Genomic DNA, 57,397 nt, shown 5'->3' with positions numbered 1-57,397 from the left:
GCCGAGCCGCAACTCCGCCTCCGCCCGCAGCAGCGCGGCCCCCAACGGCCCGTCCAGGCACCGCCCCACCGCCCCCGCCGCCTCCCCGGGCGTGGCGCCCGCCGCCAGGCAGGCCGCCATCAGGTCGGCGCACAGCGGCAGTTCGGCCGGATCAGGTTCCGCGCCGGCCGCCCGCTCGACGGCGGGAGGCCGACGCCGGGCGAGCGCCACCCTCGTTCCGGCCCCGATCACGATCCCGGCCAGAACGCCCGCGACGCCGCCCACAAGCACCACCGCCCCCAGCGCCGGCGCGACCACCGGCAGCCAGGTCCGCCCGGCACGGCGCGCCCTTGCCCGCCACGCCCGGTGGGCCCTCGCCGGCCGCGCTCCCTGCAGCACGCGGCGCAGCCTGCGCACACCGCCATGCCTCCGCTCCCTCGTCGCCATCGCTCCCACCGCCCCGGCACACACTGCCGCCACGACGGCCGCCGCCGTCCCCAGGCTGTGGACAGACCCGCCGCTCATGGCCGGCCCCCTTCCGCAGCCGACTCACGCGCCGCCCGGGCGAACCGCGTTCCCGCCCCGCCCGGCTCAGGGCCGCGCGGATCGCTCTCCGCGCCACGGGGCGGGCCGCCTTCGGCCGCCCGGATGATGTGCGCCGTCCAGGCCAGACCGGCCCACTCCAGGAACGCGCCCGCGACCAGGCAGGCCAGCCCGGCGGGTGTGTGCAGCAGCACCCCCGCCGGGTCTGCGCCCAGCGCCGTACCCAGCACCAGCCCGAAGACGGGGAGCAGCGCCAACAGCACCGACGTGGAGCGCGGGCCCGCCAACTGGGCACGCAGGTCATCGCGTTGGTCCGACTCGGCGCGCAGCGCGGCGGCGACCCGGTCCAGCGCCGCGGCCAGCCCCGCACCGCCGTCCACCGCGACCTGCCAGCACGCGGCCACCGCGGCGAGCCCCTGTGCGCCCGGCCCGACGCGCGCCGCCGTGCGCAGCGCTCGTGGCACGTCCCCGCCGAACCGGGCGGCGGACAGCAGCAGGCCCGAGATCCGGCCCAGTTCGGGCGAGCCGGGCCATCCAGCCGACTGCACCGCGTCCGCGAGCGCGGCGTGCGGTGGCCGTCCTGCCCGCAGATCACCCGCCAGGGTGCCGCACAGCGCGCTCACGGCGGCCGCGGTCCGTTCGGCCGCCGCCCGCTCGACGCGGCCTCGCAAAGCGCCCCGCACCAACGGCATCGCGACCATTCCCGCGACCATCGGCACCACCGACCAGGTGATCGCCGCGAGCACCGCGCCGGCGGGCAGGCACAGCCACTCGGGCCCGCCACCGCTCTGCCGCGCTCCGATGGTCCCCGGCGCTCGGCGCCCGACATCGCTGCCTGGATCTCCACGCCCGCCCGGACGCCTGGCACGCCACCCACCAAGGAGCACTCGGCCCGGCCGCCGACGCCTGCCCGGGCCTCGGCCGCCGATCCGCACCCGGCTGCCGGCGACCACGCGACTCCACCACGCCTGCCCTCGCCCAACACCGTCTGGAGCGGGCGCAGGACGGGCTTGTGGGCCCTTCAGAAGGCCGCACGCCCGGCGCTTGCGTCCGTGTCGCTGCAGGGCCGTCCAGGCGGGCAGACAGGCCATCAGCAGCGCGGCCCACAGCGCGACGGCGGGAGTCACCGCCGCAGAGGTCGCCGCGCTCATGACGCACCCGCCGAGCACAGGTCCGTCAGGCGCCGCCAGCCCGGGCCGCGTTCGGCACCGCCCCCGGTGTGCCGGACCAGCGCGGGAACGGTGCCGACCAGCCCGTCCGGGCGTCGGCTCAAGACATGGATCTCGGCCACTCTGCGGCGGCCCTCACCGTCCCGCACCAGGTGGACGACGGCCGACAGCGCGGCGGCCAACTGGCTGTGCAGCGCGGCCCGGTCCAGGCCGGCGGTCGAACCGAGCGCCTCCAAACGTGCGGGCACATCCGCCGCGGCGTTCGCGTGAACGGTGCCGCACCCGCCCTCGTGGCCGGTGTTGAGGGCACCCAGGAGGTCGAGCACCTCGGCGCCGCGGACCTCGCCGACCACGAGCCGGTCGGGCCGCATCCTCAGCGCCTGCCGCACCAGGTCCCGCAGCGTGACCTGCCCGGCGCCCTCCTGGTTGGCGGGCCGGGTCTCCAACCGGACGACGTGCGGGTGGTCCGGGCGCAGTTCGGCCGAGTCCTCGGCGAGGACGATCCGGGCCGCTGGGTCGACCAGGCCGAGCAGGCAGCTGAGCAGGGTGGTCTTCCCCGAGCCCGTGCCGCCGCTGATCATGAACGACAGCCGCGCGTCGAGCATCGCGCGCAGCAGCGCGGCGGTCTCCTCGTCGAGCGTGCCGGCCGCGACGAGTTCGGTGAGCGTGAAGGCGCGGGCTCTCACGACACGCAGGGACAGGCAGGGCGAGCCGACCACGACGGGCGGCAGCACCGCGTGCAGCCTTGTGCCGTCCGGCAGGCGGGCGTCGACCCAGGGCCGCGCGTCATCGAGGCGGCGGCCGGCGGTCGTGGCCAGCCGCTGCGCGAGGCGGCGCACCGCGGCTGTGTCGGTGAACCGGATCGGGCTGCGTTCGAGACCGCGGCCCCGGTCGATCCAGACCTGGTCGGGTGCGTTGACGAGGATGTCGGTGACGTCGGGGTCTGCCAGCAGGGGTTCCAGCGGGCCCGCGCCGACCAGTTCGGAACGCAACGCGGCGACCACGTCGAGCACTTCGGAGTCCCCGATCAGGCGTCCTTGGGCGCGCAGCGCGGCGGCGACGCGGGCCGGGGTGGGTTCGCCGCCGTGTTCGGCGAGGTGGAGCCGGACCGCGTCCAGCAGTGCGGCGCTCATGCCGCCACGCACCCGGTCGCCGCGAGCGCCTGCCCGAGGAAGGCGCCGCTGAAGCGTGCGAGGGGACCGCGGGTGGCGGAACCCGGTGGTGCGCCGCCGGACAGCGGGTCGGCCAGCGCGGGTTCCGGCGCCAGTTCCCCGGCGAGCGGCAGGCCGACCAGCCGGGCGATCTCGGCGCCGTCCAGGCCGGAACCGAACGGGCCGCGGGCGACCACCCGCAGGTCGTCGATTTCCTGGGCGAAGGCCGCGGCCACCCTGCATCCCGCGGCCACCGCGCGGAGTTCGGCGGGCACCACCAGCAGTCCCACGTCCACTTGGCCGAGCGTCTCGGCGACGGTGTCATCCACCTTGCGCGGCAGGTCGACGACGACCACCCCGCCCCGCCGCCTGGCGGCGCCCAGCACCGACCGCATCGCCTGGGGCGGAATGAGCACGGACTGCCCGCGGTCCCAGCTCAGCACGCTGAGCGAGCCGAGCCGGGGCAGCGATTCCTCCAGCACTCCGCTGTTGACCCGGCCGCGGGAGTCGGCGAGGTCGGGCCAGCGCAGCCCTCCCGTGCGCTCCGCGCCGAGCAGGATGTCCAGGCCGCCGCCGAGCGGGTCTCCGTCGACGAGCATGGCGCGCAGGCCGGTGCGGGCGGCGGTGACCGCGAGGCCGCAGGCCAGGGTGCTGGCACCGGCGCCGCCGCGCCCGCCGACCACGCCGATGGTCAGGGCCGGACCGCCGCTGCCCTCGGCGACGTCTGCGAGGCGGTCCACCAGCCATGTCTCGGCGGCCGGCAGGAACAGGACATGGTCGGCCCCGACCGCGACGGCCCGGCGCCACGCTTCGGAGTCGGCCGAGTCGGTGCCGCCGCGTCCGACCAGCAGAACGCCCTTGCGCCGCCCGCAGCCGCGGGCCCTTCCGGATGCTTCCACTCCGACCAGGACAAGTGGTGCGTTGTCCCAACTCACCGCGCGCGGGGGCGCGGTGAAGACGACTTCCGGTTCTGTGCCGGCCGCGGCGCACAGTCTGAGCAGATCGTCGAGGAGGCTTTCGTCCTCGGTCACAATGAGCGGTCCGCGGGCCGCTTCGGTAGCGCTGCGCGGTCGATCGGATGCGTTGGTCCGGGCCATTTCCCTGTCCCCTGTCGCTAGTCGTGCGAGCACGGTGTGCTTCGCCCGCGATCAGCTTGGGACAGGAAGTGGAATTGAGATGATCTTGGTCGGAATCTGTGGATAACTCGGCGATTGTGGATATCTTCGCCACCCGGACGGGTGAGTTCCACGAGATCTGCGAACGATTACCGAACGTCACGTGTCGTACACATAGAAACGCACACATGCGCGAAGGAGTGGGAGCAACATGAACATGCCGACTGGTGCCACAGCCCCGGGGTCGACCGCCCAAACGCATCCGGACATGCGACGACCCCCGCCGGGGGGGAGAGCGGGGGTCGTCCCCACGGTCCGACTCGGGGGGGGGAGGAGCCAGACCGGGTTAGCACGGTCGCGAACGATCCGTGACTTCCATGGTGTACCCGAAGGCACTCTCAGGCAAACCCACGCGCCGGACCTTAGGCCGAATGGTGGTTGCCTATGCTCGTCTCGTGGAAAACCACCTGCCCCCGCGCACTGCGGCGTTCTTCGATCTCGACAAGACCGTGATCGCCAAGTCCAGCACGCTCGCCTTCGGACGGTCCTTCTACCACGGCGGGCTCATCAACAGGCGAGCGGTATTGCGTACCGCATATGCCCAGTTCGTGTACCTCGTCGGCGGCGCAGATCACGACCAGATGGAAGGTATGCGCAAATACCTCTCTGATCTGTGCCGCGGCTGGAATGTGCAGCAGGTCCGGGAGATCGTCGCCGAGACCCTGCACGACCTGATCGACCCGATCATCTACGACGAGGCCGCCTCACTGATCGAGGAGCACCACGCGGCAGGCCGCGATGTGGTGATCGTCAGCGCCTCGGGGTCCGAAGTCGTCGAGCCGATCGGGGAGATGCTGGGCGCCGACCACGTCGTGGCCACCCGGATGGTGGTAGCCGACGGCGCGTACAACGGGGAGATCGAGCACTACGTCTACGGTCAGGCGAAAGCCGAAGCCATCACCCGGCTGGCGGAGTCCGAAGGCTACGACTTGCAACGGTCCTTCGCCTACAGCGATTCGGCTACGGACATCCCCATGCTGGAATCGGTCGGCCACCCGTACGCGGTCAACCCCGACCGGGCACTGCGCAAGGAGGCCGCCGCCCGGGACTGGCCGATCCTCACCTTCAGCCGCCCGGTGCGCCTGAAGCAGCGCATCCAGTCACTGTCGATGCCGCCTCGCCCGGTTCTGGCCGCGGCCGCGATCGGCGCCGCCGCCGCCACCGCCGGGCTGGTGTGGCTCGCGGCGCGCCGGCGCCGTCCACTGTCGGCGTCCTGACCACACCGATGGGGCCACTGGGGCCACAGCGACCCGAGGTGGCAGAAAGTCAAGCGAAATGTCCCGATTGGCGGCAAAAGTAAAAAGTGCAGCCAGGGGTTCCGCTACCTGCCGGTCGGGAGTACAAAAGAGTTAGCGGCCCGCGAGACCACGGAGTTCCGAGAGGAAGACCGCAGTTCAGCAGTTGGCCCCACGGACCGAGCACGAAAACCGGGCACCCACGCGTAGCCGACCCGCCAACCGGGCCAGCCGCACCAGGCAGCGGGCAAAGTGCCCGCCCTGATCGGCACCATTCGAGCACGCACTGGTAACTCGGCGGACGTGTCGAGCGGCGGCACCCGCGGGTGTCGCCGCATTTTCGTTCAGGCCGCGCCGCGCTGCAGCGCCTCGCAGACCGCGACGCTCTCGCGTACCCCGAGTTCGAGCGCCCGCCCGCAGTGGGCGATCCACTCGGACATCCCCTCCGGCGTACCGGAGGCGTATCCCTCCAGCGCCTTGAGGTATCCGGCCAGGCCCAGTTCCGCGTGGCCGACCTCGGCGGGGCAGATGGATTTGGGGTCCAGCCCGCTGCCGACCAGGACGATCCGCTCGGCGGCGCGGGCCACCGGGCCGTTGAACGAGCCGAAGGGGCGCAGGCAGAGCAACTCGCCGTGCACGACCGCGCTCACCACCAGTGCGGGCGCCGCGGAGCCTGACCGCAGCAGTCCGACCAGCCCGTCGAGCCGCGCCGCGACCTCGGACGGCTCGGGCAGCGGGATCTGCTCGAACCCGGCCGTCTCGTCGACCACCGGCTCGCCGCTCAGCCGCGGCCGCCCGACCGTGGGCTCCTCGGCGGCCCCGCCGGCCGCGACCAGGTGCAGCCGGGCCAGTGCCTGGACCGGCGACTGCCGCCACACGCTGAGGAGTTGTCCTGCCTCGGCGGTCACCCGCAGCGCGGCCCCGACCGTTCGTGACTGGTCGTCGGCCGAGAAGTCGCTGCGGCGGCGCACCTCTTCCAGCGGCCAGTCGGCGCCGGCGAGCGCCGCGGAAGCCCGGGCGCCGCGCAGGGCGGCCTCCGACGCGACCTCGCCGGCCCGTCGGCGCATGACCCGGTGACCGTAGACCCGATCCACGGCCTGCCGCACGGACTCCACCGCGTCGGGCACACCCGGCAGCGCGGCGAGTACGACCAGCGGGTCCGCCTGCCCGGGAGCGGGAGAAGGAGCAGCGTTCGTAGCCATGTCCCCGACCCTACGCACCGCTCGCAGCCCGGAAAGACCACGATCGAGTGGCCTTGCCCACTCCCCGTCAGTTCTCCCCCGGAGACACCCCTACGCTCAGTGAACATGAAGATCGCTTTCGTTGGGAAGGGCGGCAGCGGCAAGACGACGCTGTCCTCCCTGTTCATCCGCCATCTCGCCGCCGCCCGCGTCCCCGTCGTCGCGATCGACGCGGACATCAACCAGCACCTCGGCCCCGCGCTCGGGCTCGACGAGGACGACGCGGCGGCGCTTCCCTCTCTCGGCGCGCACCTGCCGGAGATCAAGGAGCACCTGCGCGGCTCCAACCCGCTCATCGCCTCGGCCGACAGCATGATCAAGACCACCCCGCCCGGGCGCGGCTCCCGCCTGCTGCGGTTGCGCGGGGACAACCCGGTCTATACGGCGTGCGCCCGCCCGCTCGTGTTCGGCCCCGACGCCGGCAGTGCACGGCTGATGGTCACCGGCCCCTTCACCGAGTCCGACCTCGGCGTGGCCTGCTACCACTCGAAGGTCGGGGCGGTCGAGCTGTGCCTGAACCACCTGGTGGACGGCCGCGACGAGTACCTGGTGGTCGACATGACCGCCGGCAGCGACTCCTTCGCCTCGGGCCTGTTCACCCGGTTCGACCTGACCTTCCTGGTGGCGGAGCCGACCCGCAAGGGCGTCGCGGTCTACCGGCAGTACAAGGAGTACGCCCGCGACTTCGGCGTGGGCCTGGTCGTGATCGGCAACAAGGTGCACGGCGAGGACGACCTCGCCTTCCTGCGGGCCGAGGTCGGAGACGACCTGCTGGTCACCGTCGGGCACTCGGACTGGGTACGGGCGATGGAGAAGGGCGGCCCGCCCCGATTCGAACAGCTGGAAGAGCCGAACCGCCAGGCCCTGCGCGTCATGCACGAGCGCGCCGACCGCTCGTACCAGGCCCGCGACTGGGACCGCTACACCCAGCAGATGGCGCACTTCCACCGGAAGAACGCGGAGAGTTGGGGCAACGCCAGGACCGGCGCCGACCTCGCTGCCCAGATCGACCCGGACTTCACGCTCAGCGAGGACCTGATCGAAGCGCCCGCCGCGCTCGCGCACTGACCCACGGGGTCCGCTCGGGTCCACCTCGCCCCTGCGGCGCGACGGCCCGTCACCTCGATCAACCGCGACCACCACCAGCACCAGTTCACTCGAAAGACGGAAATAGCACACGGATTCGGATTCTGGACTTCACTCTCCGCAGTCGTTCCATTACTCTCCATTTACAGATGCTTGAGAGTGTCAAGGGAATGAAGGAGTGGGGAGCCCATGAGATGCCATCGGTCCGATCTGTCCGCGTCGATCACCGTCTTCCTGATCGCCGTGCCCCTGTCGCTCGGCATCGCGCTGGCGACCGGCGCCCCGTTGCAGTCCGGCCTGGTCGCCGCGGCGGTCGGCGGCATCGTCGCCGGACTGCTGGGCGGGGCGCCGCTGCAGGTCAGCGGCGGCGCCACCAGCCTGGTCGTGATCACCGCGGGCCTCGTCGAGCGCTACGGCTGGCGGGCCACCTGCGCGATCACCGTGCTGGCCGGTCTGGCGCAACTGCTGCTCGGCGGGCTGCGGGTGGCCAGAGCCGCGCTCGCGGTCAGCCCGGCCATCGTGCACGGCATGCTCGCCGGCATCGGCACGGTCATCGCCGTCGGGCAACTGCATGTCGTGCTCGGCGGCAGCCCGCAGATCTCCGCGCTCGCCAACATCGCGGCGCTGCCGGATCAGTTGATGCACAGTCACCCCATCACCCCGGTCATCGGCGCGGTCACCGTGGGCGTGCTGCTCGGATGGCCGCGGCTGCGCGGCCGGGCCCGGGCGTTGCGCGCCGTCCCGGCACCACTCGCGGCGGTCGCCCTGGCCACCGCGGTGAGCGCCGCATGGTCGGTGCCGCGGGTCGATCTGCCGCGCCTGACCGCGCCTGGCCTGCCGGTCATCCCCGGCGGCCCGGTCTCCGCGCTCGTCGCGGCCGTCCTGACCGTCACCCTGGTGGCGAGCATGGAGTCGCTGCTGTCGGCCGTCGCGGTGGACGCCCTGCAGGCACGGCGCCCGGGACCGCATGCTCCCCCGGCCCGCCTCGACCGCGAACTGCTCGGCCAGGGTGCGGCCAATGTCGTGTCCGGGCTGCTCGGCGGACTGCCGGTGGCGGGCGGCGCGATGCGTGGCTCCGCCAACGTCGAGGCGGGGGCCCGCACCCGGCGGGCCACGGTGCTGCACGGTGTTTGGGTGCTGCTGTGCGCGGGGCTCGCGGCCGGCGTCCTGGAGCAGATCCCGCTCGCGGCGCTCGCCGCACTGGTGATGCTGGTCGGCGTACGCATGGTCAGCTTCGCCCACATCCGGCACATTCAAAGGCATCGCGAGTTCCCGGTGTACGCGGTGACCCTCGGCACCGTGGTGGTCTTCGGGGTGCTCCAGGGAGTGGCCGCGGGCATCGCGATCGCCGTCGTCCTCGCACTGCGCAACCTCACCCACACGCGGGTCACCGTCACCGAAGAAGCGACGTGCCACCGGGTCCGCGCCCGCGGGCAACTGACATTCCTGGCGGTGCCGCGGCTGACCAAGGCGTTCGCCGAGGTGCCGGAGCGGGCGAGTGTCGTGGTGGAACTGGACGGCTCGTTCATGGACCACGCCGCCTACGAGGCACTGAGCGCGTGGTGCGCGCGGCACCGCTCACGCGGTGGCCGGGTCGTCCTGGGCGACGGCTCCGGACGGACCGTCAGCGAGACGGTCAGCGCGCACGTCTGCCGCCCCTGGACGCCCTGGCACAACCACCACTGCACCCGCCCCGCGGCCATCCCGGCCACCAGCGGCGGCCAACTGCTCGGCGGGGTCAGCAACTTCCAGCGCCACACCGCCCCGCTCGTGCGCGACGAACTCGCCAGACTCGCCCGCGAAGGCCAGCGCCCCGGTCAGCTCTTCCTGACCTGCGCCGACTCCCGGCTGGTCACCAGCATGATCACCTCAAGCGGCCCGGGCGACCTGTTCACCGTCCGCAACGTGGGCAACATGGTGCCGCCGCCCGGTTCCGACGAGTCCTGCGACTCGGTGGCCGCCGCCGTGGAGTACGCGGTCGACGTCCTGCGGGTCTCCAGCATCACCGTGTGCGGGCACTCCGGGTGCGGCGCGATGCAGGCACTCCTCGGCTCCGACCACGAACCGGGCGCCCGGACCCCGCTGGCCAGATGGCTGCGGCACGGCCGACCGAGTCTGGCCCGGCTCAATGCCATTGCCGCCGTGGACCAAAACAACGGCTCCACAGCCGGCCACGCCGCCGTCCCCACCTTCGCAGGCCGCCCGGCGGCCGACGACCAGGAGAGCCTCGCACTGGTCAACGTCACCACCCAGCTGGAGCACCTGACGGCCCATCCGTGCGTGGCCCGCCGGATCGCCGACGGCACCCTCCAACTGCACGGCATGTACTTCCACGTCGCCGAGGCGCAGGCGTACATCCTCGACCACACCACCGGGGTGTTCGCACCGATCCGGCCGGAGGCCGGCACGCCTCGGCAGCAGGACGAGGACCCAGGCGCATCAGCAGTCACTCTCATCACAAAGGTCTAAACCAGTTCACCGGAGGCTCTTGTCAGGGTGCTCCAGGACTGATGAGGTAGTGGCGGGACATCTGGGACACCCTGACAAGGAGCTGGCGTGAGCAGCAACGAGAGCCTGGCCAACCTGCTGAAGGAGGAGCGGCGGTTTGCTCCCCCGAAAGAACTGGCCGCTGCGGCCAATGTCACCGCGGCCGCGTACGAGCAGGCCAAGGCCGACCGGCTGGGCTTCTGGGCCGAGCAGGCCCGCCGTCTGACCTGGGAGACCGAGCCCACCCAGACACTTGACTGGTCGAACCCGCCGTTCGCGAAATGGTTCGCGGACGGACGGCTGAACGTCGCCTACAACTGCGTGGACCGCCACGTCGAAGCCGGCCACGGCGACCGCGTCGCCATCCACTTCGAGGGCGAGCCGGGCGACAGCCGCGCGATCACGTACGCGGAGCTGAAGGACGAGGTGTCCCGCGCCGCCAATGCCCTGACGGAACTCGGCGTGCGCAAGGGCGACCGCGTCGCGGTCTACCTGCCGATGATCCCCGAGGCCGTGGTCGCGATGCTCGCCTGCGCCCGGATCGGCGCAGCGCACTCGGTGGTCTTCGGCGGCTTCTCGGCCGACGCCGTCGCCTCCCGCATCGACGACGCCGACGCGAAGCTGGTCATCACCGCCGACGGCGGCTACCGCCGGGGCAAGCCGTCCGCGCTCAAGCCCGCCATCGACGACGCGGTGTCCCGCACCCCGCAGGTCGAGCACGTCCTGGTGGTCCGCCGCACCGGCCAGGACGTGGAGTGGACTTCGGGCCGCGACGTGTGGTGGCACGAGATCCTCGGTCGCCAGTCCACCGAGCACACCCCCGAGGCGTTCGAGGCCGAGCAGCCGCTGTTCATCCTCTACACCTCGGGCACCACCGGTAAGCCGAAGGGCATCCTGCACACCTCCGGCGGCTACCTCACCCAGGCCAGCTACACCCACCACGCCGTCTTCGACCTCAAGCCGGAGACCGACGTCTACTGGTGCACCGCGGACATCGGCTGGGTCACCGGCCACTCGTACATCGTCTACGGCCCGCTCGCCAACGGCGCCACCCAGGTGATCTACGAGGGCACGCCCGACACCCCGCACCAGGGCCGGTTCTGGGAGATCGTGCAGAAGTACGGCGTCAGCATCCTCTACACCGCGCCGACGGCGATCCGCACGTTCATGAAGTGGGGCGACGACATCCCCGCGAACTTCGACCTGAGCAGCCTGCGCGTCCTGGGCAGCGTCGGCGAACCGATCAACCCCGAGGCGTGGATCTGGTACCGCGAGCACATCGGCGCCGGCAAGACGCCGATCGTGGACACCTGGTGGCAGACCGAGACCGGCGCCATGATGATCAGCCCGCTGCCCGGCGTCACCGAGACCAAGCCCGGCTCCGCGCAGACCCCGCTGCCCGGCATCGCGGCCACCGTCGTGGACGACGAGGCGAACGAAGTGCCCAACGGCTCCGGCGGCTATCTGGTCCTCACCGAGCCCTGGCCGTCGATGCTCCGCACCATCTGGGGCGACGACCAGCGCTACATCGACACCTACTGGTCCCGCTTCCCCGGCCGCTACTTCGCGGGCGACGGCGCGAAGAAGGACGAGGACGGCGACATCTGGCTGCTCGGCCGGGTCGACGACGTGATGCTGGTCTCCGGCCACAACATCTCCACCACCGAGGTCGAGTCCGCGCTCGTCTCGCACCCCAAGGTCGCCGAGTCCGCCGTGGTCGGCGCCGCCGACGCGACCACCGGGCAGGCCATCGTCGCGTTCGTGATCCTGCGTGGCACCGCCGAGGACAGCGCCGAACTCGTCGGCGAGCTGCGCGACCACGTCGGCAAGACACTCGGCCCGATCGCCAAGCCCAAGCGCATCCTGATCGTCTCCGAGCTGCCCAAGACCCGCTCCGGCAAGATCATGCGCCGCCTGCTGCGCGACGTCGCGGAGAACCGCGCGCTGGGCGACGTCACCACCCTCACCGACTCCTCCGTCATGGACCTGATCCAGACCAAGCTGCCCTCCGCCCCCAGCGAGGACTGACAGTGAGGATGTGACGTGTCTTCTCCGCCGGGTCTGACTCACGGACTGACCGACGCCGAATGGCTGTCCTTTAGCGGATATGTCGGCCCGTGCGGAGGAGGCATTGCACGCGACCGGACGGGTGTCCGTGACCTTATAGGAGCTTGGTCAAGAAGCCCCGCCACTGTCTTGTCCGCCCGCCCGGCCGGCGCGTGCCGCCCCACCGGGATCAGCGAGAGGACGGCAGTGACCAGCATGACGGACCAGGCCCTGGAAGTCACAAGCGGCGTCGACACCCATGGCGAGACCCATCACGCGGCGGTGATCGACCGCATCGGCCGCCACCTGGCCGACCGGGAGTTTCCCGCGACCGGGAGTGGATACCGCCAACTCCTGGCCTGGATCGGGTCGTTCGGAACGGTGACTGCCGTCGGGGTGGAGGGCACCGGCGCCTACGGCGCCGAGCTGGCTCGCACTCTGCGACGCGCGGGGTTGAAGGTGGTCGAGGTCGACCGGCCCGATCGCAAGACGCGGCGGATGAAGGGCAAGTCCGATCCGATCGACGCCTACGCCGCGGCCGAGGCGGTCGTTTCAGGCCGGGCCACGGGCACGCCGAAGACCCGGGACGGCATCGTCGAGGCGGTCCGCACGCTACGCGTGGTGCGTCGCTCGGCGGTGAAGTCCCGAACGCAGGCGGTCAACCAGGCCCGTCAGCTGCTGGTCACCGCACCGGAGAGACTGCGGGCCCAGTTCCGCGGCCTGCCGGTAGCAGCCCTGGCCAAAGCATGTGCCCGTCTCCGGCCGGGTGCGGACCTTGCCGATCCCGAGCAGGCGGCCAAAGCTGCCCTGCGCCGTCTGGGCAGGCGCGTCCTGGCTCTGACCGAGGAGATCGACGGGCTGGAAGCCGAGCTCACGGCCCTGACCACCCAGGCCGCCTCCGAACTGCTGGCGCTCAAAGGCGTCGGCTCGGATGTGGCCGGTCAGCTCCTGGCCACCGCCGGTGACAACCCTGGCCGGCTGAACTCCGAGGCGGCCTTCGCTCACCTCTGCGGCGTCGCGCCCATACCGGCCTCATCCGGACGCAGGGACCGCCACCGACTCAACCGCGGCGGCGACCGCGCCGCCAATCACGCCCTGCACACCATCGTGCTCAGCCGCATGCGCTGGGACGAACGCACCCGCGCCTACGTCGAGCGACGCACCACCGAAGGACTCGCGAAGAAGGACATCATGCGCTGCCTGAAACGCCACGTCGCCCGCGAGGTCTACCGCGTCCTCATGCGGTCGATCCGCACCACCGACACCAGCCACGACACCACTCAAAGCGACCTCACTGAAGCCGCTTGACATCCATAGGAGCATCCGGGCCCCGTAAGAGCCTTCAGGACATAGGAACCGTCACGACGTAAGAGCCGCCACGACGAGGGGCGCCCGCACTCCAGCAGTGCGGGCGCCCCTCGTCGTGGTCCCCCTCGCCCCTTCACCTGTCCGGGTTAAGCTGACCCCGCGTCGCCGCACCATGGCGACGAGACTTATGGGCGCGCCGGGAAGTCTGGTCGGCACACAGGACAACTGTGTCCACAGCCGGCTACGACGCCCAGGAGGCCACCCCCGTGACCGAGCAGCCGCGCCGCCGCTCCTCAGTCCTCTTCGGCCGTCTCCCGCTGCCCGAACGGAACTTCGTCGCCGACGCCCTGCGCACCGAGACCGTCGGCGGCATCCTGCTGCTGCTCGCCGCCGTCATCGCCCTCATCTGGGCGAACACCCTCCACCACAGCTACGAGTCCACCGCGCACTTCCACTTCGGCCCGTCCGCGCTCGGCCTCCACCTGTCCGTCGCGCACTGGTCGGCGGACGGCCTGCTCGCCGTCTTCTTCTTCGTCGCCGGCATCGAACTCAAACGCGAACTCGTCGCGGGCGAACTGCGCGAACCGGCCAAGGCCGCGCTCCCCGTCATCGCCGCCCTGTGCGGCATGGCCGCGCCCGCGGTCGTGTACACCGTGGTGGCCGCCGCGGGCGGCGGCTCGCTCAAGGGCTGGGCGGTGCCCACCGCCACCGACATCGCCTTCGCACTCGCCGTCCTCGCCGTGCTCGGCACCGCACTGCCCTCGGCACTGCGCGCGTTCCTGCTCACCCTCGCCGTCGTCGACGACCTCTTCGCGATCCTGATCATCGCGATCTTCTTCACCTCCGGCCTCAACTACGCGGCCCTGGCCGGCGCGGCAGCGTGCCTGGTGCTGTTCTGGCTGCTGCAACGCGCCGGCGTGCACGGCTGGTACGTGTACGTCCCGCTCGCGCTCGTCACCTGGGCCTTGATGTACAACAGCGGCGTCCACGCCACGATTTCGGGCGTCGCCATGGGTCTGATGCTTCGCTGCACCCGCCAGGGCGACGAGCAGCACCCGCCGGCCGAGCGCGTCGAGCACCTGGTGCGGCCGCTGTCGGCGGGCCTGGCCGTACCCCTGTTCGCGCTGTTCGCAGCGGGCGTGTCGATCTCCGGCGGTGCGCTCGCCGACGTGTTCCACCGCCCGGAGACCCTCGGCGTCGTCCTCGGCCTGGTCTGCGGCAAGACCATCGGCGTGTTCGGCGGCACCTGGCTGGCAGTCCGCTTCACCCGCGCGGAGCTGAATCCGGACCTGCGCTGGCCGGACGTCCTCGCGCTCGCGACGCTCTCCGGCATCGGCTTCACCGTCTCCCTGCTGATCGGCGAACTCGCCTTCGCCGCCCACCCGAAGCTCGCCGACGAGGCCAAGGCCGCCGTGCTGGTCGGCTCGGTGATCGCGGCCGTGCTGGCCGCGGTCCTGCTCAAACTGCGCAACGACAGATACCGGAAGCTGACCACGGAGGAGGAGCGGGACGACGACGGGGACGGCATCCCCGACATCTACGAGCAGGACCAACCCGCTTACCACATGCGGATGGCCGAGATCCTGGAGCGCCAGGCCGCCGAGCACCGCAGGCTCGCCGCGCTCGCCCGGCGGCGGCAGGCGGGCGGCCCTGACGACACGTAAGGCATGATCGGGGGCAGACATTCCCTTGTCCGGACCACACCACCCGCGAGCGAAGCGGTGCGACGACCACGGAGGACTCGATGAGCCCAGCCTCGAACGGTGACGAGCGCAGCCTCGGCGAGCTGTTCTCCGCCGCCACGACGGAGCTGTCCGCCCTGGTGCACGACGAGATCGCGCTGGCCAAGACCGAGATCCGGCAGGACGTGAAGCGCGCCACGATCGGCAGCGGCGCGCTGATCGTGGCGCTGGCGCTCTGCCTGTTCGCGGTACCCATGGGCTGCATGGCACTGGCGTACGTCATCCACCGCACCGGACTGCCGCTCGACGCGTCGTTCGGCATCGTGTGCGGCGCCTTCGTGGTCCTCGGCGTGCTGCTCGCCGCACTGGCGTACAGCCGGTTCAAGAAGGTGAAGAAGCCGGAGCGCTCCATCGCCTCGGCCAAGGAGACCGCCGCGGTGCTGCAGAAGGCCAAGCCGCGCCCGCGCGAGCTCGGTCCGCAGGACGCCAAGCCGCTGGGCGCCACCGTCGCGGCTCCCGCGCTCGAATCGAAGATGTGACACGCTCGTCACCATGAACCTCCCCGCCGGCTCGCCCAGCCAGCCCAACCGGCCCGTCCCGGTGCCGGACGCGACGGACCGGAGCGGGCCGGTCGGCGCGGAGCTCGGCCGAGGTGGCCAGGTGCCCCGCCTCGACGGACCCTGGACCCACCGCGAGGTGGCCGCGAACGGCGCCCGCTTCCACATCGCCGAGGCCGGCGACGGCCCGCTGGTGCTCTTGCTGCACGGCTTCCCGCAGTTCTGGTGGGCCTGGCGGCACCAGCTCACCGCGCTCGCCGACGCGGGCTTCCGCGCGGTCGCGATGGACCTGCGCGGGGTCGGCGGCAGCGACCGTACGCCCCGCGGCTACGACCCCGGCAACCTGGCACTCGACGTGACCGGGGTGATCCGCTCGCTCGGCGAGCCCGACGCCGCGCTGGTCGGCCACGACCTGGGCGGATACCTGGCCTGGACCGCCGCCGCGATGCGGCCGAAGCTGGTACGTCGGCTGGCCGTCTGCTCGATGCCGCACCCACGACGCTGGCGGGCCGCGATGCTCACCGACCTGCGGCAGAGCAGGTCGGGCGGCTACATCTGGGGCTTCCAGCGCCCTTGGGTGCCCGAGCGGCAGCTCGTCGCCGACGACGCGGCACTGGTCGGCCAGATGATCCGGGACTGGTCGGGACCGCGGCCGCTGGACGAGGAGTCGATCGACGTCTACCGCGAGGCCATGCAGATCCCGTCCACGGCGCACTGCGCGGTCGAGCCCTACCGCTGGATGGTGCGGTCGATGGCCCGGCCGGACGGCCTCCAGTTCAACCGCCGGATGAAGCGCCCGGTGCGCGTGCCCACCCTGCAGATGCACGGCTCGCTCGACCGGGCGGTCGGCACCAGGAGCGTGGCAGGCAGCGGGGAGTATGTGGAGGCGCCCTACCGCTGGCGGCTCTTCGACGGCCTCGGGCACTTCCCGCACGAGGAGGACCCGGTGGCCTTCTCGACCGAGCTGGTCAACTGGCTCAAGGACCCGGAACCGGACCGCTGAACCGGCGCGATACGGCCGCACTACGGCCACATTGCGACAGTACGATGATCGCCAAAATGCCGGGCGCATAAGCCAATCGGACGACCCGAGGGCGATTACCGACCTATCGGCGCGGGCACGTAGCTCCGTATGGGTTCGACGCACGACTACCGTGACGTATCACGCACTCACCGCAGCTTCGCAGCCGCCGACCGGGTCCCGATGACGCTGATCCCCACGGGGGCCGGCCGTCTCGGCATCCCCCGCATACTCGGCCGCCGGGCCCGCTGGGTCAGCGCTCGGCTGCGCCATGTGAAGGAATGAGACCGCGGGTCCCCGTCACAGCGCGCACCCCTCGGTGTCCACTTGCCGGTTCGCGGTACGCCCGGCCGTGACGTCCGGGGCCACCTCGGCGGCGGTCAGCGCGTAACCGGTGTGCGAGTCGTCCAGGGACTTCGCGAAGACCACCCCGGCGACCTCGCCGTCGGTGGTCAGCAGCGGACCGCCCGAGTTCCCCGCCCGGACCGTCGCGTACAGCGAGTACACGTCGCGGTGCACGGTGCCGCGGTGGTAGATGTCCGGCCCGCTGGCCTTGATGCGGTCCCGAATCCGGGCGGCGCGCACGTCGAAGGGGCCGTTCTCGGGGAAGCCCGCCACGATGGCGTCGTCGCGGCTCTGCTCGCTCGTGGTGGCGAAGTGGAGCGCGGGCGCGTCCAGCCCGGGCACGTCGAGGACGGCGATGTCGCGCTGCCAGTCGTAGAGGACCACGCGGGCGTCGTGCAGCCGGCCCTTGCCGCCGACCTGCACGGTGGGCTCGGAGACGCCGCCGACGACGTGCGCGTTGGTCATCACCCGGTCCTTGGCGAAGACGAAGCCCGAGCCCTCCAGCACCTTCCCGCAGCTCGGGGCGGTGCCGACGACCTTGACGATGCTGGGGCGGGCGTCGGCCACCGCGGGGCTGCCGACCAGCGCGGGGTCGGGGGCGGGTACCGAGGTGATCGGCTCTGAGCCGAACGTGCCGAAGACCTGCGGCAGGCCGTTCTGCGCCAGGGTGTCGCTGAAGTCGGTGAACCAGGTGTCGGCCGACGGCGGCATCACCCGGGACACCCCGATCAGCACCTTCGACGACCGCACCTCGCGCCCTATCGTCGGCAGCGTCGTGGTCGCCAGCGCGCTGCCGATCAGCCACGCCACCAGCAGCATCGCCAGCACGTTGACCAGGGCGCCGCCGCCTGCGTCCAGGGTTCTGGCCGGGGACCAGGTGATGCGGGTGCGCGCCTTGTTGCCCAGGTGCGTGGTGAACGCCTGCCCCACCGACGCGCACACGATCACGATCACGACCGCGGACATCACCGCGGCCGAGCCCGGGGTCGCATGGTCCGTCGCCTTGTCCCACAGCAGCGGCAGCAGGTAGACGGCGGCCAGGCCGCCGCCGAGGAAGCCGATCACCGACATGACGCCGACGACGAAGCCCTGCCGGTAGCCGATCACGGCGAACCACACGGCGGCGAGGATGAGCAGGATGTCCAGCACGTTCACGGGGAACACGGTCTCACGTCGGCCTGAGCGCGTGGGGCGGTACGGCCCCGCCGGTCCGATCGGCGCACACGGACGGGCCCGGCGGCCATGCGGTGGAGATACGGTCCGCCGCTAGGCCAGCGGCACGGTGCGCTCCCGGTCCCAGGGCCGCTCCCAGCCCGCGTAGTGCAGCAACTTGTCGATCAGGCCGGCGGTGAAGCCCCACACCAGGGCGCCCTGGACGAGGAAGGCCGGGCCGCGGAAACCGCTGGGGTGCACGAGAGTCGCACGGTTGGCCGGATCGGTGAGATCCGTCACGGGAACCCGGAAGGCGCGAGCGGTCTCCGCGGGGTCGACCGCGCGGATCGGGCTCGGCTCGCGCCACCAGCCCAGCACCGGAGTGACCACGAAACCGCTCACCGGGATATAGAGCCGCGGCAGGACGCCGAAGAGCTGCACGCCCGCCGGGTCGAGGCCGGTCTCCTCCTCGGCCTCGCGCAGCGCCGCCCGCAGCGGGCCCTCGCCGTCCGGGTCGCCGTCCTCGGGGTCGAGCGCGCCGCCCGGGAAGGACGGCTGGCCCGCGTGCGAACGAAGCGCCGCGGAACGCTCGATGAGCAGCAGGTCGGGTCCCTGATCGCCCTCGCCGAACAGCACGAGCACGGCCGACTGCCGCCCCCCGCCGTCGGGCGGCAGGAAACTGCTGAGCTGCTCGGGCCGCACGCTGCCGACGGCGTCGACCACGGGCTCCAGCCACTGCGGCAGCCCGCCGGCGCTGACGTCCACCTTCGACGCGCCGGCCTCCCAGGACCGCGTCATGAGGCGCCCAGCGGGGGCGCGGGCTGCCCCGGGTAGTCCGGCGGCGGGTTCAGCCGCTGCCCGGGGAAGCCGCCCTTCTCGTACTTCAGCAGCTTCTTCGCCTTCTCCGGGTCCATCTCGCCCTCGCCGTACGACGGGCAAAGCGCGGCGATCGGGCACACCCCGCAGGCGGGCTTGCGGGCGTGGCACATCCGGCGGCCGTGGAAGACGACGCGGTGCGACAGCATCGTCCAGTCCGACTTGGGGAAGAGCGCGGCCACATCCCGCTCGACCTCCTCGGGGTCCTGCGAGGTGGTCCAGCCGAAGCGGCGCGAGAGCCGGCCGAAGTGGGTGTCGACCGTGATGCCGGGCACCCCGAACGCGTTGCCCAGCACCACGTTCGCGGTCTTGCGGCCGACGCCGGGCAGCTTCACCAGGTCGGCCAGGCGGCCGGGCACCTCGCCGCCGAACTCGTCCCGCAGCGCGGCGGACAGGCCCAGCACGGACCTCGTCTTGGCCCGGAAGAAGCCGGTCGGCCGCAGGATCTGCTCCAGGTCCGCCGGGTCGGCCGCCGCCATGTCCGCCGCCGTCGGGTACTTCGCGAACAGTGCGGGTGTCGTCTGATTGACCCGCAGGTCGGTGGTCTGCGCGGACAGCACCGTGGCGATCAGGAGCTGGAACGGGTTCTCGAAGTCCAGCTCCGGATGTGCGTACGGATACACCTCGGCGAGTTCGCGGTTGATCCGGCGGGCCCTGCGGACCTTCGCTACCTGGGACTCCGTTTTGGGGGCCTTGCCGACCTTGCTCTCTGCCATGTACGAAGGCTACGCCGAAGGTCCGACAGCGTGGGACCGGTCACACCGGTGCCTTCCGAGGTCGGCTCCGGTAGCGTGTTCGCTGACAGCGGAACACCCCGTGGTGGCCACTCATTCGGCCGCAGCGCCGCCCCTAACCACGGAATTCCGACCGCCAATCGGACCCCCGCGGCACGGCGCCGCGCACACATAAGACAAACTTGTGATTGATCGCACTGTTTCTCGTGTCATGCATCATGGGGACAGCCCGGCGGACAACCCGGTGATGTCGACAGTCGACAAGGAGAGAGCTCGTGGACGACGTTCTGCGCCGTGCCCCGCTTTTCGCGGCGCTCGACGACGAGCAGGCCGCTGAACTGCGTGCCTCCATGACCGAGGTCACGCTGGCGCGTGGCGACGCGCTGTTCCACGAGGGTGACCCCGGGGACCGGCTGTACGTCGTGACCGAGGGCAAGGTGAAACTGCACCGCACCTCGCCCGACGGCCGGGAGAACATGCTGGCCGTGGTGGGCCCCGGCGAGTTGATCGGCGAGCTGTCGCTCTTCGACCCCGGTCCGCGCACCGCCACCGGCACCGCGCTCACCGAGGTGAAGCTGCTCGGCCTGGGCCATGGCGACCTCCAGCCCTGGCTGAACGTACGGCCCGAGGTCTCCACCGCGCTGCTGCGCGCGGTCGCCCGGCGCCTGCGCCGCACCAACGACGTCATGTCCGACCTGGTCTTCTCCGACGTGCCCGGCCGTGTCGCCAAGGCCCTGCTGGACCTGTCCCGCCGCTTCGGCGTGCAGTCCGAAGAGGGCATCCACGTCGTGCACGACCTCACCCAGGAGGAGTTGGCGCAGCTCGTCGGCGCCTCCCGCGAGACCGTGAACAAGGCGCTCGCCGACTTCGCCGGCCGCGGCTGGCTGCGGCTGGAGGCTCGCGCGGTCATCCTCCTCGACGTGGAGCGGCTCGCGAAGCGCAGCCGGTAGCTGGTCGCTGGAAGCCGGTGACTGGCTTCCGGTAGCCGGTCTGCGGTCACGGCAGGCCCCAGGTGGGGCCGTCGCACTCGAGCCGGGATGCGGCTCGTGCCCGTCCCCGGTGGGGTCGCCCTTACCGTTCGCGCCGGTGCCCATCGATGGATGGGCGCCGGCGCTTCGGTTTGCCCTCGGGCGGACTCACCAGGCGAGTTGGCCGATCTCGTCCGCCACGGCCGTACACGCGTCGCTCGACGGGTCGATCAGCGGGAAGTGGCCGGTGGCCGGCAGCCACGCCACGGTGGGCTCCTCCCCCGCCGCTCCGGCGGCACGGGCGAAAGCCGCGCTGACCTGCGGCGGAACCACATTGTCAGTGGTGCCGTGCACGATGGTGGTGGCGATGCCGGTGGGAAGCAGCGCGGCCGGGTCGGCGTGGGGCAGGCGGTCGGTGGCGTGGTCGGGTCCGCCGAGGAGGTCCAGCACCGCACCGGAGCAGACGCGCAGCCGGATCGCCGAGGTGAAGTCGGCGATCGGGGCGAGGGCCACGACACCGCGGACGGCTGGAGGTGCGGGGCGGTGCCAAGGGGAGTCGGCGGGCAGCAGGTGGCGGGCGGCGGCCCACAGCGCGAGGTGGCCGCCCGCGCTGTGCCCGGTGAGCACGATGCGGCGGGGGTCGACGGTGTCCTCACCGAGGGCATCGCGGGCGAGCGCGGGCAGGGCGTCCATCGCGGCGGCGACGTCGTCGAAGGTGTCGGGCCAGCGGCCGGCGGGCGGAAGCGGGGGCTCGGCGGTCTCCGCCCGGACCTCCGCCTGCCGGGGCAGTTGCTTACCGTCGGCCGGCTGGTCGCCGGGTGCCTCCGGACCGCCCGCCGCGCCGCCCGTACCGCCGCGGCGGTATTCGACCGACGCCACCGCCAGCCCGCGCGCCGCGAGATGCGCGGCGAGCGGGGAGACGTGGGTGCGGTCGTGGGCGTCCCGCCAGGCGCCGCCGTGCAGCAGCGCCACCAGGGGTGCCGGGCGGGCGGTCCCGGTGCCGGCGGGCCGGTAGAAGTCGACCACCTGGTCGGGGTGGGCGCCGTAGGACGCCGTGGCGTCCGGGGGCACGGGGTCGTGGCCGAACGCCGATGCCTCCTCGGCCGCCGCCCGGTCGGCGGGCTGGGGCGAGGGTGGGCGGGGCGCGGCAGCGGTCATCGGTTACGGGTTCCCTTCGCGGTCGCCGTCGGGGTGGCCGTCGGGTCGGGTATCGGTGCCGGCGCCCGGGCGGGCACCAGCGGGGGTGGGGTCGCGTTCCTCAAGGATGTCGGCCAGCACACGGGCGGCGCGCCAGGCGTCCACGTAGCGGGTGTAGAGCGGGGTGAAGCCGAAGCGCAGCACATCGGGCGGCCTGAAGTCGCCCACGACGCCGCGTGCGATCAGCTCGCGCATCACCTCGCCGGCGTCCGCGCAGCGCAGCGACACCTGGCTGCCCCGTTCCGCGTGTGCCTCGGGCGTCATGGCCCGCAGCTGTCCGGTGGGGGCGGCCGCGGCCACGCAGTCGAGGAAGAAGTCGGTCAGGGCGAGGCTCTTGGCGCGCACATCGGCGAGCGCGACGCCTTCCCAGACGTCGAGGGCCGCGTCCAGCGCGAGCAGCGACAGGATCTCCGGCGTGCCCACGCGTCCGCGCGGCGCGCCCTCGGCGGCCACGTACTCGCGGGCCATGCCGAAGGGGTCGGCGTGCGAGTTCCAGCCGGGCAGCGGGGAGTCGAAGCGGGGCTGGTGCTCGGCTCGCACGTAGAGGTACGCCGGCGCGCCTGGCCCGCCGTTGAGGTACTTGTAGGTGCAGCCGACCGCGAGGTCCACCCCGTCGGCGTCCAGGGCGACCGGCAGGGCCCCGGCGCTGTGGCACAGGTCCCATACGGCCAGTGCCCCGGCCGCGTGCAGGGCGGCGGTGACGGCGGGCAGGTCGTGCAGCCGGCCGGTGCGGTAGTCCACGTGGTTGACGAGGGCGACGGCGGTGCGGGCGCCGGCCGCCTCGGCGATCGTGCCCGCGGGCACGGCTCGCACGGTCCGGCCCGTGAAGCGGGCCGCGGACTGCGCGATGTAGCCGTCGGTGGGGAAGGTGGCGGCGTCGACCAGGATCTCGTCGCGGTCCTGGGGGGCCATACGGATGGCGGCGATCAGCGCCTTGAAGACGTTGACGCTGGTGGAGTCGCCGACCACGACCTGGCCCGGCGCGGCACCGACCAGCGGGGCGATCCGGTCGCCGATCCGCTCGGGCGCCGTCCACCAGCCGCTCTCCTCCCAGGAGCGGATGCGCAGTTCGCCCCACTCACGGCCGATCACCTCGGTCAGCCGCGGCAGCACCGTGGTGGGCAGCGCGCCCAGCGAGTTGCCGTCGAGGTAGACGGTGCCTCCCCCACGGCCTTCGGCAGGGGAGCTGCCGCCGAGGAAGAAGCGATCCCTGACAGGTGCGAGGAGGTCGGCGGCATCGAGGGCGGCGGCGCGCTCGGCGAGCGCGTCCAGGGCGAGGGCGGCGGGGACGGAGGGGACGTCAGACATGGCTGCGCGCCGTCCACAGCTCGGGGAAGACGTTCTTCGTGGCGCGTTTCTCCAGCCAGGCCACCCCTGCCGAGCCGCCGGTGCCGGCCTTGGCGCCCATCGCGCGCCGGGTCGCCACGAGGTGGTCGTTGCGCCAGCGCCAGACGAGTTCGGCGACGTCGGTGAGGAGTTCGCCGAGCCGGATCAGGTCGGAGTCCTGGTCGTCGTCCGCGTAGACGGCCTGCCAGGCGGCCTCGACCTCCGGGTGCGGCTCGTAGCGCAGCGCCGGATCGCGGTCGAGCACGGCGGCGGGCAGGTCGTAGCCGCGGCGGGCCAGCAGCCGCAGCACCTCGTCGTAGAGGCTCGGCTCGGTGAGGGCCTTCTCCAGTTCGGCGTGCGCGCTGGGGGTGCCGCGGTGCGGGACGATCATGGACGCGGACTTGTCGCCGAGCAGGAACTCCAGGCGGCGGTACATCGCGGACTGGAAGCCGGAGCCCTCGCCGAGGGCGGACCGGTAGGCGTTGAACTGGGCAGGGGTGAGGTGGGCGATCGGTTTCCAGGAGGCGTTGAGCGACTCCAGCTCCGGCAGGCTGCGGAGCAGCGCGGCCCTGGCCGTCGGCAGGTCGTCCTGACGCAGAGCCGCGGCCGCCGTGGTCCACTCGTGTACCAAGAGGGTGAACCACAACTCCATCACCTGGGTGGTGACCAGGAAGGCCATCTCTCCGGGTTCGTCGGAGAGCGGGTGCTGCAGGTGGGTGAGGACGGACGCCTGCACGTAGTCCTCGTAGGGCGTGCTGCCTTCGAACGAGAGGTTCGGGGTCGCCGCCTCGTCGGTCGGTGCGTCGGACATGGTTCTACCTCCATCGTGTCCCGGGGTCACCGGGCCTGTGCCGCGATCATCTGCGGTGCGGACAGATCCGGCAAGAGCCGACGGCGATGGGCGGAGGTGTGGCGCGGCGCGGCGGGGTGACCGATGCGGCGGACCGTTCAGGCGGTGGGCGGGCCCTGGATGTAGCGACCCTTGCTGTCGTACGGCCAGGCGTTGGCCTTGCAGCCGTGCAGGCCCTTGATCTGCTGCATCATCACGGGGGCGAGTTTGCCGGGGCCGGGGCAGCCCTCGTGGCCGTGGCCGATGCGGTGGCCGACCTCGTGGTTGATGATCAGGGCCCGGTAGTCGTGGATCGGCCCGGGGAACTCCGGCGAGCCGAGCATCCAGCGCTTGAGGTTGACCACGACGGTCGCGCCGACGTCGCAGTTGACCTCGCCCCGGGTGAGCAGGCCGGCGGCGCCGCAGATCTTGTCCACCGTGTCGGGGGTGGCGATCTTGATGACGAAGTCGGCGGGGCCGGAGGAGACGAGCTGGAAGCCGTCGTGGCCGTCGTTCTCCCAGCCGCGCGGGTCGGCGAGGATGCCGGCGATCTCGTGAGCGGCGTCACTGGCGGAGAGCTGGATGCCGCCTTCGACCTCGACCTTGTAGCGGCGGATCTTGCCGTGCCCGGAGGCGGTGCCGGTGGCGTGCGCCGTGCCGAAGGCGCCGGTGCCCGACTTGGGCACGCTGGAGGGCTTGGGCGCGGGTGAGCGGCTCGCGCTCGGGCCGCCGGTCGCGGGCTTGCCGGCGGTGGACGGCGACGACGGGGAGGAGGTGCCCGAGCCCGTCCTGTCGCCGTTGGCCGGCGCGAGCGAGCCACCGCCGGGCGAGGGCGAGTGGGATATCGGCGCGTCGATCGCCGCCGCGGAGCCGCCGCCCCTGGACTTGTGCCAGGCCGCGTAGCCCCCGCCGCAGCCGAGTACGACCACGCAGAGCACCGCCAGCGGGCCGGCGAACGCGACCCGACGTCGTGTCGTACGGCGGCTGTGCTGATGTCGGCCGTGGCGGCCCTTTGCTGCCAAGGCTCCCCCTGAGGGCGTCGGCAGCCGGAACCGCGGCCCCGGCCCCCCGTGGCGCTTCCGAGCTGCGTGTCGGCGTCATGCGTACGTTCGGGCTGTCCCGAACGTAGTGATGCCGCCCTGCGGTGAGGACGGCATGGACACGATCGCACATGGATACGTGAATATGCCATGAGTCAACCGACTGTTGCCGAACTGCGACATTTGGGCAGGTCGGCGACGGTGATCGTGACGGGAAGGGAGGGGCGTCGGGAGACGAGGGGAGAAACCGGGGGCGCTGGACCGCTCTGCTGGGGCCGCTCCGGGAGGTGCCGGGGTGAGCCACCCCGGCACCTCCCGGCACCGCCCAGTACCAGGCGTACCGGCGTGTGGGCGGACCGGCGGGTCAGCCCAGCGTGTCCGCGGCGGTCGGCGAGCTGTCCCGCAGGAAGGTGGTGCAGCGCTCGTACTCCTCCTGCTCGCCGATGCCCTGAGCGGCCCGGGCCAGCGCGTGCAGGGCGCGCAGGAAGCCGCGGTTCGGCTCGTGCTCGAACGGTACGGGGCCGTGGCCACGCCATCCGGCCCTGCGCAACGCGTCCAGACCGCGGTGGTAGCCGGTCCGCGCGTAGGCGTAGGACTCCACCACCCGGCCGCCTTCGAACGCGTCGTCGGCGAGCTGTGCCCAGGCGAGCGAGGAGGACGGGTACTTCGCCGCCACCTCGGCGGGCGCGGCACCGGAGGCGAGCAGTTCACGCGGCTCCGGGTCGTCGGGCAGGTGGGTGGGGGCGGGACCCCCGAGCAGGTTCTCGTGATTGGCCATGGGTTCCAGTCTGCCCGAGTGGGCAGGCAGAAGGCCCCCGGCAGCTGCCGGGGGCCTCGATTCCGCACGGCTCCCGCCGCATCGCAGGCGCCGAACCAGGCGCGCCCGACCGTTACTTGCGGCGGTTGCCCGCCGAACGCAGGTCCTGGGCGGCGACGACGACGCGCGCGGCCATCCCGGCCTCGGCGGCCTTGCCCCACACCCGCGGGTCGTACGCCTTCTTGTTGCCGACCTCGCCGTCGACCTTCAGCACACCGTCGTAGTTGCTGAGCATGTGGCCGGCGACGGGACGGGTGAACGCGTACTGGAGGTCGGTGTCGATGTTCATCTTGACCACGCCGTTCTCCAGCGCCTCGTTGATCTCGTCGGTCGTCGAGCCGGAGCCGCCGTGGAAGACGAAGTCGAACGCGTTGGCCTTGCCGTACTTCTGCGCCACGGCGTCCTGGAGTTCCCGGAGGATGCCCGGGCGCAGCACCACGTTGCCCGGCTTGTAGACGCCGTGCACGTTGCCGAAGGAAGCGGCCAGCAGATAGCGGCCGTTCTCGCCGAGGCCGACGGCCTCCACGGTGCGGAAGGCGTCGTCGACGGTGGTGTAGAGGGAGTCGTTGATCTCGTGGGAGATGCCGTCCTCTTCACCGCCGGTCGGGGTGATCTCCATCTCCAGGATGATCTTCGCCTTGACCGCTTCGGCCAGCAGTTCCTTGGCGATGGCGAGGTTGTCGTCCAGGGTCTCGGCGGAGCCGTCCCACATGTGCGACTGGAAGAGCGGGTTGCGGCCGGCGGCCACCCGCTCCTGGGAGATCTTCAGCAGCGGGCGGACGTACCCGTCGAGCTTGTCCTTGGGACAGTGGTCGGTGTGCAGCGCGACCGTGACCGGGTACTTCTCCGCGACGATGTGCGCGAACTCGGCGAGCGCGACCGCGCCGGTCACCATGTCCTTGCTGTACTGGCCACCGAGGAACTCCGCGCCGCCCGTGGAGATCTGGATGATGCCGTCGCTCTCCGCCTCGGCGAGGCCGCGCAGGGCCGCGTGCAGGGTCTGCGACGACGTGACGTTGATGGCCGGGTAGGCGAAGTTGCCGGCCTTCGCCCGGTCGAGCATCTCGCCGTAGACCTCGGGGGTTGCGATGGGCATCGTTTCCGCTCCTCATGACTGTGCGGGTGGTACTGCTGACATGCGTGGCGACGTCATCGTCGCCCTTATCTTCCCAGACTCGAACGAATACACCACCTCGCCGTACCCGGGGCCCGCGGTGGGCGGGCCACGCACACGCGAAGGCTCCTGGGATGTTTCACGTGAAACATCCCAGGAGCCGTGAAATCCCAGGTCAGGACAGACGCTCCGGTCTCAGCGGGCGTTCGCGACTCGCACGCTCAGGTCTCGGGCGGTCAGGACAGCTCAAGGTCCGCGAGGGAGTACGCCGCCAGGTACGGCAGGCCCGCCTCGGCAATCTTCGCGGCGGCGCCCCGGTCGACGATCACCGCGACGGCCACGACCTCGCCACCGGCCTCGCGGACCGCCTCGACGGCGGTGAGCGGTGAACCGCCGGTGGTGGAGGTGTCCTCCACCACCAGCACCCGGCGGCCCTTGACGTCGGTGCCCTCGATCCGGCGCTGGAGACCATGGGTCTTGGTGGCCTTGCGCACCACGAACGCGTCCAGCCGCTGCCCGCGGGCGGCGGCCGCGTGCAGCATCGACGTGGCCACCGGGTCGGCGCCCAGGGTGAGTCCGCCCACCGCGTCGAACTCCAGGTCCGCGGTCAGGTCGAGCATCACCTGGCCGGCGAGCGGGGCGGCCTGTCCGTCCAGGGTGATCCGGCGCAGGTCGATGTAGAAGTCGGCTTCGAGGCCCGAGGAGAGGGTCACCTTGCCGTGCACGACGGCCTTGTCCTTGATCTGCCGCAGGAGGGCGGTGCGTACGTCGCTCATACGGATGAGATTAGCCGAGCGACAGGCATGGGTATGTTCCGAGCAGAAGGGCGGAAGCGGGTCCCGGGAGCCGGGCGAACCGCCGGTCCAGTCGCCGGACCGACGCTCCGACCGGCCATTACCCCGGTCCCGTCAGCCGACCTTCTGCCAGCTCCACACCGTGCTGATCTCCAGCGGGTCGATCGGGGTGACCAGGCGGGGTCGCGTGTTCAGGCCGTTGGGCGGGCCTGACTGCGGCTCCACGCACACCGCTTCGGGCTGCTCGGTGTAGACGACGACCCACTCGCTCGGGCTGCTGACCCGCACCGTCATCTCCCCGGGCCACTTCAGGGTGACGTCCACACCGTCCGGCATCCCGAAGCAGTCGTCCCACGGGCCGGGCTTGGGGTCGATGCGGTTGCCGTTGGGCAGGTGGTTGTCGCCGCGCTCCTCCTGCCATGCGGCGCTGAACGCCAACTCGACGTCCTGGCCGCCCTGACCGAGGTTGCGCAGCCACCACGGGTGCCAGCCGGCCTGCGCCGGGAAGGAGTCGCCGCGTGCCTCCACGCTCAGCGACAGCTTCACGGAGTGCGGGGCGAGCTCGATGGTGTGCGTGACGCGGCCGGGGTACGGCCACGGGTCAGCGAGGTCGTAGTAGTAGGCCGCGGTGGTCTGCGTCGCCGGGGACGCCTCGTGCCAGGCCGAGTGCCGTCCGGTGCCGTGGATCGCGTGCGGCGGCGCGTCGATCGGGAGCTGGTGGGTCACCCCGCCGTTGCGGAACACGCCGTTCTCGGTGCGGCCGCACCACGGCACCATCAGGAAGGCGCCGAATTTCTCGCCCTGGCGCAGGAGTTCGGTCCCGCCGACCTTCAGCGAGGCGATCCGGCAACCGTGCTCGGGCTGCAAGGTCAGTTCGGCGTCGCCCGCCGTCAGTTTCGTTTCAGTCTCCACGGAAGCGAGCGTAGCGGCCGTGATGCCGTCGACTCACGCGCGCTCGCCCGGGTTCGCCGTCGGGTCGACCCCGTATCACCTGCGGCGGCGCAGCACCCTGCCCACCACGACCGCCGAGGCCAGCAGTGCCGCGGCCGCCGGCGCCGCCCACCGCAGCGTCGCCGCCGAGGTGGTATCCGGCGCGGGCACCGGCGCGTACCGGCCGCGCGGCGGCGCGTGGTCGACCTCCTCCGCGCTGCGCCCGATCATCGTCCGCCGGGCGTGCGCGGCCTCGGCGGGCGGCACCAGGTCGTCCAACGCGGCGGCGCTCTCCGGGACGTCCACCTCGACCTCGACGAGTTCGAACTCCTCCAGTTCGGGGCTCGGGTCACCGAGGTCGTCCACGACGTCGGGCTCCTCGGATTCCGGCTCATCGGGCTCGGGGTCGGCCGGTGCGGGGTCGGCGGCGGTGGGGTCCGCGGCGGTACGGTCCGCGGCGGCGGGCGCGGGGCTCCCGGAGTCGGCGGTCTCGGTGGGGCCGGCCGCCGCGGCCAGCTCGGCGATGCCCGCGGAGAAACGGTCGAGCAGACGCCGGACCGCGGCGTCCGCCACCGCCGGGTCGTAGGACGCGAGCCGGCCGTTCGCGGTCGCCTCGCCTCGGTACTCCACGGTCGTGCCCGGTTGGGGCAGTTCCGTGTCCGTCAGCGTGATCCGCGCGCTGACCTCGACCACGCCGTCGCCGCGCACCTCCGTGCCCCGAGCTTCCAGCGTGAACGGCGGGGTGTCACCCTTCACGGTGACGAATCCGCGGTACGTGATGGTCGAGCCGGCGATGCGCAGTCGCAACCTCCCCCGCGCCACGCGCTCGCCCTCCGTCGCGTCCGGGTCCGGCTGCCATCCCGGCAGCGCGGACGCCACGGCGCCCGGGGTACGGAACGTTTCCGCCACCCGGGCGGACGGGGTCGGGACGAAAGACTCGTGCTCCATGCGGCGGAGCCTACCCACGTGCGGCCGTGATGACGGCTCCCTCTGCGGTTTTCCCCCGCCCGCCCGCCCGTCCCCACCCGCCGCTACTCCGCCCGGCTGCTTTCCCCCTTCCCCACGGTCCCCGTCAGCCGCGCCGGCCCACCCCCACGAACGGGGGTGCACTATCTTCGGTTCTGCCCGATTAACTGTATAAAGAGCAGTATGGGAAATATGTGGCTGAGATCAGCAGCCGGAAGAGCTGTGCCTCTCGCCCCCGCCTTCGCCGTCGCTTTCGTCCTGACGGGCCTATCTCTCACAGGATGCAGCTCGCCCCACGGACACCCGGTCCAGCCGACACCGACCACTTCACCCGTCCACAGCAGGAACCCGGCCCGCAGTGAGGACGACCTGCGACACAAAGCCGAGGCAAGTCTCACCCGATCCTCACAGGTGAAGCTGCACTGGGTCGGCCCGGTGAAGGGTCCGACTGCCCTTCCGCGGACGGCGGTCGATCTCAACGACGGTGGGTCCTACGTTGTGGAGGCGGCGTGCGCTGGGGTGGGGAGCCTGGGATTCTCCCGGGTCACCGCAGTCCCGCACACCGGCAACCCAACAGTGACTTGCAATCGCCATGTGCTGCGATACGCCTTCACCGGAGGCGATCTCATCTCCTTCGCCTTCCAGACGTACAAGCCCGCCTCAGCGATCCTCGCCTGGCAGGTTATCGCGGTCGCAGAGTGACTCGGTTCAGCCTTGCCCCATGATGTGCAAGTAGACCCGGTCATCGCCGAGTTTGGCGACCACAGCGGGGTCCTCCAACCAACTCGAGTACGCGCCCTGCTGTTGTGGCGTCATCTTGCTTGTGTCCACTTGCCCGTGGTTCCTTCTGATCACCGCGACGAAGTCGTCTGCCGGGCCGGTGATATAGCGCGGCCCATCATCAGGCGCGCCAGCAGAATATGGATTTCCCGAAAAGGAGTGGCGCTTCTTTGATTCTCCTGGGACGACGAATTTCACCTTAGGAATATTCGTGAAATTCGCGCCAACCAGCGCACCCACCCCTGTGGCAAACGCGGACCTCCAAGTCGACTCCAGACGGGTGTTCTTGAGGCCCTTGATTCCCTCGATGAGGTCCGTCGGAGCCCGCTCCGGCGGAACCTGTACCTGCCGACCGACCCAGCCCTCCAGCAGACTGGTCGCATAGCCTTTGCCTTGCTCCCTGGCGAACTCCACGGCACCTTCCTCGCCGCCAGCCGCAAGCCCCACCACTGTGAGAACAAGGTCCTTTCGGATCTTGGACATGTCGTCAGCCCACGCTTGCGCCTCGTCTCCCAAGTTCTTCTCGGTCTCACCGAACGCGCTGCTGTAGAAGTTCTCGCTCAGGCCCATTTTGAGGGTCTTCGAATTTAGTGGGGGTACGACGGTGGCGGCTTGACGTTCGGTCACCGTCCGTGATGGGTCTGTGGTGTGGGTGCCCCGGACGCAAGGAGCCCGCGGGCCTTCGTGATCATGGTTGTTGTCTAAGGCTTGTCCCGCAAAAGATCTTCGAGTCGAGTTGGATGGGGTCGGCCGCTGAGAGTCTGCTCGTTCATCCGGCGAGGTTGAGGTTGTGGAGGCGGGCGATGCCGAGCATGGCGTGGTGGACGCCGTCGCCCTTGAGGCGGCAGTCCCGGAGGATCTTCCAGGTCTTCATGCGGGCGAAGGTGTGCTCGACGCGGGCGCGGACCTGCTTGTGGGAGCGGTTGTGCTCCTGTTTCCAGTCGGGGAGTTCCTCGCCCTTGGGGCGGCGGTGGGGCATGACGAGCCCGGTGCCCGGATAGCCGCCATCGGCGATCGTCATCGTCTTTCCGACGGCGGCTTTGGCGCCGGATTGCTCCCACGCCTTGCAGTCGTTGCGGTTGCCCGGCAGGGGCCGGCCGACCACGACGACTCTGCGGGTGTCGGCGTCGATGACGACCTGGTGGTTGGTGGAGTACCTGTAATTCTTGGACTGTTCGGCGATCGTGTGGTCGCGGGTGGGGACCAAGGTGCCGTCGACAATGAGTACGGCATCTCTGGCGAAGCGGCGCCGGGGCTGAAGCGCCAGGAGCGGACCGAGGTGGTCGATGATGCGGTCGGCAGCAGACTTGGAGATGCCGAACAACACGGCGAGTTGGCGCATCGTCAAGTTGGTGCGCCAGTACGCCGTGACCAGCAGTGTTCTGTCTTCCAGCGGCAGGCTCCACGGCCTGCCCCGGCGAGCGGCATCGACCCCCGCGCGACGCAGTGCCGTCACCAACTTCGTGAACCGTCGCGGGCTCAGCCCGGTGAACGGGAGTATCCAAGACGGCTCCGACGCCGTGATCACACCAGCCACAGCAAGATCATTCCACTGCGGCTGATCCCTCCACCCGCCCGGACGCAAAGGCGAGGATGTCACGGACTGCCTCGCGCAGGCTGCCGAAGTGACGATGCACGCCGTCCACCGCCGCAGGGGTGTTGACGCCCCACACCGTCATCCCGGCACGCAAACCGGACTGCACCCCCGAAGGGGCATCCTCGATGACCAGGCAGTCCTCCGGCTGGGCACCAAGTCGCGCGGCTGCCTGCAGATACGGCACCGGCGACGGCTTGCCTTCCGTCACAGCGGCCGCATCCACGACAAGGTCCGGGACCGCGAGGCCCGTCCGCGCGAAACGTCCACGTACCCGGTGCTCATAGTTCGAAGTCACCAATGCCCAGGCCCCGGGGTGCAGCGCACTCAGCAGCTCCGAGGCACCGTCGAAGGCCGTATACGCGCCGGAGCGGACGTCCTCGTCCTCCAGCTCATGCAGCGCGGCCAGGCACTCCTGGGGGTTCTGGTCCGGGGCAACCTGCGCGAACGTCTCCATCGGCCTCGTCCGCAGCGCCACCCGGTAGACCTCAACAGGGTCCAGCCCGTACTGCTCTGCCCACGTGCACCAGACCAGGCGCTGGTTGTCCACGGCATCGATCAATGTGCCATCGACATCAAACAGGACATACCTCATCGCACCAGGACGACCGAGTTCACTGATCACTCCTCGATCATGCCATCAGGCCCTGAGCAGGCAGTTTGCGGGACAAGTCTTAGGCAACCAAACGCGAAGAACCCACGGGCTTGAGTACTCACGATACCGAGATCAACAGGGACGCGACACGACTGCTGGGGCTGGAGGGGGTGAGTGTGACCAAGGTCAAGGACGACGGGGCGGGTGGATCGACGGTGTACGTCGTAACAGGCGAGGATTCCGCGCGGGCCTGCCCCTCGTGCGGGGTGTTCGCCACGCGGCTGAAGGACTACCGCACCACCGCTCCCAGACATCTGGCCTGCGGCGGACGCCAGGTGAGTATCCGCTGGCGCAAGGCACGCTGGCACTGCACCGAAGCGGCCTGCGCGCGTCGGACGTTCACCGAGGCGATACCCCAGGTGCCAGCCCGGATGCGGACCACCGCCGCGCTGCGCGAAGCGGCCGGGGCCGCGGTGGCCGATGGCGGCCGCACCGTCGTGCAGGCCGGCCGGGACCTGGGCCTGTCCTGGCCGATCGTCCAGCACTGCTTCGAAGTCCACGCGGCCAGGTCCCTGCCCGCCGAGCCGGCTGAGACCGAGGCGATCGGGATCGATGAGACGAGGCGGGGCAAGCCGGTCTGGAAACAGAACCCGGACACCGACAAGTGGGAGCTCGTCGCGGACGCCTGGCACATCGGGTTCGTCGACGCGATCGGTGGGCGCGGGCTGTTCGGGCAGGTCGAGGGCCGCAACGCGGCCTCGGTCGCTGAGTGGCTTGCCCTCCAGCCCGCGACCTGGCGCGAGGCCGTCCGCTACGTCGCCATCGATCTGTGCGCCACGTTCCGCGCCGCGATCCACCGTGCCCTGCCCCACGCCAAGGTCGTCGTCGACTGCTTCCACATCGTGCAACTCGCCCAAAGACACCTCGCCGACCTGCGCCGACGCCTCACCTGGAAGCAACACGGCCGCCGGGCCCGCAAGGGCGACAGCATCTACACCGTCCGCAAAATCCTGCGCCGCAACAAGGAGGACCTCAACCACGAACAACGCCAGCTCCTCAAAACCGAGTTGGAGCACATGGGCACCTACGGGAAGCAGATCTACGCGGCCTGGCAGAGCAAGGAACTCCTGCGCGACCTCCTGCACCTGGCCGTCACCCGCAGGCACGTCACCCCCGACCACTCCACGATCTCCGCCGCCCGCCACCGCTTCTTCTCCCACGTCGCCGACCACGCCCACCTGCCCGAACTCGTCACCCTCGCCGAGACCGTCGAGCAATGGTGGGACGGCATCGAGACCTACCTCACCACCGGCATCACCAACGCCGCCTCCGAAGGCAACAACCGCCTCATCAAACTCGAAGCCCGCAACGCCTTCGGCTTCAGCAACCGCACCAACCAACGCCTACGCTCACGCTGCGCAACCACCCGGCGAAGCCGACGAGAGACCCACCCCCACTAAATTCGAAGACCCCATTTTGAAGCTGATGAAGTCGACCGACTCATCGGTACTACGGATAGCAGTGGACGTAAGCGCGGCAAGTTTGTTGCTGTAGGTCTCGAAGAGTGCGCTCATGCTTGCTGCTGCGTGGGGGTCGCGGATGGCCTCTTCCATGAAGGCTTTCCATACGGTGGGGTGGAGTTCGAGGCCGTCGCGGGTGGGGTTCTGGGAGTTCGTGAAGGCGGTGGGGTTCCAGGTGGGGGCGGGCCAGAAGGCGTCCTGGGCCGGGGAGGTGATCGCGTATTGGAGGTCGTCCCAGTGCTGGGCGAGGATCTCGGAGAAGAGGAGGGAGACCGCGGGGTAGGGGTGAGTGGTCTGGAGGGCGGGGTCCTGGGTGTGGGCGAGGTTGGTGGTGAGGAGCCACGCGGTGTTGCGGTCGGAGAGGGTGGGGTGGGAGGCGCGGAGGGTGATCGTCGCGGCTTTGAGGGTGGCGGTGAAGGCGGCGATGCGGTCGGGGGTGGTGCTGCCGCCGCCCGGGTAGAGGGCGTTGACGGCGATGTCGGGCCGGAGGGCGATGAACTGGCCTGCGGCGAGTGGGTTCTTGGTGAGGGCGTTGAAGAGCTGGACGTAGTGGTCGGCGTGCCAGGGGTCGTCGGCGCCGGGGGAACCGGGCATGCGTGGGGTGACACTGCGGTTCGGGTCGGTGGTGAAGGCACGGTCGGCGAGGGCCACGAGGAAGTCGGGGTCGTAGGTGCCGCTGTCGACGAGCGGGAGGAGGAGGTCGGGGCGGAACCCCTGGCCGGGGTCGTCGAAGTGGTCGAACCAGGTGGACCAGAAAGTGCGTTGGCCGGGCCGGGGACGGGTGTCGGCGGCGACGCGGGTGAAGCCGCCGAAGGTGCGGGCCAGGACGTCGCGGTCGTAGGCGAGTTGGTCGGGGTGGTCGGGGTAGCGACGGTCGTAGGGGTTGCCGGACATGGAGTTGGAGAGTTGGGAGAGGCGGCGGGGGCCGAGGGAGGAGTAGAAGCCGTAGAGGAAGTCGCCGTCGCCGCCGCCCGCGGCGAGTGCGGTGAAGAGGGTTTCGGGTACGGCGCCGTCGTGGTCGGCCATCTGCCGGTCGAAGCGCTGGGCGAGGGCGCGCCCCTGGGCGGTGGCCCGGGCGGCGGCGCCCGGCGTGACCGCACTGTCAGGGAGGTAGATCAGCGTGCGCTGGGAGCCGTGTTCGCCGATGGCCACCGCGAGGCGCTGCCGGCGGCGGAGCAGGGGGAGTTCGCCGTCGGCCCAGCGGGAGATGGCGATCAGCCGGTCCAGCGGCCGGGTGTCGAGGCCGTAGCGGGTGAAGCGGGTACGGAAGCGGGCGGCGCTCTCTTGCAGCCGGTTCTTGTCGCGCTCAAGGGAGTTGATGGTGCCGGGCAGCTTGTCCGGGTCGATGCCGGAGAAGGTCGGCTGGTGCTCGGGGTGTCCCACGTGTCGTCCCAGGGTGCTGCCGTACGCGGGCGCGCTCTCGCGGCGGGCCCGCGTACGTACGGTTCAAGGGGTGCGATCCGCTGTCGGCGGATACGAGTTACGGGCTGCGGGCTACGGCCACCCGCTGACGGATTTCGGCTGATGGGCGGTCGGTTACGGGCTGCGGGCTGCGACCACTCGTGACCGGCTACAACAGGTCCACCTGGAGGCTCTTCGCCTCGCCCACCGTGACCTTCTCCGCGCACGTGCCGATCGCCGCCTCCACCAGCGGGACCAGCCGGCCGAGTTGCGCGAGTATGTCGGTCCGGCGGCCCTGGGCCTCGGTGTGCCAGGTGTCGGCGGCCGGGCCGACCCAGGTCTCCCCCAGGCCGATGTCGGCGCAGGGGCCCTGGAACAGGGACCGGAGTTCGTGCATCTCCTTGAGGAGGTCGCTCCTCAACGTCACCAGGTGCTGCCGCCACGGATTGTCGACCATGGGCCCGTGGTCGTCGTACGCCGCCACTCGCCGTCTCCCGTACTCGTCCGGTGCTCGCACCGCGCTGGTCCGCGCGATGGTGCGCTCGTCGCGTGGGGTCATCAACTCCCCCACGACACATAGGAATTCTGGCACAACTCGGACACCGCGTGTCACTCCCTGTGCGCGCATGCTCGCGCGCGCTCGCTACTCGGTGATGCGCGGGCGCAGGAGGGTGGAGGGGGGCATGGGGCGGGACGGGCGGGTGCGGCGGGCCTGGCGGGCGGCGGCGCGGAGGCCGGCGGCGGTGAGGGATTGGCCGGGCGGCGGACGGTTGGGGAGCGCGAGGTGGGGCGGGGCCGAAGTGGGCGCGGCCAGCAGGAAGTTCCAGCCGGCGGAGGAGCCGCAGGCACGGGTGCCGGTCATCGCGTACGGAGTGGTGCGCAGGGAGACGGTGTGGAGCGTGGCATCGGTTGTCCACAGGGTGTGGGCAGAGGAACCGGCATGGACGGCGAGCCGCCCTCCGCCGGCGAGCGCGTGCGCGGTGAGTCCGTAGAACTCCTGCGAGTAGAGCTTGGCGCTGTCGGAGGCGCCGGGTGCGGGCAGGTCCGCGATGATCACGTCGTACCGCTGCCGGCCGGGGCTTCCTGCGTCGGGCGCCCCGCCGCCCCCGCTCGTATCGGCACCGACTCCCCCGGCCACACGACCCCCGCCCGTATCGGCACCCGCACTCCCGAACGCCCATGCCCCGCTTGCCCGTTCGGCGCTCTGCCTCGTCGCCCTCCGCAGCCAGTCGAACGCGTCGCCCCCCACCTCCCGCACGCGCGGGTCGTCGAACGCGTGCCCGTTGAGCGCGGTGAGCCCCGGATCGGTGCGGCCAAGCCGGGCGAGTTCGTCGTCGTCCGGGACCACCGTCACCGCCTCGACGCCCTGGTGGCGCAGCACTTCCCGCAGCGCGAGCCCGTCGCCGCCGCCGAGGATCAGCACCCGGGCGTGCGGTCCGGTCATCGCCGGCTCCACCAGCGCCTGGTGGTAGACCGCCTCGTCGGCGCCGCACACCGCGAGGTCGCCGTCGACGTAGAGACGCAGCGAGGAGACGCCGCTCGCGCCGGTCCCCCCGGTCAGCACGATCTCCTCCGCGCCGGTCTGCTCGGCGACCCGCACCCGGCTGCCGTAGACCGCGTGGCGGGCGGCGCGTTCGAACGGCCCGGCGCCGACGGCGGCACAGGCCAGCAGGGCGAGCACGCCGACGTTCGCGGTGAGCAGCCAGCCGCGGGCGCGGCCGGACAGGTCGCCGCGGAAGAGCCACAGCACGGTGGCGCCGCCCGCGACCGCGTTGACCGCGCCAGTGGCGAGCGCGCCGGTCAACTGCCCCAGATACGGCAGCAGAAGGAAGGAGAAGGCGAGGCCGCCGACGAGCGCGCCCACGTAGTCCGCGGCGAACAGGTCGGCGACGGCTCCGCCCGCGTCCTGGCGGCGGATGCGCTGCACGAGCGTCATCAGCAGCGGCACCTCCGCGCCGATCAGCACGCCGATCGCGAAGGCGCAGCCGATCATGGCGAAGCGGGCCTGCCCGTACCAGGCGAAGACGGCGTACAGCGTCATCACCGACAGCCCGCCGACGAGTGCGAGGGCGGACTCGACGGCGACGAACGCGGCGGCGGGACGGTTGCGTAACCGTTTTGCCAGCAGCGAGCCGCAGCCCATCGCGAAGACCATCACCGACAGTACGAGCGACGCCTGGGTGACCGAGTCGCCGACCAAGTACGAGGCGAGGGCGACGAGTTCGAGTTCGTAGACCAGGCCGCAGGCGGCGCAGACGAAGACGGCGGTGAGCACCAGCGCGCGGGCCGCCCGCGCGGGGACGGGCAGCGCTAAGGAGAGCTGGTGGGGGGCTTGCGGACGGCCGCGCTGGTCAAGCATGAGTGCACGTTATGTCAGGCTTGCTCCGCCGCCGGTCACCCACAAGGGTTCAATCGGCGCGGCCAGGCAGGCGGGTGGCGGCGGGCGACGGCGCCCGGAAGCACGCAGGGGTACGACGGGCCGCCGGCATCGGACGGTATGCGCCCCGCGGGCATTCGCCGTACGGGGATGCGGCTTCGTACGGGGACACAGCCTGCTACGGGAACGGAGTGGCGCAAGGCGGCACGGCACCGCGAGGCCGTCCGACAACGCGGGACGGCACGGCACCGCGAGGCCGTCCGGCGCCACGAGCCCGCCCGGCAAGGCCGGTTGGCGGCGCACCGTACAAACAGCGTTCCTCGTGAGGACTTTGCTCACCCCGCCACCCGCACCTTCGTCCGCGTCGCCACCAACCGCCCCTCCTGCGGGTACGCGTGCCATGTCCGCCACCGCACGTTCCCCTCCCCGCACTGCACCAGCATCGCGGTGAACGCGTTCGGGTCGCCCGGGAAGGTGCCGGCGAGGCCGTGCGGGTGGTCCGCGACCAGGGCGAGCAACTCCTGGGCCCGGGCGGTGAAGGAGCCCAGCGAGAGGTGCTCGATGCGGGCGGCGAACTCGTAGTCCCACGGGCCGACGCGGCGGGAGACGCCGAAGGGCAGTGGCGCCTGGCTGCCGGGCAGGCAGGCGACCGTCTCGGAGCAGCTGCCCCGGCCGGCGTCGACGAGCACCTGGTGGGAGGCACCGAGCAGGCGTAACTCGACGTCGGCGTGGAGCCGGGCGGCGTCGCCGATCCGCACGCCGAGGGTGGCGAGCGCGGGCAGCGCATCCTTGTCCAGGCACCAGGCGAGGTCGCCGGCCCGGGTGTCCGTGTATGCGGTATCAAGGGTGGTGAGCATGGGAAGGCTCCGCGGGTCACGCTGGGGATCGCACACGCGGCGCGAATCGGGCCGTCCCGCCCCCGCCGCGAGGCGAAGGTGCGGTGGCTTGCGCCGGCGTGGGCCGGGTGGATCAGGGGTGATACGGATACGGATCGCGGTGGACCAGGCTTGGTCCAGCGGGCTCGGGGTGATCTGGATGATCGGGAGGCCCCGAAGAGATCCGGAACCAACGGAATCACGGATCGCATCCCCTTCTCAGCGTTTTTACCCATCTGTGCGTACTTTCCATCCCTTGGAGCGCTTACGAGTTCAGGTGTTCCGATATGACAACCCGGTACCATCGGCTGATCGAATGGCGGGCACGCGGCGGAGAGCGGGTGGAACGCAATGGCGGGCACGGCCGATGCGACGGGCAGGGCGGGCACCCCGGACGACGCCGGCGCCGCGGGCGATGCCGGTACCGCGGGCGGCACTGACCGCCGCCACGGCATCCACCGCCCCGGCCGCCCTCTGCTGAACCGCAGGCTGGACGGCCTCGGGACGACGATCTTCGCGGAGATGTCCGCCCTGGCCGTGGCCACCGGCGCGATCAACCTCGGGCAGGGCTTCCCCGACACCGACGGGCCGGAAGCGATCCGGGAAGCGGCCGTTCAGGCGCTGCGGGACGGCCACGGCAACCAGTACCCGCCGGGCATGGGGGTGCCCCCGCTGCGCGCCGCCATCAGCGACCACCAACGGCGCTTCTACGGACTGGACTTCGACCCGGACAGCGAGGTCCTCGTCACCGCCGGGGCGACCGAGGCCATCGCGGCGGCGATGCTCGCGCTGCTCGAACCGGGCGACGAGGTGATCGCGTTCGAACCGTTCTACGACTCCTACGCGGCCTGCATCGCGATGGCCGGCGCGACCCGCGTCCCGCTGACCTTGCGCGCCCCCGACTTCCGCCCCGACCTGGACGCTCTACGCGACGCCGTCACCCCGCGCACCCGCCTGCTGCTCCTGAACAGCCCGCACAACCCCACGGGCATGGTGCTCACCCGCGACGAGCTGACCGCCATCGCCGAGTTGGCCGTCGAGCGCGACCTCGTCGTGGTCACCGACGAGGTCTACGAGCACCTGGTCTTCGACGGCGAGCACATCCCGCTGATCTCCCTGCCCGGCATGCGCGACCGCACCGTCTCCATCTCCTCAGCCGGCAAGACCTTCTCCTTCACAGGGTGGAAGGTCGGCTGGGTTACCGCCTCCGCTCCCCTGATCGCGGCGGTCCGCACCGCTAAGCAGTTCCTCACCTACGTCGCCTCGGGCCCGTTCCAGTACGCCATCGCCGAAGCCCTCCGCCTCCCGGACGACTACTTCACCGCCTTCCGCGACACCCTCCAGGCCAAGCGCGACCTGCTGGCCGCGGGCCTCCGAGACGCCGGCTTCGAGGTCTTCCAGCCCCAGGGCACGTACTTCATCACCACGGACGTCGCGGGGCTCGGAGAGAAGGACGCCCTCGCCTTCTGCCGTTCCCTCCCCGAGCGCTGCGGGGTCGTCGCCGTGCCCAACTCGGTCTTCTACGACCACCCCGACGCCGGCCGCACCCAGGTCCGCTTCACCTTCTGCAAGAAGGAGAAGGTCCTGACCGAGGCGGCCGAACGCCTTCGCGGGGCGTTCCACGGCTGAGGCCACCGCCAGTCGCGCGTTCCTGTCCAACGTCGTGGCAGGCCGCTCACCGGCAGCCCTATGAGACGCCGTTGCTCGGACCTCGATCAGACGTGTACCGCCCATGGGACATGCATCAGCTTCGGTACATGTCCATGAAACGCACGAACGTCTATGCCGACCCGGAAGACCTCGCCATCATCAAGGGCGCCGCCGAACGGCGTGGGATCAGCGAAGCCGAGATCATCCGCCAGGGCATTCACCTCGCAGCCATGGCGAACCGCGTGTGGGACGAGCCCCTGTTCTCGCGCACCTTCGAAGGCTCCGGCCGCACGCCGACCAAGGCGGACGTGCGCAGCACGGTTGCCGACACCGCCGGCCGTGGGTCGGGGGAGAAGGACAACACGTGATCATCGTCTTCGCGACACTTTCGGACTCCTGGCCGCCCTCGACTCGGCACATCCGGAACACCACGGCTGCAATGAGGCGCTCATGGCCGCCGGCCTCTCGCGTCGGATGATCCGCCGTTGCGTTCTCGGACGCGACCTGTTGTCGGTGGCCTGCCCTATCGTGCGGGCAACGCGCTGAGGAGGGAGCAGGGGTGGGATTCTCCGGGTATCTGGTCTTTGGTCGCAGTGAGCGTCCGCTGGTGGAGGCGCCGGTTTTCCGCGCTCTCCACGAGGAGGTTCGGGACGGCATCGACGCATGGTGGCCTCGGCCGGGAGGCTGGCAGACGCTGCAACTCGACTACGGGCTGTGGAAAGCAGCGGACCTTGCCGCGCTGGTCGAGTGGACCGGAGCCGCGGCCTGTTGCGCCGCCGTCTACGACAGCGACACTGCGCTGATCAACGGGCTGGGGACCGATGGCCGGCAGTGGGATGCCTATCTGCACCTGGAGTTGCTGGCGGCCGGCGAGGCGGGAAACCTCTGGGAGGAGGAGCCCGAGAGCATGGGTGATATGAGCATTTGGGTGACCACGCCCGCCTACGCGGCGGCCACGCGGCGCAAGTTGGCGGAACTGGAAGCGACGGTGCCGGCCGATGCGCGGGCTGCTCTCGCGTGGGCAGCCAACGCGGGCTTCCCCGGCAAGGCCGACCCCGCCTCGATCGAGGCCGTTCTGCGCTCCCACGAGGTCTTCGTGGAGGAGTCGTTCACGGCGCTCCTGGACAGGCTGGGGTTTCCTGAAGCCGCAGAGCCTGCTGATCACGCCACGGTCTGACGGGCACTTCCGGTGCGCCCGAGCTTCGGAGGCAGCGAGCACGGGCGCCCATCCGTCCGAGCGGACTCCTCATACTGTCCGCATGGACACTCCCGCCATGGACGCCGCTCGCCGTTGGCTCGCTGAGGACGGTGTCACGCAGGTTCACGGCGGCGAGTGGACCGATGGGGCGAACACCGGTCAGTTCCTGAGCGCCGACGAGGTCGCGCACACCTGGGCAGGAGCCGTGTTCACCGACGAACGCCTCGACGTGCACGGGCAACTCCACCTTGCGTTCGGCCTGCTCGACCTTCTGAACGAGTACTGGGTGACGTGCGAGATCCGGTGCGCCGATCAAGGCGCCGACGGCCCCCTACCGGCGGATGCGCTGTGGGACGGCTACCGGCGGCGGCTCGAAGGGTCCCAGAGCGCGGACGTCCTCACGTACTCGCTCTGGGTCGACTGGTTCGAGGACCACCACACTTCGGCGACAGCCTTCGCCGAAGTGCTCGGCCGCGACGTCGAGCGGCTCCCGAGCGGTGCGCCCGCGCCCCTGCTCCGCAGGGCTCGCCGCGTACTGGAGTGCTCCGGCCCCGTGCCCTGGGCGGCGAAGGAAGCGACATACGTATCGGCGGCACGTCTCCCCGTCCTGCAGCCGGCGCTGCTCAAGGCCCTGCTCGGCTGCTATCACGACGTCCACGGCACGATCGAACCGTCCGCGGCGCTGGCCCTCCTCGGGCAACTGGATCTTCCGGCCGACACCGAGCACCTGGAAGAGTTGCGCACCGTCCTCTCCGCCGGCCATACGAACCACTACCGCGATCCACAGGCGTGGACCGCGGCCGTGTCCGCCCGTCCGTAGCCGCCCCCCGGATTTCTCACAGCTGAGGTCGACCACGCCAGACGGAGATGGACGACCTCCTCGCAATGGGTTGACGCTTGTGCTCGTCAGAAGCCCGTGAGCAGACGGTAGCGTGCGGCCCATGACGTGGCGGCGACCGACGTATCGGATGGTGGACGGGGAACGGATCGACGGGGCCTGGTGCCACGTATGGCGGCGTCATCGCCGAGAGGCAGAGTGGTTCGTGAACGATCTGATCGTCTATGCCGACGGCGCGATCATGTGCGGGGACCGGACCGACTTGGCCGGCCTGAAGAAGTTGCTGGCATCGGAAATGCTCTCCCCGACCAAGCCTGGCATCACCCCGCTGGCCGCCGAACCGTCGAAGTGGCTTTCACGGCACGGCGAACCGCTGGCTCCCGAGGGATTCCTCGCGGAGGTCGCCGACCGGATCGAAGAGCTGAGCGGCCGATCAACCGCAGGCGAACGCTGCTGGGAGGCTATCCGGCGCTACCAGCAGGGTCCGTCCGAAGAGCGTCGCGCCCTGTTGCGGGACGCATATCTGGCCGTACCGCCGCACCTGCGCATCTACGTTCTCGGCGACATGGACCGCCAGGACCGTCCCCTGCGGGTCCTGCTCACCGAGTTGGGCAAGCCTGTCGACGGTGACGGTCCAGTGGTGACGGAGGACATGCACCAGTCAGCCCTGGACTATTTCAACCGCGGAGACGAGGGAGTTGCACGGGCGCAGGAGCAACGCGCTGTGCAACACGCGGACGACCCCCACGAGGGCACCGGCCCGGCCGTCACCTTGCACGAGACCGTCTATCCGCGAGGCTGGCCCGAAGAACTGGGACTGTTCGTTCTGCGCAACGACTTTCCAGCGTCCGTACGGTTCGCGGGCGAGTCCTACCCCTCCGTACTTCACGGATACTGGTCCCTGTCCGCAGCCAATGCCACCGATCGTCGGCAGATAGCAGACGCTCCCACCGCCCGGGAGGCGCATGACCTGGGGGGACGCGCGAGCCGGCGAGCAGGCTGGCCCAGCGTTCGGCTCGCCGTGATGGCCGGCCTGCTGCGGGCAAAGTTCGCCCAGCACATCGAACTCGCCGAGATCCTCGTCTCCACCGGCGACGCCACCATCCCATCCGCTACACCGGGTTGTCCGACTCCCCCTTCTGGCGAGACGCCTCGGACAGTCGCGGACGGAACTGGGTGGGCCGACTGCTGGAGCTGACCCGTTCCGAACTCATCGCGCACCAGTCGCTCGCCGAGTGACAGCCTCGACGGCGGCGAGGCGTAGACCAGGATCACGGTCGAGGTCTGTGGGCTGACCAGGTAGCGGACGCGGCCGCCGCTGGTGATCTCGTACTCCCACTGCTCAAGCTCGGAGCCTTTCCATTCCCTGGTGGCATGGCGACCGCGGAGCTGGTGCTGCCGGTTCCAGTTCGCCCGCGACAGGGGGTCGGTGCGCAGGGATTCGAGACAGCGGTGAGCGTTGGGCAGAGCCACCCGGCACAGCTCCTCCCACCCGGTGGCGGCTCCGTCGTCCCGTGGATGACATTCCAGCCCGTCAGGGGCGGGACGCTCACCCGATCACCCTTCTTCGGGCTCACTCGTGCACCTCGACCGGGCCGAGATCGATGCCGCCCCAGCGGGCGCTGCGCCTCCCTGAGCTGGTCAGGGTCGGCATTGATGCGAGCAGTCGCCCGCGCGGTGAACCGCCTCCAGGGCGCCCAGTTCGGCGGCGTCGGAAAGCGCGTCCAGGAGTTCCACGGTGAACTCACGCACTTCCTCGCCGTCCAGGTGGCGCACCCAGGGAAAAACCTCGGGCAGCGCGAGCAGCAGCGACCGCGCGCCTTCGTCCTGCTTCATCAGCGCAAGGAACAGCCGTGAGGCTGTGGTCAGGTTCTCTTCGGCGCGCTCTGCGTGGGCAGCGGTGGTCAGCACCATGTCGGGCGCATCACGATGCGTGACACGCAGGCGGCCCAACGCGGCAGCCTTGGCAGCCACGGCCTTCGGTTTTCTGGACAGGTCGGTGAACGAAACGGTTTCCACACCCGACCGACGGCGACGACGGGCGGTGAGGCGTCGACGGGCTCTGGGCTCAGGGGTTGGGAGTGGGGGTCGGGGTGGGGAGTGCGCGGGCGAGTGCGCTGATGCTGATGTCGACGATCGTGTGGAGTTGCCGGCGGCTCGTGCCGGCTCTGCTCATCACGGCCAGCGACTGGTTGACCGCCGCGAGGTGGACGGCGAAGGCGTCGGCATCGGAGTCGGCCAGGTCCGCGGCGGCCAGGGCGGTCCGCAGCCGGGTGCGCTGCATGGCCAGGGCTTCGATCGCGCGCGCGGCGATGGCGGGGTTAAGCACCGGTACCGCCATCGCGGTCTGGGCGACCAGGCATCCGTCCGGCACGTCGGGGTCGGCGATGCGCGCGAGCGTGACCTCGAAGAAGGCCCGTACCGCCCGCAGCGGTTCCTCGGACGCGGCCGAGAGGGCCTGGTCGTACCTGCCTCCGTACCGCGTGGCGTAGCGGTCCAGGCAGCGCAGGTAGAGCGTGTCCTTGTCGCCGAGCGAGGAGTAGATGGAACTGCGGTTCAGTCCGGTCGCCCTGGAGAGGTCGTCGAGGGAGGTGTCGGCGTATCCGGCTCGCCAGAACCGGACCATCGCCGCATCGAGCGCGGTGTCCACATCGAACTGCTTCTTCCCGGCCATCACGCACGCACCTCGTCGACGAGCTCGGGCCACTCCGTCGCGGCCCCCGCCCATCCTATCTTGAACTGATCAGTTCAAGATGGGTTAGGCTCGCGGCATGACCGACACCGCGACCACCGCGAACCGCTCCTCCGGGCAGCACCCGAGCTCCGGGCTGCCGCTGCACGACCTCGCGGGCTTCGGCCACCGCTGGGTCGACGCCGGAGGCATCCGCCTCCATGCCGTGGAAGGGGGTCGGCCGAGCGGCCCCACCGTCGTCCTGCTCGCCGGATTCCCGCAGACCTGGTGGGCTTGGCGCAAGGTGATGCCGGGCCTCGCCGAGCGGTACCACGTGATAGCGATCGACCTGCCCGGGCAGGGCCACTCCGACCGCCCTCCGCACGGCTACGACACGCACACCGTCGCCTCGCGCGTCCACGCTGCCGTGACCGCGCTCCACGTGGAGGAGTACTGGCTCGTGGCCCACGACATCGGGGCCTGGGTCGCCTTCTCGCTGGCCCTGGCATACGAGGAGCGTCTGCACGGTGTCGCCCTGCTCGACGCCGGCATCCCCGGTATCAGCCTCCCGGACGCCATCCCGACGGACCCCCAACGCGCCTGGAAGACCTGGCACTTCGCGTTCCACCTCGTGCCCGACCTTCCCGAGACGCTGCTCGCCGGGCGCGAACGCGACTACGTCGACTGGTTCCTGAAGGCCAAGACGCTGTCCCCGGACACGTTCGACGACGCCGAGATCGACCACTACGCCGCCGCCGTCGCGGCGGAGGGCGGGCTGCGGGCGTCGCTCTCGTACTACCGCGCCGCCGCGGAATCGGCGCGCGGGAATCATGAGGCCCTCGGACGGCGGCACTTGACCGTCCCGATCCTGGCGGTCTCCTCGTCCCACGGCTCGATCCCGGACATGGCCGCCTCCATCAGCCCCTGGGCGGACCACGTGACCGGAGCCGTCATCCCTGGTGCCGGGCACTTCATTCCCGACGAGCAGCCCGACGCGGTGGTGGGCGCGTTGACCGCGTTCATCGATCGCAAGCGCGTCGGGTAGTGCGGGAGGCGGTCCCGTCGGCGCGCGGGGCCGCGCCGTCTGCGTGGCATGGGGGGTGCGGTGGCCCCGGTTCCGGCGGGGCCACCACCCTTGTACGGCCGGGTCGGACCTTGTCAGGCCCCGTCGGGTCAGGCGGCGCAGACGGTCAGGTCGACGGTGTCGCCCTTGTGGACGACGGTCGGGGCGTGCGGGGAGACCGCGAGCACGGAGGTCGGCTTGCAGCCGCGGGGCGACGCCTTGGTGACGGTGCCGATCTTGAGCTGAGCCTTGTCCACCAGCTCGGCCCTGGCCATGTCCAGGCTGAAGCCGGCCAGTTGGATCGGGATGTCGCCGTACTGCACGGTGGTGACGTTCCCGTCGGCGGTGGTCTTGTGGGCTGCCGTGGCGGCCGGCCGCGAGGTGTGCGACGGGTGCGAGGTCTGCGACGGATGCGAGGTGTGCGAGCCGCCGCCTGCGGCCAGGGCGGAGCCGGCACCGGCCAGGACGAGTGCGGTGGCGATACCGGCGACGGCGGTGGCCCGCTTGCGACGGGCTCCGCGCGCGGTGGTGGCGGTGCCGGAGTGCGGCGCTTCGGCGCTGTTGGTCGAGTCGTTCATGGCGTTCACCGGTTCCTGCTCGAAGGGGGTGTCGTCCGTGCTGCGTTCACCCCTTCCCGACGCGGCAGCGGTCCCGTCTGCTGCACGCCCCCGATGAGACCTGAGTCACAGGGACGGGCTCCGCCGTACGCACCGCCTGGCCGCCCGACTCAGCCGCCCCGCCGCTCGGTTCGGCCACAGGTCCGCTCAGCTGAAGGTCCGCTCAGTCGAAGGCCGCTCAGTCGAAGGGCCGCGCGGACGGGTCCGTGGCGAGCCGGGCGTGCAGGTGGCAGTCGTGCCGTTTTCCGTTCGGCTCGACGAACGCCTCCCGCATCACGCCCTCCTCCGCGAACCCCGCCCGCAGGGCGGCCCGGCAGGAGCCGACGTTGTGCAGGACGTGGTCGAGGACGATCCGGTGCAGCCCCAGGCCGCCGGCGTGGGCCGGGCTGAAGGCCCAGTCCGCGGCGGCGTCCAGAGCGCGGGCGGTGACCTTGCGGCCGCGGGCGGCGGGCGTCACCCAGTACCCGGCCACCGCCTGGTCGGGCACCCGGTGCACATCGCGCAGGCCGAGGTAGCCGATCATGACGTCATCGGCCGGGTCGGTCACGGCGAACGCCGCGGTGCCGGTCGACCACGCGGTGAGGCGCGCCGACAGCCACACCGTGGCGCGGTCCTTCAGCGGTGCGTCGAGCACCGCCATGCCCGCGGCCCACTGGAGCACCTCGCCATCGGTCATCGCCCGCGCGACCGCCGGTTCGTCGGACGCGACGACGGGGCGCAGCACCAGCCCGTGGGCTCGCAGGATGGTCGGTGCCGTCAGATCGGCACCACGCGGAGAAGCCATGGCCAACACCTTACTGACCCACCGCGCCGGACACGTACGCCCGTTCGGTGCACGCCCGTTCGGTTGCGCCGACGTTCAGCGCACGCTCAGCACACGCCCACTCAGCGCACGCACGGGCGCCCGGGACGTCGTACGCGTGCGTGCGCGTACCTGATTCGTCCCGGGCGCCCGTGGAGGTGCGTGTGCGGGTCCGGACGATTCCTCGCCCGGCGCTTCCTTCGTTCAGCCCTCGGAGCCGTCGCCCGAGTCGCCGGAGCCGGAGTCGGAGCCGCCTTCGCCGTCGCTGTCGCCGTCGGCCGCCTCCTCCAGGCCCAGCCGCTCACCGAGCCACTTGTTGAACTCGATGGACGCCTGCACCCAGCTCACCGTGGTGGCCACGAAGTGGTCGAGGTTGACGCCCATGCCGATGAGCATCTGGGCCTCGCCGACGAGGCGGACGGCACCTTCGTCGTCGGTGTTCGTGTAGACCTTCGGCCACAGCGTGAGGTGGTTCCACTCGTCGATCGCCTCGTGGAGCTGTGCCTTCTCGTCGACGGAGTACGTGCGCTCGTAGAACGTACGCACCGCGAAGACGTGCTGCTGGGCCTCGCCGCGGAACATGAAGTAGGTGCGGAACTCCTCCCACGGCGCCAGGAGGTCGTCCTCGTCGTCGATGGCGTGCTTGAGCCCCATCTGGTCGAGGAGCTGCTTGACCAGGTCCTGGTCCGGGATCACCACGTTGGCGGTGGGTCCTCCGCTCGGCTGGTCGGGTTCCGGCTGGCTCCCGAAGTTCGGAATCGAGGAGGGGTCGATGCTCACCGTGAGGGTTCCCTTCGTGACGTTTCCCCGCCATCCTCCCCCATGACGATGAGCCCGTCGACCGCCCGGTCCACCCGGACGTTCTGCCCGTCCAGCACCTCTCCGGCCAGGATGGCGCGGGCCAGCGGGTCGCCGATCGCGGTCTGGATCAGCCGGCGCAGCGGACGGGCGCCGTAGGCGGGGTCGTTGCCCTCCTCGGCGAGCCAGTCCAGGGCGCCGTCGGTGATGTCCAGGGTGAGCCGGCGGTCCCTGAGCCGCTCGGCGAGCCGGCCGGTCTGCAGCCGCGCGATCCGGCGCAGCTCGTCCTGGTCGAGCGCGGAGAATACCACGATGTCGTCCAGCCGGTTGAGGAACTCCGGCTTGAAGGAGGCGCGGACGGTGGCGAGGACGTTCTCCTTCTTCTGCTCCGGGTCCAGCTTGGGGTCGACCAGGTACTGGCTGCCCAGGTTGGAGGTGAGGATCAGGATCGCGTTGCGGAAGTCGACGGTACGGCCCTGGCCGTCGGTGAGCCGGCCGTCGTCGAGGACCTGGAGCAGGACGTCGAAGACCTCCGGGTGCGCCTTCTCCACCTCGTCGAGCAGCACCACGCTGTACGGGCGGCGGCGGACCGCCTCGGTGAGCTGGCCGCCCTCCTCGTACCCGACGTATCCGGGCGGGGCGCCGACCAGCCGGGCCACCGAGTGCTTCTCGCCGTACTCGCTCATGTCGATGCGGACCATGGCCCGCTCGTCGTCGAAGAGGAAGTCGGCGAGCGCCTTGGCCAGTTCGGTCTTGCCGACACCGGTGGGGCCGAGGAAGAGGAAGGAGCCGGTGGGGCGGTCCGGGTCGGCGATGCCGGAGCGGGAGCGGCGCACCGCGTCGGAGACGGCGCGGACCGCCTCGGTCTGGCCGATCAGCCGCTTGCCGAGCTCGTCCTCCATCCGCAGCAGCTTCTGCGTCTCGCCCTCCAGCAGGCGGCCGGCGGGGATGCCGGTCCAGGCGGCGACGACGTCGGCGATGTCGTCCGGGCCGACCTCCTCCTTGACCATCTTCTCGTCGGCACCCCTGGTCTTGGCCTCCTGCTCCTCCCGGGTGGCCTCCTCCAGCTCCTCCTCCAGCTTGGGCTTCTCCCCGTACATCAGCTTCGACGCGGCCTCGAAGTCGCCGTCGCGCTGGGCCCGCTCGATCCGGGTGACGATGTCGTCGAGCCGCTCCTTCAGCTCGCCGACCCGGTTCAGCCCCTGCTTCTCCTTCTCCCAGCGGGCGGTCAGGCCACGCAGCTCCTCCTCGCGGTCGGCAAGGTCCTTGCGGAGCTTGTCCAGCCGCTGCACGGAGCCGGGGTCGGTCTCGTTCTTGAGCGCCATCTCCTCCATCCGCAGCCGGTCCACCGAGCGCTGGAGCTCGTCGATCTCGACCGGCGAGGAGTCGATCTCCATCCGCAGCCGGGACGCGGACTCGTCGACCAGGTCGATGGCCTTGTCGGGCAGGAAGCGGGAGGTGATGTAGCGGTCGGAGAGCGTCGCGGCGGCGACCAGCGCGGAGTCGGCGATCTGCACCTTGTGGTGCGCCTCATAGCGGCCCTTGAGGCCGCGCAGGATCGCCACGGTGTCCTCGACGGTCGGCTCGGCGACCAGCACCTGCTGGAAGCGCCGCTCCAGCGCCGGGTCCTTCTCGATCCGCTCGCGGTACTCGTCCAGCGTGGTGGCGCCGACCATCCGCAGCTCGCCGCGGGCCAGCATCGGCTTGAGCATGTTGCCCGCGTCCATCGCGGAGTCGCCGCCGGCGCCCGCGCCGACGACGGTGTGCAGCTCGTCGATGAAGGTGATGACCTGCCCGCCGCTGTCCTTGATCTCGGCGAGCACCGCCTTCAGCCGCTCCTCGAACTCGCCGCGGTACTTCGCCCCGGCCACCATCGCGCCCAGGTCGAGGGAGACCAGCCGCTTGTTGCGCAGGCTCTCGGGCACGTCGCCCTTGACGATGCGCTGGGCCAGGCCCTCCACGACGGCCGTCTTGCCGACGCCGGGCTCGCCGATCAGCACCGGGTTGTTCTTGGTACGGCGCGAGAGCACCTGGACCACCCGGCGGATCTCCTGGTCCCGGCCGATCACCGGGTCGAGCTTGCCCTCACGGGCGGCGGCGGTGAAGTCGGTGCCGTACTTCTCCAGCGCCTTGTAGGTGCCCTCCGGGTCCTGGCTGGTCACCCGTTGCCCTCCCCTGGCGTTCTCGAACGCCGTCAGCAGCGCCTTGGCCTTGGCGCCCGCGGCGTTGAGCAGCTCGCCGGCCGGGCCGCCCTTGACGGCGGTCCCGATCAGCAGGTGTTCGGTCGACACGTACGCGTCGCCGAGGTCCGTGGCGCGCTGGGACGCGTCGGCGATGACCGCGAGCATGTCACGGTTCGCCTGCGGGGGTGCGACGGTGGCCCCCTGTACCGACGGCAGGCTCTCCACCAGCCGCTCCGTGTCGGCGCGCAGCGCCGCCGGGTCGGCGCCGGTCGCGGCCACCAGGTCGAGCACGTTCTCGTTGTCCGTGCCGCTCAACAGAGCGAGCAGCAGATGCGCGGGCGTCAGGTCCGGGTTCCCCTCCGCGACGGCCTTGGCGTTGGCGCTGTTCAGCGCTTCCCGGCTCTTGTTGGTCAGCTCGGCTTCCACGGGCGTGCTGTCCTCCTCATTCGTTCGTCGCTACCATGTACCTCAACCTGATCACAGGAACATGAAGCAAGTTGAGTCTATTCCACTCAAGGTGATTCCGGGCACAGGTTCGCGCACCGGTTCGGGCACCGTCCCGGGAGGACCCATGAGCTCGGCACACCCGACGGATTCCCAGCCGACCGGCCCGACCGAGCCCACGGAGCCCACGGAGCCCACGGAGCCCACGGAGTCCACCGGCCCGACCGACCCCGCCGGCGCGACCGACCCGGCCGGCGCGACCGACCCGGCCGGCCCAACCAACCCCGCCGACCCGTATCCGATGGACGCCAGCGGCGCGTCCGTCCGGGCCGACGCCGCCATACTGCGCGAGCGCGCGGCCGCCTGTCCGGTGATGCTGCCCGACGGCGTCCCCGGCATGATCGTCTCCCGCTACCGGGAACTGCGCGACTTCCTCGCCGACCCCGAAGTGGCCAAGAACGCCCGGCACTTCGCCGCGCTCCAGGAGGGCCGTATCCCGGACCAGTGGCAGCTCAACGCCTTCGCCCTGGTCAACGGGATGACGACGGCCGACGGCGACAGCCACCGGCGGCTGCGGGGGCTGGCCACCAAGGCGTTCACACCGCGCCGGGTGGCCGCCATGCGCCCCTGGATCGAGCGGCTGGCCGGCGACCTGGTGGCCGAACTGCCCGGCCGGGCGGGCGAGGACGGCGTGGTGGACCTGCGGGCGCACTTCGCGTACCCGCTGCCGATGGGCGTGATCAGCGAGCTGCTCGGGGTGGACCCGGCGCACCGCGACCGCCTGCACGACCTCACCCACCTCCTGGTCAGCACCTCCAGTTCGGCCGCCGACGCGATGGCCGCGCAGCGCGCGATCCACGGCGTGCTCGCCGATGTCGTCGCCGAGCGCCGGGCCCGCCCCGGTGACGACCTGACCAGTGCGCTGATCGCGGCCCGCGACGGGGACCGGACGGACGGCGCCGAGCGGCTGAGCGACGAGGAGGTGACCGGCACCCTGCTGCTGATGATCGTCGCCGGGCACGAGACCACGCTCAATCTCATCACCAACGCGGTGCGCGCCCTGTGCGGCCACCCCGGTCAGCGCGACCTCGTTCTTTCGGGTGAAGCCTCCTGGGACGCGGTGGTCGAGGAGACGCTGCGCTGGGACAGCCCGGTGGCGAACTTCCCGTTCCGCTACCCCACCACCGACCTCGACGTGGACGGCACCAGGGTGCCGCGCGGCACGCCCGTGCTCGCCGGGTACGCCGCCGCCGGACGCGACCCGCGCGAATACGGCCCCGACGCGGGCCGGTTCGACATCACCCGGCCGCCGGGCACCCGCCACCTCTCCTTCGGGCACGGCGCCCACTACTGCCTGGGCGCCCCGCTGGCCCGCCTGGAGGCCGCGGTCGCGCTGCGGACGCTGTACGGGGCGTATCCGCGGCTGGCGATGGCCGTGGACGAGGACGGGCTGCCGCCACTGCCGGGCTTCGTCGGCAACAGCGTGGAGGAACTGCCGATCCGGCTGGACGGTTGAGCCCCGGCGCGGGCAACGCCACCGCACCGACGGGCTACGGTTCCTCCCATGGCCCGCCGTGACCCCCGCTCCCCCGACGCCGGATTCCTCGACTTCTGGCGCGAGTACCACCTGTGCACGCTGACCACCAGCCGCCCCGACGGCTCCCCGCACGTCGTCCCGGTCGGCGTCACCTACGACCCCGAGGCGGGGCTCGCCCGGGTGATCACCAACACCGCCAGCCGCAAGGCCGCGAACGTGCGGGCCGCCGGGCCGTCCGGCGCCCGGGTCGCGGTCTGTCAGGCGGAGGGCCGCCGTTGGGCCACCCTCGAAGGGCTCGCCACCGTCAGCGCCGACCCTGAACGCGTCGCCGACGCCGTACGCCGCTACACCGAGCGCTACGACCGCACCCCCGCGTTCAACCCGGACCGCGTCGTCATCGAGATCGCCCTCACCCGCGCGATGGGCAACGCCTGACACGTCCACCCGGCGCCGCGGACTCGGTTTCAGGCGATCCGGGTTCGGGCGATCCGGGTTCGGGCCGCCGGTTCAGGCCGCCCGGGCGCCGGTTCAGGCCGCGCGGGCGCCGGTGACCTTGGTCAGGAAGGCGTCCAGGTTGCGCAGGGTGCGCTCCACCTGCTCCTCCAGCGTCAGGGTCTCCTCCATGCGCTTGGCCAGCACCGAGGTCTTCTTGCCCCGCACATACAGGGAACAGGCCAGGTCGGCGCACATGTAGATGCCCACGGTGTTGCCCTGCCGCCCGGCCGGGCCGGCCAGCGGCGCGGCCAGCAGGTCGACCCCGCCGCCGGAGTGCCCGGTCAGGCAGATCGAGCACAGGCTGCTGCGCATCAGGTTCCTCCGTGCCCCCGGCGCGATCCGCAGGGTGATCCCCAGCGGCCGCTCCCCGCCGGTCACCACGTACGCGCGGTCCGGCGCACCCGGGTCCCGCCAGCCGAAGAAGTCGAGGTCGCCCCACGGCACCTCCGCCAGGTCCCGAGGCAGCCTGATCCGCTTCGCCTCCCCCTTCGAGCAGTTCACGAAGGAGTCCCGGATCTGCGCTTCACCAAGTGGGTCCATGGCATCCGAAGCTAACAAGCGACCCGCGGGGCTGTCGCCGCATTTACGGCCGGCGACGTACGGTACCCGCGCCCCGAAGGGACGCGGGTACGGCAACGGCAGCGCAGGCTCCAAGGGCAGGTTCTAGCCGTCCCGCTTGGGACGCCACACCACCAGCGCGCTCGTGTGCTGCACGTCCTGGTACGGCACCAGGTCGCGGCGGTACGACGCGTGCACCGCGGCCTCGCGCTGCTGGATGACGGCGGCGGCGCCGTCGACGGCGGCGGAGAGTTCGGCGACCCGGGCCTGGAGCGCGGCGACCTGGTTCTCCAGCTCGATGATCCGCTTGATGCCGGCGAGGTTGATGCCCTCGTCCTGCGAGAGGCGCTGCACCTCCCGCAACTGCTCGATGTCGCGGGCCGAGTAACGGCGCCCGCGGCCGGCCGCGCGGTCCGGCGAGACCAAGCCGAGGCGGTCGTACTGCCGCAGGGTCTGCGGGTGCAGCCCGGACAGCTCGGCCGCCACGGAGATCACGTAGACCGGCGACTCCTCCGTCAACTGGTACGGATTGCGGCCGCGTCCCATCCGGGGCCCGGAGACCCCGCCGCCGTCGATGCTCATCCGCTCACGCTCCCTTTGCGGCCTTGAACAACTCCGCCCGCGGGTCGAGGTCCGCGGTCGCCTCACGGTAGGACTCCAGCGCGTCCAGCGCCTTGCCCTCGGTCCGTGCGGGCACCGCCACCTCGACCGTGACGAGCAGATCGCCGCGTGAACCGTCCTTGCGCACCGCGCCCTTGCCCCGGGCCCGCAGGGTCCGGCCGTTCGGCGTGCCGGCGGGCAGCTTCAAGGTGACCGGCGGCCCGCCGAGGGTGGGCACCTTGATCTCGCCGCCGAGCGCGGCCTCGGTGAAGCTCACCGGGACCGTGACCGTCAGGTTGGCGTCCTTGCGGCCGAACACCGGGTGCCGGCCGACGTGCACGACCACGTACAGGTCGCCGGCCGGTCCGCCGCGCTCGCCGGGGGCGCCCTTGCCGCGCAGCCGGATGCGCTGCCCGTCGGTGACCCCGGCGGGGATGCGGACCTGCATGGTGCGCGAGCTCTTCGCCCGGCCGCTGCCGTGACAGACCTCGCAGGGGTTCTCCGCGATCAGACCGCGGCCCTTGCAGTCCACGCACGGGTCGGTGAGCGAGAAGCCGCCACCGCCACCGCGCGAGACCTGCCCGGTGCCGACGCAGGTCGGGCACACCCGGGGCGTGCCGTTCCTGTCGCCGGTGCCGGAGCACGCCTTGCAGGGCGACTGCGAGGACATCCGCAGCGGGACGGTCGCCCCGTCGACGGCCTCGGTGAAGCTGAGCGTCACCTCGGACTCGATGTCCTGGCCGCGGCGCGGCTGCACGCGGGTGCCGCCGCCCCGGTTGAACAGGCCGCCGAACACGTCGCCCAGGCCGCCGCCGAAGCCGCCGCCCTGGCCGGTCGTGGTGGTGCCGCCGGGCCCCTGGGCGCCGCCGAAGAGGTCGCCCAGGTCGAAGTTGAACCCGCCGCTGCCACCCGCGCCGGGACCCGGCCGCATGCCGCCGTTGCCGAACAGCGCGCGGCCCTCGTCGTACTCCTTGCGCCGCTTGGTGTCGGAGAGGACGTCGTTGGCCTCGGAGATCTCCTTGAAGCGCTCCTCGGCCTTGGCGTCGCCCTTGTTGGCGTCGGGGTGGAACTCCCGGGCCAGCTTGCGGTACGCCTTCTTGATCTCGGCGTCGGTGGCGTCCTTGGGGACACCGAGGACCTTGTACAGGTCCTTCTCCAACAGGTCCCTACTGATGCTCATCCTCGGCGTCCCTCCTCTCCGTCACGTCCCGCTCCGTCAGCCCTTGGACGGGCCACCGGTCTCCTCGTCGTCGTCCGCCTTCCGGTCGGCGCGGTCGGCCTGGTCGGCCGGCTCGTCCGACTCGGACTGCTCGTCCTTGCCGTGGGCGCCCGGCTGGGGCTCGGCGACCGCGACCCGGGCCGGCCGCAGATTGCGCTCCCCGATGCGGTACCCCGGCTGGAGGATCTGCACGCATGTCGTCTGTGTGACATCAGGCGAATAGCTGTGCATCAGTGCCTCGTGCACCAGCGGGTCGAAGGGCTCGCCCTCCTTGCCGAACTGCTGCAGGCCCAGCTTCGCGGCGACCGTCTCCAGCGACTCGGCGACCGACTTGAAGCCGCCCACCAGTTCGCCGTGTTCCCGCGCCCGGCCGATGTCGTCGAGCACCGGGAGCAGTTCGGTCAGCAGGTTGGCGACCGCGACCTCCTTGACGGCGACGCGGTCCCGCTCCACCCGGCGGCGGTAGTTCTGGTACTCGGCCTGGAGGCGCTGGAGGTCGGCGGTGCGCTCGCCGAGCGCGGTGCGCACCTGGTCCAACTGCGCCTTGACGGCCGTCAGCTCCTGGGAGGTCGCGTCGTCCCCGGCCCCGGGCACCGGGCCCGCCTTACCGGCGGTCCCGTTGCCCGAGCCGGACTTGCCCGCCTTGCCGGACTCCGGCTTGTCGGCGGCGTCGGAGGGGACGTCGGGCTCCTCGAAGCCCTTCGGCTCCTCCGTCACGCGGCACCATCCCTCTTGTTGTTCTCGTCGTCGACGATCTCGGCGTCCACGACGTCGTCGTCCGCGGCCTGGGCCGAGTCGTCGGCCGGACCGGCGCCCGCACCGGCACCCGCGGTCGCCGCGCCGCCCTCGGCCTGCGCGTTGGCGTACAGCGCCTGGCCGAGCTTCTGGCTGGTGGCCGCGACCTTCTCGGTGGCCTCGCGGATCGCCGCGGTGTTGCCGTCGTCGGACGACTCGTTCTTCAGCTTCTCCTTGAGGTCGGCGATCGCGGTCTCGACCTCGGACTGCACGTCCTCGGGAAGCTTGTCCTTGTTGTCCGCGATGAACTTCTCGGTCTGGTAGACGAGCTGCTCACCCTGGTTGCGGGTCTCGGCGGCCTCGCGGCGCTTGTGGTCCTCGTCCGCGTACTGCTCGGCCTCCTGGCGCATCCGGTCGACCTCGTCCTTGGGCAGCGAGGAGCCACCCGTGACGGTCATCCGCTGCTCCTTGCCGGTGCCGAGGTCCTTCGCGCCCACGTGCATGATGCCGTTGGCGTCGATGTCGAAGGTGACCTCGATCTGGGGCATCCCGCGCGGGGCCGGCGGCAGACCGGTCAGCTCGAACATGCCGAGCTTCTTGTTGTACGCCGCGATCTCGCGCTCGCCCTGGTAGACCTGGATCTGCACCGACGGCTGGTTGTCCTCGGCGGTGGTGAAGATCTCCGAGCGCTTGGTCGGGATCGTGGTGTTCCGCTCGATCAGCTTGGTCATGATGCCGCCCTTGGTCTCGATGCCGAGGGACAGCGGGGTGACGTCGAGCAGCAGGACGTCCTTGACCTCGCCCTTGAGGACACCGGCCTGGAGGGACGCGCCGATGGCGACGACCTCGTCCGGGTTGACGCCCTTGTTGGCCTCCTTGCCACCGGTCAGCTCGCGCACCAGCTCCGCGACGGCGGGCATACGGGTCGAGCCGCCGACCAGGACCACGTGGTCGATCTCGGACAGCTGGATGCCGGCGTCCTTGATCACGTTGTGGAACGGGGTCTTGCAGCGCTCCAGCAGGTCGGAGGTGAGCTGCTGGAACTGCGCCCGGGTCAGCTTCTCGTCCAGGTGCAGCGG

53 protein-coding genes (2 of these 53 running past the window's edge) are annotated in these 57,397 nt (G+C 71.2%); 18 read left to right on the top strand and 35 right to left on the bottom strand.

Annotation, left to right across the window (positions count from 1 at the left end; genetic code table 11):
• The 4 genes from OG370_RS23440 to ssd all read right to left on the bottom strand — a co-directional run.
• A protein-coding gene (locus tag OG370_RS23440; protein WP_328467390.1) for a type II secretion system F family protein crosses the window boundary here: on the bottom strand, positions 1-378 show its 5' portion. The gene continues 297 nt to the left of window position 1, outside the view; 378 of the gene's 675 nt are visible here — the first part of the coding sequence; its start codon is at positions 376-378; the stop codon falls past the left edge of the window.
• A 122-nt stretch (positions 379-500) separates the two neighbouring features.
• Positions 501-1,268 carry a type II secretion system F family protein gene (locus OG370_RS23435; RefSeq protein ID WP_328467388.1) on the bottom strand — a complete coding sequence of 256 codons (768 nt, stop codon included), beginning with the start codon at positions 1,266-1,268 and terminating at the stop codon, positions 501-503.
• Positions 1,269-1,669: 401 nt separating this feature from the next.
• Complete coding sequence (locus OG370_RS23430; protein ID WP_328467386.1) at positions 1,670-2,824, bottom strand: TadA family conjugal transfer-associated ATPase; 1,155 nt, start codon at positions 2,822-2,824, stop codon at positions 1,670-1,672.
• Complete coding sequence (gene ssd, locus OG370_RS23425; RefSeq protein ID WP_328467384.1) at positions 2,821-3,939, bottom strand: septum site-determining protein Ssd; 1,119 nt, start codon at positions 3,937-3,939, stop codon at positions 2,821-2,823. Before ssd ends, OG370_RS23430 begins: the two co-directional genes overlap by 4 nt.
• 449 nt (positions 3,940-4,388) lie before the next feature.
• Between ssd and OG370_RS23420 the strand changes: the two genes are divergently transcribed.
• Positions 4,389-5,234, top strand: a complete 846-nt coding sequence (locus OG370_RS23420) for an HAD family hydrolase (protein ID WP_328467382.1) — start codon at positions 4,389-4,391, stop codon at positions 5,232-5,234.
• A 362-nt stretch (positions 5,235-5,596) separates the two neighbouring features.
• Here OG370_RS23420 and OG370_RS23415 read toward each other — a convergent pair whose 3' ends face one another.
• Entirely contained in the window at positions 5,597-6,454 is an 858-nt protein-coding gene (locus OG370_RS23415; protein ID WP_328467380.1) for an oxidoreductase, read from the bottom strand.
• Between the two features lie 105 nt (positions 6,455-6,559).
• Between OG370_RS23415 and OG370_RS23410 the strand changes: the two genes are divergently transcribed.
• The 7 genes from OG370_RS23410 (at position 6,560) to OG370_RS23380 (ending at position 16,662) form a co-directional block, all read left to right on the top strand.
• Positions 6,560-7,561, top strand: coding sequence for an ATP-binding protein (locus tag OG370_RS23410; RefSeq protein WP_328467378.1), 1,002 nt, complete (start codon positions 6,560-6,562; stop codon positions 7,559-7,561).
• Between the two features lie 207 nt (positions 7,562-7,768).
• Positions 7,769-10,048: a bifunctional SulP family inorganic anion transporter/carbonic anhydrase gene (locus tag OG370_RS23405; RefSeq protein WP_328467376.1), complete on the top strand. Its 2,280-nt coding sequence runs from the start codon at positions 7,769-7,771 to the stop codon at positions 10,046-10,048.
• Positions 10,049-10,135: 87 nt separating this feature from the next.
• Positions 10,136-12,094: an acetate--CoA ligase gene (gene acs, locus OG370_RS23400; protein WP_328467374.1), complete on the top strand. Its 1,959-nt coding sequence runs from the start codon at positions 10,136-10,138 to the stop codon at positions 12,092-12,094.
• Positions 12,095-12,328: 234 nt separating this feature from the next.
• Complete coding sequence (locus tag OG370_RS23395) at positions 12,329-13,420, top strand: IS110 family transposase (protein WP_328474340.1); 1,092 nt, start codon at positions 12,329-12,331, stop codon at positions 13,418-13,420.
• A 266-nt stretch (positions 13,421-13,686) separates the two neighbouring features.
• Positions 13,687-15,084: a Na+/H+ antiporter NhaA gene (gene nhaA / locus OG370_RS23390; RefSeq protein ID WP_328474338.1), complete on the top strand. Its 1,398-nt coding sequence runs from the start codon at positions 13,687-13,689 to the stop codon at positions 15,082-15,084.
• 80 nt (positions 15,085-15,164) lie between these two features.
• Positions 15,165-15,641 (top strand): phage holin family protein, encoded by a 477-nt coding sequence (locus tag OG370_RS23385; RefSeq protein WP_328467372.1) that lies wholly within the window; start codon positions 15,165-15,167, stop codon positions 15,639-15,641.
• A gap of 13 nt (positions 15,642-15,654) precedes the next feature.
• Complete coding sequence (locus tag OG370_RS23380) at positions 15,655-16,662, top strand: alpha/beta fold hydrolase (protein WP_328467370.1); 1,008 nt, start codon at positions 15,655-15,657, stop codon at positions 16,660-16,662.
• 318 nt (positions 16,663-16,980) lie between these two features.
• On the opposite strand, the gene OG370_RS23375 is transcribed toward OG370_RS23380, so the two are convergent.
• From OG370_RS23375 to nth, 3 genes are all read right to left on the bottom strand, one after another.
• A complete protein-coding gene (locus OG370_RS23375; protein WP_328467368.1) occupies positions 16,981-18,180 on the bottom strand; it encodes a MarP family serine protease in 1,200 nt (399 codons plus the stop codon).
• A 111-nt stretch (positions 18,181-18,291) separates the two neighbouring features.
• On the bottom strand, positions 18,292-18,975 hold the full coding sequence (locus OG370_RS23370; protein WP_328467366.1) for an NUDIX hydrolase: 684 nt from the start codon (positions 18,973-18,975) through the stop codon (positions 18,292-18,294).
• Positions 18,972-19,769, bottom strand: coding sequence for an endonuclease III (gene nth / locus OG370_RS23365; protein ID WP_328467364.1), 798 nt, complete (start codon positions 19,767-19,769; stop codon positions 18,972-18,974). The genes OG370_RS23370 and nth overlap by 4 nt, the downstream gene beginning before the upstream one ends.
• Positions 19,770-20,062: 293 nt before the next feature.
• Between nth and OG370_RS23360 the strand changes: the two genes are divergently transcribed.
• Complete coding sequence (locus tag OG370_RS23360; RefSeq protein ID WP_103890795.1) at positions 20,063-20,737, top strand: Crp/Fnr family transcriptional regulator; 675 nt, start codon at positions 20,063-20,065, stop codon at positions 20,735-20,737.
• A gap of 186 nt (positions 20,738-20,923) precedes the next feature.
• Here OG370_RS23360 and OG370_RS23355 read toward each other — a convergent pair whose 3' ends face one another.
• From OG370_RS23355 to OG370_RS23300, 12 genes are all read right to left on the bottom strand, one after another.
• On the bottom strand, positions 20,924-21,913 hold the full coding sequence (locus tag OG370_RS23355) for an alpha/beta hydrolase (RefSeq protein ID WP_328467361.1): 990 nt from the start codon (positions 21,911-21,913) through the stop codon (positions 20,924-20,926).
• A 3-nt stretch (positions 21,914-21,916) separates the two neighbouring features.
• Positions 21,917-23,260: a kynureninase gene (gene kynU, locus OG370_RS23350; protein WP_328467359.1), complete on the bottom strand. Its 1,344-nt coding sequence runs from the start codon at positions 23,258-23,260 to the stop codon at positions 21,917-21,919.
• Positions 23,253-24,089: a tryptophan 2,3-dioxygenase family protein gene (locus tag OG370_RS23345; protein ID WP_328467357.1), complete on the bottom strand. Its 837-nt coding sequence runs from the start codon at positions 24,087-24,089 to the stop codon at positions 23,253-23,255. The genes kynU and OG370_RS23345 overlap by 8 nt, the downstream gene beginning before the upstream one ends.
• A gap of 137 nt (positions 24,090-24,226) precedes the next feature.
• Entirely contained in the window at positions 24,227-25,129 is a 903-nt protein-coding gene (locus OG370_RS23340; RefSeq protein WP_328467355.1) for a DUF3152 domain-containing protein, read from the bottom strand.
• Between the two features lie 382 nt (positions 25,130-25,511).
• The gene (locus tag OG370_RS23335) at positions 25,512-25,925 is read right to left on the bottom strand and encodes a DUF3151 domain-containing protein (protein WP_328467353.1); all 414 of its coding nucleotides are present in this window, start codon (positions 25,923-25,925) and stop codon (positions 25,512-25,514) included.
• A gap of 112 nt (positions 25,926-26,037) precedes the next feature.
• Positions 26,038-27,060 (bottom strand): class II fructose-bisphosphate aldolase, encoded by a 1,023-nt coding sequence (gene fbaA, locus OG370_RS23330; protein ID WP_328467351.1) that lies wholly within the window; start codon positions 27,058-27,060, stop codon positions 26,038-26,040.
• A 254-nt stretch (positions 27,061-27,314) separates the two neighbouring features.
• A complete protein-coding gene (gene pyrE / locus OG370_RS23325; RefSeq protein WP_328467349.1) occupies positions 27,315-27,854 on the bottom strand; it encodes an orotate phosphoribosyltransferase in 540 nt (179 codons plus the stop codon).
• A 132-nt stretch (positions 27,855-27,986) separates the two neighbouring features.
• Positions 27,987-28,784 (bottom strand): aldose epimerase family protein, encoded by a 798-nt coding sequence (locus tag OG370_RS23320; RefSeq protein WP_328467347.1) that lies wholly within the window; start codon positions 28,782-28,784, stop codon positions 27,987-27,989.
• Positions 28,785-28,859: 75 nt separating this feature from the next.
• A complete protein-coding gene (locus tag OG370_RS23315) occupies positions 28,860-29,750 on the bottom strand; it encodes a CoxG family protein (RefSeq protein WP_328467345.1) in 891 nt (296 codons plus the stop codon).
• 726 nt (positions 29,751-30,476) lie between these two features.
• On the bottom strand, positions 30,477-31,118 hold the full coding sequence (locus OG370_RS23310; RefSeq protein WP_328467343.1) for a hypothetical protein: 642 nt from the start codon (positions 31,116-31,118) through the stop codon (positions 30,477-30,479).
• A gap of 199 nt (positions 31,119-31,317) precedes the next feature.
• On the bottom strand, positions 31,318-32,085 hold the full coding sequence (locus OG370_RS23305) for a transposase (protein ID WP_328467341.1): 768 nt from the start codon (positions 32,083-32,085) through the stop codon (positions 31,318-31,320).
• A 7-nt stretch (positions 32,086-32,092) separates the two neighbouring features.
• Complete coding sequence (locus tag OG370_RS23300; protein ID WP_443060887.1) at positions 32,093-32,737, bottom strand: HAD family hydrolase; 645 nt, start codon at positions 32,735-32,737, stop codon at positions 32,093-32,095.
• A gap of 110 nt (positions 32,738-32,847) precedes the next feature.
• Between OG370_RS23300 and OG370_RS23295 the strand changes: the two genes are divergently transcribed.
• Positions 32,848-34,197 carry an ISL3 family transposase gene (locus OG370_RS23295; protein ID WP_328467337.1) on the top strand — a complete coding sequence of 450 codons (1,350 nt, stop codon included), beginning with the start codon at positions 32,848-32,850 and terminating at the stop codon, positions 34,195-34,197.
• Here OG370_RS23295 and OG370_RS23290 read toward each other — a convergent pair.
• The 4 genes from OG370_RS23290 to OG370_RS23275 form a co-directional block, all read right to left on the bottom strand.
• Entirely contained in the window at positions 34,147-35,640 is a 1,494-nt protein-coding gene (locus OG370_RS23290; protein WP_328467335.1) for a hypothetical protein, read from the bottom strand. The genes OG370_RS23295 and OG370_RS23290 overlap by 51 nt on opposite strands.
• Positions 35,641-35,827: 187 nt before the next feature.
• Positions 35,828-36,217 (bottom strand): hypothetical protein, encoded by a 390-nt coding sequence (locus tag OG370_RS23285; RefSeq protein ID WP_328467333.1) that lies wholly within the window; start codon positions 36,215-36,217, stop codon positions 35,828-35,830.
• A gap of 84 nt (positions 36,218-36,301) precedes the next feature.
• Entirely contained in the window at positions 36,302-38,017 is a 1,716-nt protein-coding gene (locus OG370_RS23280) for a spermidine synthase (RefSeq protein ID WP_328467331.1), read from the bottom strand.
• A gap of 353 nt (positions 38,018-38,370) precedes the next feature.
• Positions 38,371-38,892, bottom strand: a complete 522-nt coding sequence (locus OG370_RS23275) for a DUF2617 family protein (protein WP_328467329.1) — start codon at positions 38,890-38,892, stop codon at positions 38,371-38,373.
• Between the two features lie 369 nt (positions 38,893-39,261).
• Between OG370_RS23275 and OG370_RS23270 the strand changes: the two genes are divergently transcribed.
• From OG370_RS23270 to OG370_RS23250, 5 genes are all read left to right on the top strand, one after another.
• Positions 39,262-40,539: a pyridoxal phosphate-dependent aminotransferase gene (locus OG370_RS23270; protein WP_328467327.1), complete on the top strand. Its 1,278-nt coding sequence runs from the start codon at positions 39,262-39,264 to the stop codon at positions 40,537-40,539.
• 128 nt (positions 40,540-40,667) lie between these two features.
• Complete coding sequence (locus tag OG370_RS23265; protein ID WP_328467325.1) at positions 40,668-40,928, top strand: CopG family transcriptional regulator; 261 nt, start codon at positions 40,668-40,670, stop codon at positions 40,926-40,928.
• 191 nt (positions 40,929-41,119) lie between these two features.
• The gene (locus OG370_RS23260) at positions 41,120-41,737 is read left to right on the top strand and encodes a hypothetical protein (RefSeq protein ID WP_328467323.1); all 618 of its coding nucleotides are present in this window, start codon (positions 41,120-41,122) and stop codon (positions 41,735-41,737) included.
• 82 nt (positions 41,738-41,819) lie between these two features.
• A complete protein-coding gene (locus OG370_RS23255; RefSeq protein ID WP_328467321.1) occupies positions 41,820-42,578 on the top strand; it encodes a hypothetical protein in 759 nt (252 codons plus the stop codon).
• 121 nt (positions 42,579-42,699) lie between these two features.
• Positions 42,700-43,794, top strand: coding sequence for an NADAR family protein (locus OG370_RS23250; RefSeq protein ID WP_443060731.1), 1,095 nt, complete (start codon positions 42,700-42,702; stop codon positions 43,792-43,794).
• A gap of 443 nt (positions 43,795-44,237) precedes the next feature.
• On the opposite strand, the gene OG370_RS23245 is transcribed toward OG370_RS23250, so the two are convergent.
• Both OG370_RS23245 and OG370_RS23240 read right to left on the bottom strand, forming a co-directional pair.
• The gene (locus tag OG370_RS23245; protein WP_328467317.1) at positions 44,238-44,615 is read right to left on the bottom strand and encodes a prevent-host-death family protein; all 378 of its coding nucleotides are present in this window, start codon (positions 44,613-44,615) and stop codon (positions 44,238-44,240) included.
• A gap of 49 nt (positions 44,616-44,664) precedes the next feature.
• On the bottom strand, positions 44,665-45,270 hold the full coding sequence (locus OG370_RS23240; protein WP_328467315.1) for a TetR/AcrR family transcriptional regulator: 606 nt from the start codon (positions 45,268-45,270) through the stop codon (positions 44,665-44,667).
• 97 nt (positions 45,271-45,367) lie between these two features.
• Here OG370_RS23240 and OG370_RS23235 point away from each other — a divergent pair, with 97 nt between their 5' ends.
• A complete protein-coding gene (locus OG370_RS23235; protein ID WP_328467313.1) occupies positions 45,368-46,312 on the top strand; it encodes an alpha/beta fold hydrolase in 945 nt (314 codons plus the stop codon).
• A gap of 128 nt (positions 46,313-46,440) precedes the next feature.
• Here the strand turns inward: OG370_RS23235 and OG370_RS23230 are convergent, their stop codons facing one another.
• From OG370_RS23230 to clpB, 4 genes are all read right to left on the bottom strand, one after another.
• Positions 46,441-46,908, bottom strand: a complete 468-nt coding sequence (locus OG370_RS23230; protein WP_328467311.1) for a PASTA domain-containing protein — start codon at positions 46,906-46,908, stop codon at positions 46,441-46,443.
• A 217-nt stretch (positions 46,909-47,125) separates the two neighbouring features.
• Entirely contained in the window at positions 47,126-47,731 is a 606-nt protein-coding gene (locus tag OG370_RS23225; protein ID WP_328467309.1) for a GNAT family N-acetyltransferase, read from the bottom strand.
• 222 nt (positions 47,732-47,953) lie between these two features.
• Positions 47,954-48,529: a YbjN domain-containing protein gene (locus OG370_RS23220; protein WP_328467307.1), complete on the bottom strand. Its 576-nt coding sequence runs from the start codon at positions 48,527-48,529 to the stop codon at positions 47,954-47,956.
• Positions 48,526-51,156: an ATP-dependent chaperone ClpB gene (gene clpB, locus OG370_RS23215; protein WP_328467305.1), complete on the bottom strand. Its 2,631-nt coding sequence runs from the start codon at positions 51,154-51,156 to the stop codon at positions 48,526-48,528. Before clpB ends, OG370_RS23220 begins: the two co-directional genes overlap by 4 nt.
• A 319-nt stretch (positions 51,157-51,475) precedes the next feature.
• Here clpB and OG370_RS23210 point away from each other — a divergent pair, with 319 nt between their 5' ends.
• Both OG370_RS23210 and OG370_RS23205 read left to right on the top strand, forming a co-directional pair.
• Entirely contained in the window at positions 51,476-52,690 is a 1,215-nt protein-coding gene (locus OG370_RS23210; protein ID WP_443060886.1) for a cytochrome P450 family protein, read from the top strand.
• A gap of 48 nt (positions 52,691-52,738) precedes the next feature.
• Entirely contained in the window at positions 52,739-53,146 is a 408-nt protein-coding gene (locus tag OG370_RS23205) for a pyridoxamine 5'-phosphate oxidase family protein (protein WP_328467303.1), read from the top strand.
• A gap of 93 nt (positions 53,147-53,239) precedes the next feature.
• Here OG370_RS23205 and OG370_RS23200 read toward each other — a convergent pair whose 3' ends face one another.
• The 5 genes from OG370_RS23200 to dnaK form a co-directional block, all read right to left on the bottom strand.
• Positions 53,240-53,746 (bottom strand): FBP domain-containing protein, encoded by a 507-nt coding sequence (locus OG370_RS23200; RefSeq protein WP_328467301.1) that lies wholly within the window; start codon positions 53,744-53,746, stop codon positions 53,240-53,242.
• Between the two features lie 123 nt (positions 53,747-53,869).
• Positions 53,870-54,346, bottom strand: coding sequence for a heat shock protein transcriptional repressor HspR (locus OG370_RS23195; RefSeq protein WP_328467299.1), 477 nt, complete (start codon positions 54,344-54,346; stop codon positions 53,870-53,872).
• Between the two features lie 4 nt (positions 54,347-54,350).
• Positions 54,351-55,544, bottom strand: a complete 1,194-nt coding sequence (dnaJ, locus tag OG370_RS23190) for a molecular chaperone DnaJ (protein WP_328467297.1) — start codon at positions 55,542-55,544, stop codon at positions 54,351-54,353.
• Positions 55,545-55,580: 36 nt separating this feature from the next.
• Complete coding sequence (grpE, locus tag OG370_RS23185; RefSeq protein WP_328467295.1) at positions 55,581-56,300, bottom strand: nucleotide exchange factor GrpE; 720 nt, start codon at positions 56,298-56,300, stop codon at positions 55,581-55,583.
• Positions 56,297-57,397: the 3' portion of a molecular chaperone DnaK gene (gene dnaK / locus OG370_RS23180; protein ID WP_328467294.1), read on the bottom strand. The gene runs 786 nt beyond the window's last position; 1,101 of the gene's 1,887 nt are visible here — the last part of the coding sequence; its start codon lies off the right edge, out of view — the gene reads right to left on this strand; its stop codon occupies positions 56,297-56,299. Before dnaK ends, grpE begins: the two co-directional genes overlap by 4 nt.

The sequence above is a fragment of the Streptomyces sp. NBC_00448 genome, from assembly GCF_036014115.1.
Lineage (GTDB): Bacteria > Actinomycetota > Actinomycetes > Streptomycetales > Streptomycetaceae > Actinacidiphila.
The sequence above is the reverse complement of the archived record's forward strand: the minus strand, read 5'-3'. Positions and strand labels throughout refer to the sequence as shown.

Coding starts and splice junctions, on each gene's coding strand:
- OG370_RS23195 (WP_328467299.1), bottom strand. CDS start 54,346: ATGAGCATCGACGGCGGCGGGGTCTCCGGGCCCCGGATGGGACGCGGC.
- OG370_RS23380 (WP_328467370.1), top strand. CDS start 15,655: ATGAACCTCCCCGCCGGCTCGCCCAGCCAGCCCAACCGGCCCGTCCCG.
- OG370_RS23210 (WP_443060886.1), top strand. CDS start 51,476: ATGGACGCCAGCGGCGCGTCCGTCCGGGCCGACGCCGCCATACTGCGC.
- OG370_RS23235 (WP_328467313.1), top strand. CDS start 45,368: ATGACCGACACCGCGACCACCGCGAACCGCTCCTCCGGGCAGCACCCG.
- OG370_RS23420 (WP_328467382.1), top strand. CDS start 4,389: ATGGTGGTTGCCTATGCTCGTCTCGTGGAAAACCACCTGCCCCCGCGC.
- OG370_RS23230 (WP_328467311.1), bottom strand. CDS start 46,908: ATGAACGACTCGACCAACAGCGCCGAAGCGCCGCACTCCGGCACCGCC.
- OG370_RS23280 (WP_328467331.1), bottom strand. CDS start 38,017: ATGCTTGACCAGCGCGGCCGTCCGCAAGCCCCCCACCAGCTCTCCTTA.
- OG370_RS23430 (WP_328467386.1), bottom strand. CDS start 2,824: ATGAGCGCCGCACTGCTGGACGCGGTCCGGCTCCACCTCGCCGAACAC.
- nth (WP_328467364.1), bottom strand. CDS start 19,769: ATGGCAGAGAGCAAGGTCGGCAAGGCCCCCAAAACGGAGTCCCAGGTA.
- ssd (WP_328467384.1), bottom strand. CDS start 3,939: ATGGCCCGGACCAACGCATCCGATCGACCGCGCAGCGCTACCGAAGCG.
- OG370_RS23310 (WP_328467343.1), bottom strand. CDS start 31,118: ATGGGCCTGAGCGAGAACTTCTACAGCAGCGCGTTCGGTGAGACCGAG.
- OG370_RS23200 (WP_328467301.1), bottom strand. CDS start 53,746: ATGGACCCACTTGGTGAAGCGCAGATCCGGGACTCCTTCGTGAACTGC.
- OG370_RS23240 (WP_328467315.1), bottom strand. CDS start 45,270: ATGGCCGGGAAGAAGCAGTTCGATGTGGACACCGCGCTCGATGCGGCG.
- OG370_RS23270 (WP_328467327.1), top strand. CDS start 39,262: ATGGCGGGCACGGCCGATGCGACGGGCAGGGCGGGCACCCCGGACGAC.
- OG370_RS23385 (WP_328467372.1), top strand. CDS start 15,165: ATGAGCCCAGCCTCGAACGGTGACGAGCGCAGCCTCGGCGAGCTGTTC.
- OG370_RS23255 (WP_328467321.1), top strand. CDS start 41,820: ATGGACACTCCCGCCATGGACGCCGCTCGCCGTTGGCTCGCTGAGGAC.
- OG370_RS23285 (WP_328467333.1), bottom strand. CDS start 36,217: ATGACCCCACGCGACGAGCGCACCATCGCGCGGACCAGCGCGGTGCGA.
- OG370_RS23345 (WP_328467357.1), bottom strand. CDS start 24,089: ATGTCCGACGCACCGACCGACGAGGCGGCGACCCCGAACCTCTCGTTC.
- OG370_RS23315 (WP_328467345.1), bottom strand. CDS start 29,750: ATGGAGCACGAGTCTTTCGTCCCGACCCCGTCCGCCCGGGTGGCGGAA.
- OG370_RS23355 (WP_328467361.1), bottom strand. CDS start 21,913: ATGACCGCTGCCGCGCCCCGCCCACCCTCGCCCCAGCCCGCCGACCGG.
- kynU (WP_328467359.1), bottom strand. CDS start 23,260: ATGTCTGACGTCCCCTCCGTCCCCGCCGCCCTCGCCCTGGACGCGCTC.
- OG370_RS23225 (WP_328467309.1), bottom strand. CDS start 47,731: ATGGCTTCTCCGCGTGGTGCCGATCTGACGGCACCGACCATCCTGCGA.
- OG370_RS23395 (WP_328474340.1), top strand. CDS start 12,329: ATGACGGACCAGGCCCTGGAAGTCACAAGCGGCGTCGACACCCATGGC.
- fbaA (WP_328467351.1), bottom strand. CDS start 27,060: ATGCCCATCGCAACCCCCGAGGTCTACGGCGAGATGCTCGACCGGGCG.
- pyrE (WP_328467349.1), bottom strand. CDS start 27,854: ATGAGCGACGTACGCACCGCCCTCCTGCGGCAGATCAAGGACAAGGCC.
- OG370_RS23415 (WP_328467380.1), bottom strand. CDS start 6,454: ATGGCTACGAACGCTGCTCCTTCTCCCGCTCCCGGGCAGGCGGACCCG.
- OG370_RS23250 (WP_443060731.1), top strand. CDS start 42,700: ATGACGTGGCGGCGACCGACGTATCGGATGGTGGACGGGGAACGGATC.
- OG370_RS23405 (WP_328467376.1), top strand. CDS start 7,769: ATGAGATGCCATCGGTCCGATCTGTCCGCGTCGATCACCGTCTTCCTG.
- OG370_RS23335 (WP_328467353.1), bottom strand. CDS start 25,925: ATGGCCAATCACGAGAACCTGCTCGGGGGTCCCGCCCCCACCCACCTG.
- OG370_RS23300 (WP_443060887.1), bottom strand. CDS start 32,737: ATGAGGTATGTCCTGTTTGATGTCGATGGCACATTGATCGATGCCGTG.
- OG370_RS23410 (WP_328467378.1), top strand. CDS start 6,560: ATGAAGATCGCTTTCGTTGGGAAGGGCGGCAGCGGCAAGACGACGCTG.
- OG370_RS23205 (WP_328467303.1), top strand. CDS start 52,739: ATGGCCCGCCGTGACCCCCGCTCCCCCGACGCCGGATTCCTCGACTTC.
- OG370_RS23370 (WP_328467366.1), bottom strand. CDS start 18,975: ATGACGCGGTCCTGGGAGGCCGGCGCGTCGAAGGTGGACGTCAGCGCC.
- OG370_RS23275 (WP_328467329.1), bottom strand. CDS start 38,892: ATGCTCACCACCCTTGATACCGCATACACGGACACCCGGGCCGGCGAC.
- dnaJ (WP_328467297.1), bottom strand. CDS start 55,544: ATGAGCATCAGTAGGGACCTGTTGGAGAAGGACCTGTACAAGGTCCTC.
- OG370_RS23265 (WP_328467325.1), top strand. CDS start 40,668: ATGTCCATGAAACGCACGAACGTCTATGCCGACCCGGAAGACCTCGCC.